This window comes from Spirosoma humi (assembly GCF_054776575.1).
Genome location: NZ_BAAHBR010000008.1, coordinates 1,325,570 through 1,383,240, shown reverse-complemented (window position 1 = coordinate 1,383,240; position 57,671 = coordinate 1,325,570). Strand labels below are relative to the sequence as shown.

At 52.5% G+C, this 57,671-nt stretch carries 40 protein-coding genes (1 of these 40 cut by a window edge); 33 read left to right on the top strand and 7 right to left on the bottom strand.

Annotated features, from left to right (window positions below):
- Both ACYU8Y_RS14390 and ACYU8Y_RS14385 read left to right on the top strand, forming a co-directional pair.
- Window positions 1–829, top strand: partial view of a sodium:solute symporter family transporter gene (locus tag ACYU8Y_RS14390; protein ID WP_460938338.1) — the 3' portion only. 869 nt of this gene lie to the left of the window's left edge; only the last 829 of its 1,698 coding nucleotides appear in the window; the start codon falls outside the window, past its left edge; it ends in the stop codon at window positions 827–829.
- 97 nt (window positions 830–926) lie between these two features.
- Window positions 927–2,159, top strand: a complete 1,233-nt coding sequence (locus tag ACYU8Y_RS14385; protein ID WP_460938336.1) for an MFS transporter — start codon at window positions 927–929, stop codon at window positions 2,157–2,159.
- A gap of 185 nt (window positions 2,160–2,344) precedes the next feature.
- On the opposite strand, the gene ACYU8Y_RS14380 is transcribed toward ACYU8Y_RS14385, so the two are convergent.
- The 3 genes from ACYU8Y_RS14380 to ACYU8Y_RS14370 form a co-directional block, all read right to left on the bottom strand.
- Window positions 2,345–3,886, bottom strand: a complete 1,542-nt coding sequence (locus ACYU8Y_RS14380) for an amidase (RefSeq protein ID WP_460938334.1) — start codon at window positions 3,884–3,886, stop codon at window positions 2,345–2,347.
- A 71-nt stretch (window positions 3,887–3,957) separates the two neighbouring features.
- Window positions 3,958–5,052, bottom strand: coding sequence for a glycoside hydrolase family 130 protein (locus ACYU8Y_RS14375; RefSeq protein ID WP_460938332.1), 1,095 nt, complete (start codon window positions 5,050–5,052; stop codon window positions 3,958–3,960).
- Between the two features lie 105 nt (window positions 5,053–5,157).
- Window positions 5,158–6,744 (bottom strand): M61 family metallopeptidase, encoded by a 1,587-nt coding sequence (locus ACYU8Y_RS14370; RefSeq protein WP_460938330.1) that lies wholly within the window; start codon window positions 6,742–6,744, stop codon window positions 5,158–5,160.
- Window positions 6,745–6,887: 143 nt separating this feature from the next.
- Between ACYU8Y_RS14370 and rpmH the strand changes: the two genes are divergently transcribed.
- The 3 genes from rpmH (at window position 6,888) to ACYU8Y_RS14355 (ending at window position 9,284) form a co-directional block, all read left to right on the top strand.
- The gene (gene rpmH / locus ACYU8Y_RS14365) at window positions 6,888–7,055 is read left to right on the top strand and encodes a 50S ribosomal protein L34 (RefSeq protein ID WP_046576258.1); all 168 of its coding nucleotides are present in this window, start codon (window positions 6,888–6,890) and stop codon (window positions 7,053–7,055) included.
- A gap of 96 nt (window positions 7,056–7,151) precedes the next feature.
- Window positions 7,152–7,532, top strand: coding sequence for a ribonuclease P protein component (locus tag ACYU8Y_RS14360; RefSeq protein ID WP_460938327.1), 381 nt, complete (start codon window positions 7,152–7,154; stop codon window positions 7,530–7,532).
- 93 nt (window positions 7,533–7,625) lie between these two features.
- The gene (locus ACYU8Y_RS14355) at window positions 7,626–9,284 is read left to right on the top strand and encodes a S41 family peptidase (RefSeq protein ID WP_460938325.1); all 1,659 of its coding nucleotides are present in this window, start codon (window positions 7,626–7,628) and stop codon (window positions 9,282–9,284) included.
- Window positions 9,285–9,402: 118 nt separating this feature from the next.
- On the opposite strand, the gene ACYU8Y_RS14350 is transcribed toward ACYU8Y_RS14355, so the two are convergent.
- From ACYU8Y_RS14350 to ACYU8Y_RS14340, 3 genes are all read right to left on the bottom strand, one after another.
- Window positions 9,403–9,987: a LutC/YkgG family protein gene (locus tag ACYU8Y_RS14350; protein WP_460938323.1), complete on the bottom strand. Its 585-nt coding sequence runs from the start codon at window positions 9,985–9,987 to the stop codon at window positions 9,403–9,405.
- The gene (locus tag ACYU8Y_RS14345; RefSeq protein WP_460938321.1) at window positions 9,984–11,366 is read right to left on the bottom strand and encodes a lactate utilization protein B; all 1,383 of its coding nucleotides are present in this window, start codon (window positions 11,364–11,366) and stop codon (window positions 9,984–9,986) included. Before ACYU8Y_RS14345 ends, ACYU8Y_RS14350 begins: the two co-directional genes overlap by 4 nt.
- 124 nt (window positions 11,367–11,490) lie before the next feature.
- On the bottom strand, window positions 11,491–12,225 hold the full coding sequence (locus ACYU8Y_RS14340) for a (Fe-S)-binding protein (protein ID WP_460938319.1): 735 nt from the start codon (window positions 12,223–12,225) through the stop codon (window positions 11,491–11,493).
- 399 nt (window positions 12,226–12,624) lie between these two features.
- On the opposite strand from ACYU8Y_RS14340, the gene ACYU8Y_RS14335 reads away from it, so the two are divergent.
- The 4 genes from ACYU8Y_RS14335 (at window position 12,625) to ACYU8Y_RS14320 (ending at window position 18,777) form a co-directional block, all read left to right on the top strand.
- Complete coding sequence (locus ACYU8Y_RS14335; RefSeq protein WP_460938317.1) at window positions 12,625–13,524, top strand: ThuA domain-containing protein; 900 nt, start codon at window positions 12,625–12,627, stop codon at window positions 13,522–13,524.
- Window positions 13,525–13,581: 57 nt separating this feature from the next.
- Complete coding sequence (locus ACYU8Y_RS14330; RefSeq protein ID WP_460938315.1) at window positions 13,582–16,767, top strand: PVC-type heme-binding CxxCH protein; 3,186 nt, start codon at window positions 13,582–13,584, stop codon at window positions 16,765–16,767.
- 144 nt (window positions 16,768–16,911) lie between these two features.
- Window positions 16,912–17,745 carry a sugar phosphate isomerase/epimerase family protein gene (locus ACYU8Y_RS14325; RefSeq protein ID WP_460938313.1) on the top strand — a complete coding sequence of 278 codons (834 nt, stop codon included), beginning with the start codon at window positions 16,912–16,914 and terminating at the stop codon, window positions 17,743–17,745.
- A 228-nt stretch (window positions 17,746–17,973) separates the two neighbouring features.
- Window positions 17,974–18,777 carry an alpha/beta fold hydrolase gene (locus ACYU8Y_RS14320; protein WP_460938311.1) on the top strand — a complete coding sequence of 268 codons (804 nt, stop codon included), beginning with the start codon at window positions 17,974–17,976 and terminating at the stop codon, window positions 18,775–18,777.
- A gap of 51 nt (window positions 18,778–18,828) precedes the next feature.
- On the opposite strand, the gene ACYU8Y_RS14315 is transcribed toward ACYU8Y_RS14320, so the two are convergent.
- A complete protein-coding gene (locus ACYU8Y_RS14315; RefSeq protein WP_460938309.1) occupies window positions 18,829–20,424 on the bottom strand; it encodes a M28 family peptidase in 1,596 nt (531 codons plus the stop codon).
- 398 nt (window positions 20,425–20,822) lie between these two features.
- Here ACYU8Y_RS14315 and ACYU8Y_RS14310 point away from each other — a divergent pair, with 398 nt between their 5' ends.
- From ACYU8Y_RS14310 to ACYU8Y_RS14195, 24 genes are all read left to right on the top strand, one after another.
- Window positions 20,823–21,863, top strand: a complete 1,041-nt coding sequence (locus tag ACYU8Y_RS14310; protein ID WP_460938307.1) for a LacI family DNA-binding transcriptional regulator — start codon at window positions 20,823–20,825, stop codon at window positions 21,861–21,863.
- Between the two features lie 105 nt (window positions 21,864–21,968).
- Window positions 21,969–23,210, top strand: coding sequence for a mandelate racemase/muconate lactonizing enzyme family protein (locus ACYU8Y_RS14305; protein ID WP_460938305.1), 1,242 nt, complete (start codon window positions 21,969–21,971; stop codon window positions 23,208–23,210).
- A 226-nt stretch (window positions 23,211–23,436) separates the two neighbouring features.
- The gene (locus ACYU8Y_RS14300) at window positions 23,437–26,583 is read left to right on the top strand and encodes a SusC/RagA family TonB-linked outer membrane protein (RefSeq protein WP_460938303.1); all 3,147 of its coding nucleotides are present in this window, start codon (window positions 23,437–23,439) and stop codon (window positions 26,581–26,583) included.
- Window positions 26,584–26,597: 14 nt separating this feature from the next.
- A complete protein-coding gene (locus ACYU8Y_RS14295; protein WP_460938301.1) occupies window positions 26,598–28,133 on the top strand; it encodes a SusD/RagB family nutrient-binding outer membrane lipoprotein in 1,536 nt (511 codons plus the stop codon).
- Window positions 28,134–28,221: 88 nt separating this feature from the next.
- A complete protein-coding gene (locus ACYU8Y_RS14290; protein WP_460938299.1) occupies window positions 28,222–29,577 on the top strand; it encodes an enolase C-terminal domain-like protein in 1,356 nt (451 codons plus the stop codon).
- A 280-nt stretch (window positions 29,578–29,857) separates the two neighbouring features.
- Window positions 29,858–31,105 carry a galactonate dehydratase gene (gene dgoD, locus ACYU8Y_RS14285; protein WP_460938297.1) on the top strand — a complete coding sequence of 416 codons (1,248 nt, stop codon included), beginning with the start codon at window positions 29,858–29,860 and terminating at the stop codon, window positions 31,103–31,105.
- A 41-nt stretch (window positions 31,106–31,146) separates the two neighbouring features.
- Window positions 31,147–34,137 carry a SusC/RagA family TonB-linked outer membrane protein gene (locus ACYU8Y_RS14280; protein ID WP_460938295.1) on the top strand — a complete coding sequence of 997 codons (2,991 nt, stop codon included), beginning with the start codon at window positions 31,147–31,149 and terminating at the stop codon, window positions 34,135–34,137.
- Between the two features lie 15 nt (window positions 34,138–34,152).
- Complete coding sequence (locus ACYU8Y_RS14275; protein WP_460938293.1) at window positions 34,153–35,625, top strand: RagB/SusD family nutrient uptake outer membrane protein; 1,473 nt, start codon at window positions 34,153–34,155, stop codon at window positions 35,623–35,625.
- 66 nt (window positions 35,626–35,691) lie between these two features.
- On the top strand, window positions 35,692–36,666 hold the full coding sequence (locus tag ACYU8Y_RS14270; protein ID WP_460938291.1) for a hypothetical protein: 975 nt from the start codon (window positions 35,692–35,694) through the stop codon (window positions 36,664–36,666).
- Between the two features lie 213 nt (window positions 36,667–36,879).
- Window positions 36,880–39,129, top strand: coding sequence for an outer membrane protein assembly factor BamB family protein (locus tag ACYU8Y_RS14265; protein WP_460938289.1), 2,250 nt, complete (start codon window positions 36,880–36,882; stop codon window positions 39,127–39,129).
- Between the two features lie 22 nt (window positions 39,130–39,151).
- Window positions 39,152–40,156: a 2-dehydro-3-deoxygalactonokinase gene (locus ACYU8Y_RS14260; RefSeq protein WP_460938287.1), complete on the top strand. Its 1,005-nt coding sequence runs from the start codon at window positions 39,152–39,154 to the stop codon at window positions 40,154–40,156.
- 46 nt (window positions 40,157–40,202) lie between these two features.
- On the top strand, window positions 40,203–40,856 hold the full coding sequence (locus ACYU8Y_RS14255; protein ID WP_460938285.1) for a bifunctional 4-hydroxy-2-oxoglutarate aldolase/2-dehydro-3-deoxy-phosphogluconate aldolase: 654 nt from the start codon (window positions 40,203–40,205) through the stop codon (window positions 40,854–40,856).
- A gap of 206 nt (window positions 40,857–41,062) precedes the next feature.
- Window positions 41,063–42,358: an MFS transporter gene (locus tag ACYU8Y_RS14250; RefSeq protein ID WP_460938283.1), complete on the top strand. Its 1,296-nt coding sequence runs from the start codon at window positions 41,063–41,065 to the stop codon at window positions 42,356–42,358.
- A gap of 4 nt (window positions 42,359–42,362) precedes the next feature.
- Window positions 42,363–43,373 (top strand): 3-hydroxyacyl-CoA dehydrogenase family protein, encoded by a 1,011-nt coding sequence (locus ACYU8Y_RS14245; protein WP_460938281.1) that lies wholly within the window; start codon window positions 42,363–42,365, stop codon window positions 43,371–43,373.
- Window positions 43,374–43,443: 70 nt separating this feature from the next.
- Window positions 43,444–44,523: a dipeptidase gene (locus ACYU8Y_RS14240; RefSeq protein ID WP_460938279.1), complete on the top strand. Its 1,080-nt coding sequence runs from the start codon at window positions 43,444–43,446 to the stop codon at window positions 44,521–44,523.
- Between the two features lie 120 nt (window positions 44,524–44,643).
- Window positions 44,644–45,024, top strand: coding sequence for an endonuclease domain-containing protein (locus tag ACYU8Y_RS14235; RefSeq protein ID WP_460938277.1), 381 nt, complete (start codon window positions 44,644–44,646; stop codon window positions 45,022–45,024).
- Window positions 45,025–45,407: 383 nt separating this feature from the next.
- A complete protein-coding gene (locus tag ACYU8Y_RS14230) occupies window positions 45,408–46,532 on the top strand; it encodes a FecR family protein (protein ID WP_460938275.1) in 1,125 nt (374 codons plus the stop codon).
- Between the two features lie 300 nt (window positions 46,533–46,832).
- Window positions 46,833–50,222, top strand: coding sequence for a SusC/RagA family TonB-linked outer membrane protein (locus ACYU8Y_RS14225; RefSeq protein ID WP_460938273.1), 3,390 nt, complete (start codon window positions 46,833–46,835; stop codon window positions 50,220–50,222).
- Between the two features lie 18 nt (window positions 50,223–50,240).
- Window positions 50,241–51,803 (top strand): SusD/RagB family nutrient-binding outer membrane lipoprotein, encoded by a 1,563-nt coding sequence (locus ACYU8Y_RS14220; RefSeq protein WP_460938271.1) that lies wholly within the window; start codon window positions 50,241–50,243, stop codon window positions 51,801–51,803.
- Between the two features lie 50 nt (window positions 51,804–51,853).
- The gene (locus ACYU8Y_RS14215) at window positions 51,854–52,300 is read left to right on the top strand and encodes a RidA family protein (RefSeq protein WP_460938270.1); all 447 of its coding nucleotides are present in this window, start codon (window positions 51,854–51,856) and stop codon (window positions 52,298–52,300) included.
- A gap of 212 nt (window positions 52,301–52,512) precedes the next feature.
- On the top strand, window positions 52,513–53,736 hold the full coding sequence (locus tag ACYU8Y_RS14210; RefSeq protein ID WP_460938268.1) for an aminotransferase class V-fold PLP-dependent enzyme: 1,224 nt from the start codon (window positions 52,513–52,515) through the stop codon (window positions 53,734–53,736).
- 79 nt (window positions 53,737–53,815) lie between these two features.
- Window positions 53,816–55,060 (top strand): amidohydrolase/deacetylase family metallohydrolase, encoded by a 1,245-nt coding sequence (locus tag ACYU8Y_RS14205; RefSeq protein ID WP_460938266.1) that lies wholly within the window; start codon window positions 53,816–53,818, stop codon window positions 55,058–55,060.
- 209 nt (window positions 55,061–55,269) lie between these two features.
- Window positions 55,270–57,063 (top strand): PQQ-dependent sugar dehydrogenase, encoded by a 1,794-nt coding sequence (locus ACYU8Y_RS14200; RefSeq protein WP_460938264.1) that lies wholly within the window; start codon window positions 55,270–55,272, stop codon window positions 57,061–57,063.
- Between the two features lie 22 nt (window positions 57,064–57,085).
- Window positions 57,086–57,568 carry a RidA family protein gene (locus ACYU8Y_RS14195; protein WP_460938262.1) on the top strand — a complete coding sequence of 161 codons (483 nt, stop codon included), beginning with the start codon at window positions 57,086–57,088 and terminating at the stop codon, window positions 57,566–57,568.
- Window positions 57,569–57,671 lie beyond the last annotated feature (103 nt).

Here is a 57,671-nt window from a genome sequence, read left to right as displayed (position 1 = left end):
CCGTACGGGTATCCTTTTTGCGGCCTTACTCAAAATTTTTATGCCGCTGATCGTGATGCTGCCGGGCATTGCCGCCTACGTACTTTACAAAAACGGCAGTCTGCAAAATGAAATGGCGCCGGGCGGCAAGCTCCTCGCCGATAACGCGTATTCGGCCATCCTATCCTTCCTGCCCAACGGCCTGAAAGGACTCTCGATGGCCGCGCTAACGGCCGCTATCGTGGCATCGCTGGCGGGTAAAGCCAACTCGATATCGACCATTTTCACCCTCGATATTTATCAGAAATACATTAAAAAAGATGCGAGCCAGACGCAGCTGGTGTGGGTGGGCCGAATCACCATTTTTGCAGCTATGCTGCTCTCCATTGCCCTAACGTGGCAGGATGCGCTGGGTATCGGTCGTGAGGGAGGTTTTACGTTCATTCAGAAATACACGGGTTATCTAAGCCCGGCCATCTTTGCGGTGTTTATTCTGGGATTCTTCTGGAAACGCACCACGGGAGCGGCTGCCGTAGCGGGTATTCTTGGTGGATTTGGCCTGGCGGTGCTGTTCAATAACTTCGCACCCGCTTTGTTCGGCAACGAAACGATCTTATACACCGCTTACCCCAATGGTAACGGTGGGTACGAAATTCCCTTCCTAATCTGTATGGGCTGGGCGTTCTTCTTCACGGTGCTGATGATGGTCGCCATCAGTCTGGTTGGACCGCGCATCAATCCAAAAGGATTCGCGATTGACGCCAGCATGTTCCGGCTGAATCCATCCGCAACGGCCTTGGCAGTTATTATCATGTTGCTTATCACCGTCCTATACGTTCGACTCTGGTAATAAACAATGAGCGAAACGCTGGAAACAGGGCAGTAGGCTACGGAATTAGCTGATGGCCTTGTTTCCAGCGTTTTTATTTATCCTGACCAACGCCCCTATGCCCACAACGACTACCTCTACCTCCCTTCGTCCGCTATTCGCTTTACCGGTCATTGTAGCCGCCCTAGGTTACTTTGTGGATGTTTATGATCTGCTCCTCTTCAACATTGTGCGCGTACCCAGCCTGAAAGAGATGGGGCTGTCGGAGGCCGATATTTCGTTAGTTGGCGGAAAAATTCTGAATTTTCAGCAGGCGGGTTTATTATTGGGCGGCATCCTGTGGGGCATTCTGGGCGACAAGCGGGGACGGCTGTCGGTGTTGTTCGGTAGCATCATCACGTATTCGCTCGCCAATATTGCCTGTGGCTGGGTACACGATCCGCAGGTATATGCCATCCTTCGGTTTGTGGCCGGGCTGGGTTTGGCGGGTGAGTTGGGCGCGGGCATTACGCTGGTCAGTGAGATTTTGCCGCCCCACCTGCGTGGCTACGGCTCATCCTTAGTGGCGAGCGTCGGGTTATTGGGTGCCGTGGTCGCCTACTTCACCGTTACGCTCTTCGACTGGCGAACAACGTACTTCATTGGGGGTAGTTTGGGGCTGGGCTTGCTGGTGTTGCGGGTGAGCGTGTTTGAATCGGGAATGTTTAAACGGGTGCAGCAAACGGGCGTGAGCAGGGGCAACTTTTGGGCGCTGTTCCAGACGCGCGAACGGCTGTTGCGTTATCTCCGATGCATGGGCCTCGCCCTGCCTACCTATCTGGTCATTGGTATTTTAGCCACCTTCGGCAATGAATTCGGGAAAGCACTGGGCATTACCGAAGCCATCCAGCCCGGTCGCTGTGTGATGTTCACGTATGTGGGCACGGTTGTCGGTGATTTAACAAGTGGACTGCTTAGTCAGTACTTACAGTCCCGCCGGAAAGCCATTGGCCTGATGATGAGCCTGACGTTCGTTTTCGTTGTCATTTATTTGTTTGGCGGTATCAATTCGACCGGTGCATTTTACGCCGTTTGCGTGGCCATGGGTTTCGGCATTGGCTACATCGCCATGTTCCTGACCATTACGGCCGAGAGCTTCGGCACGAACCTGCGCGCTACAGCAACGACATCCGTCGCCAATAACGTACGCGCAACGACCCTGCTAACGATCCCGGCTTTTCAGGCAATGAAACCAAGCCTTGGCGTTCTGGAAGCCGGAGCAGTAGTGACGTTTATTTGCTTCGCCATTGGCTACTGGTCCTTAGCAGCAATGGAAGAAACCTTTGGTAAAGAACTCGATTATAGTGAATAGCCGCTGCCGCCGAGCAGGTAGTTAATTGTCGAATAGCTTACCTTTACATCATACCAGTTGTAACAACAACAGACATGAAAAACACAACCTTATTTACGCAGATGAACCAGCTAAGAATGGTGGTAAAGAACTTCCTGAACGACGTCATTCGGGGCCTAATCAAGATTGACGTCGTTTGAATGTCATTATAAAGCCGCCATTTTGGTAAACCAAGGGCGTTCCTGTTCCAACTGTCCGGCCAATCGAAGCAGCGTTGCTTCATCGCCCTGCCGGGCGGCAAACATGACACCAATCGGCAAGCCGGCCGATTCTCCCTCGTCCGACCAGTACAAAGGGACCGACATAGAGGGCTGCCCGGTCATGTTGGTAATGACCGCAAACGATATGTAGCCCAGCGAGCGCTCAGCCAATTCATTTACGGTTTTGCTGCCTTTCATGTACTTCAGCCCGCCCAACGAATCGACCAGCTTAAGCAACCGCTTCTCTGCCTCGGTATTCTGAAATGTGCCAATAGCAATGGGCGGGCGGGGCAACGTGGGGGTCAGGAACAGGTCGTAGGTTTCGTGTACTTTTCCCATGCTCCGATTGAGTGTGTTCCAGCGACGTTTCTGATACGCTGCATCAGCCGCCGAAAAACCCTCCGCCAGCCGCGCCTGCGCCCAGGTATTCAACTCTACATCGTCGCGCCGAACAGGTCTGCCCAAGTAGCCACCTAATTCCCGAAGTGTAGCCGCCGTTTCGCTCAGCACATTCAGAAAAAAGGCCTGCGTTACCAGTGTTTTTTCGTAGGGCAACGGCACTTCTTCGACCGTGTGACCCAAACTTTCCAGCAGACGGGCGGTTTCCCGAACGGCTTTGATACAAACCGGATCGATGGTTTGTGAAGGCATCAGCGCCTGTGTTGAGAAAGCAATTCGCAACGACCCCGGCTCCCGGTTAACTTCATCCGCAAACGGACGTACCGGCGGAGCAATGCCATATGGATCACCCGCCAGTGGCCGATACGTTGGCCCACCCGCCACCACATCCAGCAAACGGGCACTATCCCGTACAGTCCGTGTCAGCGCATGGGCAATCACGGCACCATTCCATAACTCGCCATACCGCGGGCCAAGTGTAATTCGCCCCCGCGACGGTTTCAGGCCAAACAAACCACAACATGAGGCCGGAATACGAATGGAACCGCCCCCATCGGATGCCGTCGCTGCCGGAACAATGCCTGATGCCACCGCCACCGCCGAGCCGCCACTCGACCCGCCCGGCGAATGGGAGGTTTTCCACGGATTGCGGGCGGGGCCGTACAATTTCGATTCGGTATAGGGCGTCAGGCCAAATTCGGGCGTATTCGTCTTACCGAAGAAGACAAGCCCGGCGGCTTTTAGTCGCTTAATGAGTTCACTATCAGTTGTCGATACGTAGTCCTTGTACCCATTGCAGCCCGACTTCATCGGAGTTCCAGCCCATTCGAACTCTAAATCTTTCAGCAAAAACGGTACCCCACGAAACGGCCCGGCCTCCGGCAACTGATTTGCCATGGCTCTTCCTTTGTCGTACAGGGGCGTAACGATAGCATTCAGTTGAGGATTCACCGCTTCGGCACGAGCGATGGCCGTTTCCAGTAGTTCTGCAGGCGACACCTCACCCGTACGAACCAGCTCAGCCAGTGCCGTTGCATCGTGTTTAACATACTCCTCGAAAGACAGCGTTTGGGTGCCGGATGGTTGCATACATTTAGATTTATGATGGCGCAATGCCGGGCCACGTTGGCCAGAGTCTCGCGCCATCAACGCTTGGGTTGTTACTGCTTTGCGACGGCTACGCCAATTTTCGAATCAGCGGTACCGTAATATAGAAACCAGCGCCCCCGAAAAGGAACCATTCCTTCCAGAAAACAAACCTGATTAACTTGTCCGACCATTTCATAGGGTTGGTCAGGCTTGATGAAGTAGGTTTCCGACCGATCGAGTAATTTAGTTGGATCCTGGGCGTCGAACAGAAGCTGGCCACCCGCGTAAGCCCCTTCCGGCAACGATTTATCCCCATTCTTCGCATCGTTCATCCCGTTATAAATCAGCAGGATGCCTTTACTGGTCAGCATCGCGAACGGGCCGGGCTCAATCAGGCGAACGTCGTGTTTTCCTTTTCTCGACTCAGCCGCTACGGTGGGCTGGCCCGTGCCGGATTCCAGGGGGGTCCAATGAATTAGGTCGCTGGATGTAGCCAGACGGAGCTGCGGCTGATCGCCCCAATACATCCAGTAGTTCCCGTTAATTTTCTGGGCAACGAGTCGGCTACCAATTCGTTTACACACAATGGCACCCGACTTCGACCAGCTATTGCGGTACTTCCCATTGTCGGCATCGCCAAAAATCAGCCCTTGTTTTTTCCAACTCATCAGATCGCGCGATGTGGCTACGCAGAGCCGGGCCTTGTCGCCATCGTAGGACGTGTATGTCATGATATACACGCCATTAGGACTTTCGACAATGCGCGGATCTTCACAGCCACCTTCCCACTCATACACTTTCATGGCGTCATGATTGGGATAGAATACCGGCTTTGGCATCCGTTTGAAATGAATACCATCCGTACTGATGGCCAGTCCCAAACGCGACGTTCCACCCACAGACCGAACGGTGTCCTCAGCCCGGTAAATCATGTACACTTTGTTATTACGAACCACCGCTGCCGGGTTATATACATCTTTCTCTTCCCACCGGACGATTTTCTTCCGAATCGGGCAGTAGAATTCTGAACTGGCTTTAGCATCTAGAATGGGGTTATGCGCATTCTCCTTTTGAAACGGACCCAGCATCCAGGGTTTTTCGGGTTTGACTTGAGCCAGCAGCAGGCTCGGCAGGAGAAGAAAAAGTAAAGACAACCGGTTTATCATGAACAGAACAGGTAAGGGCTTATCCATTAAAGCAACTAGATAAACGTAGATACTAAGAGAACGTGTGATGGGGCAAGATTTTGGCCTTGCTCCATCGTATTAAACTTATTTTGCCACTACGTTTTTACCGGTCTTCTCTTCGGACACCGGATGCAGATGACCCTCTGACACCGGCTCCGAAAATGTGCCGTTAAACCAGCGCGCGCGCTGCTGGCGACCATCGGCTTCATCCAACGCGAGCAGGCGAACACCACCGGGATGTTCTGATGTCGGCTCTTCATACCCAATCAGTAAACCTACCCAGGCCAGGTATTCATTCAGCTTGGCTTCGAGCGGCTGGTTACCGAAAATGCAGAGATCATAGTACCAATCCAGTGGCTCACCCGCTACCCGTTCGGTTATAGCGCGGTAATCGTCCAGCGTGTAGCCAATGAAAGGCTTTCCAAAACGCTCCCACATGAGCCGCATGACATCGTCCAGCGAACGGGCATGATTGGTCAGTTGCCGAATGTGCAGATCCAGAATCAGGGCCGCAATGGCGCCCTTATGATACACCGATACTTTCCGATCCGGAACACCCTTATCATAGCCATCGAGCCACAGATCCCAGGACGATTCGGTCAGCGACTGAAACGCCCGCCCGTTATGCTCGAAATGTCGCTTGAACAATACCTGCAACTCTTTCAGGTACGCTTCATCCGAAAAAACACCCGATTGCCGAAGCATCAGGTCGCCATAATAAGTTGTTACACCTTCGGCCACGAAACAGGTGGAAAAGTAATTTTCCTTCGTAAAATCGTAGGGCAGCAGTTCGGTGGGGCGAATACGGATAATGTTCCAGGCATGGAACAACTCATGCGACGATACGCCAAGCAAATCCTGGTAGAGCCCCTCCCCCTCGTCATTGGGTCCTAATACCAGCATGGTCGAATTACGGTGTTCGACACCATGGTAATAGGGAACAGGTAGAATGAGCGTCAGGAAATGGTATTCCCGCTCGGGAAATTCACCGTAGAGTTCGAGTTGCCTGGCCGAAAACCGGCTGAAATCGTCAATAATTCGTTGGGCATCGAACGTCGGATTGCCATCTGTCCGCCGACCACCCTGAATCCAGACGTGAAACAGTATCCCATCTATGTCATACTGAATGTGCTGAATCACCGGTGCCGCAATCAGCGGACAATCGACCAACTCGTAAAAATCCGCGGCCTGCAGTATCCGGCTTCCCGTAGGATTCGAGTTGGATTCAGTTAATCCACAAGCGACTGTCCAGCCATCCGGAATAGTCAGTTCAAGCGTACAGGGGTCCAATAGTCGATCTTCGGCGTATAGGCACAGGTTCACCGGATTAACGTACAGGAGCGTGTCACTGATAAAGCTACTGCCTGCATTCAGTTGATTGGGCGTTCCCAATAGGGCATAATAGTTGTAACGGACAATCAGTTGAGTGGCTCCGTTGGTCTGCACCCGCCAGCGATCTTTGGTAACTTTGTGAAAAGCCAGCGGATTCCCGTTGACACCATCGACTACCTCGAACCGCTGAATATTTTTGGCAAACTGCTGCAATTCATACCGGCCGGGGCGCCAGGCGGGCAGTTGCAGGTCAACTGTTGGCGTCGTAATCTCCGTTAGTTGGGCATCAATGGCAATGTAATGGGCGGCCTGAGGGTCAGCAGACAAGCGATAATGCATAGACGTAAGAGCAAATAGATTCGTACAAAAGTAACTACCAGCTAATCAAATCGTTTTTATGAATTGAGGCTTGGTAAAATCCGAGCATTCTCCTATCTTTGCGGACTCATTTGGAAAAATAAAGGTTTTAGGTAACATATATCATGAAAAGAACGTACCAACCATCGAACCGGAAGCGGAAAAACAAACACGGCTTCCGCGAGCGGATGGCCTCTGCTAATGGCCGTCAGGTTTTAGCCCGCCGTCGTGCCAAAGGCCGCCACAAGTTGACTGTCTCTGACGAGAAAAAAGGCGAACGCTTCAAAATTTAATTAGCCGTAGAAAGCGGAACCCTGTACGGGCCGTTTCTAGTTGAATGGCACTTTTTGATACGTACAACTTCACGCTTTACGACGTTAAGGATTGGTATGCCACAAACCTTTGCAAAATCTGAACGGCTTTGTAGCAAAAAAATCCTGAGTGAATTATTTAAAAAAGGTAGTACTTCCGTGCGGACGTTCTACCTTTTTCCGTTTCGGATGCTTTATATTCCCCCATCCGACGCCAATACGGACAGCGAGACTCCCCCACCCGCCATTGTCATTACCGTTCCCAAACGTATCTTTAAACGAGCCGTCGACCGCAACCTCATTCGTCGGCGGGTTCGGGAAGCGTATCGCCTGAATAAGGCTGCATTGGCTTCGGCCAAAACCCCACCAGCCTACATTGCCTTTCTTTATACGGCCAAACAAATAATTTCGTTTGAAGAGATAGAAAAAGGTATGAAATTAGCTTTAAAGAAAATGTAGCATTCAGGGTATAGAATAGTCCTTGTTGGGCTTCAATTCAATATTGTCTGGTCTACATTCTGAACGCTACATTCTTCACTCTACAGTCAATATATGCGATTCTCGAAACGCCTTACCCTGTTAGCCTCCTCGGCCCTAGTGGCAGGCGGCATTGGCTTTTTTTCGTTTAAGACCGATGACCGGTTTTTCGAGATAGCCCGTAACCTCGATATCTACGCCACGTTGTTCAAGGAACTGAATCTGTATTATGTAGACGAGGTGAACCCGAACCGCATGGTCAAAACCAGCATCGACGCCATGCTGAAAGCCCTCGATCCGTACACGAACTTCTTTGCCGAAGACGAAATCGAGGATTACATGACCATGACCACCGGCCGCTACAACGGCATTGGCGCGTTGATTGGTCAACGGCAGGGCAAGAGCATCGTATTGATGGTCTATGAAGGCACGCCCGCCGAAAAGTCCGGCCTGCAAATCGGCGATGAAGTGATCAAAGTAGATGGCGTGGATTTGAAAACCCGCAAAGACGCCGATCCTGGTAAATTGCTCAAAGGCCAGAATAACACAGCCGTGAAGCTGACCGTTCGGCGGTTTGGCCAGAAAGACCCCGTAGAACTCAGCGTTATCCGGGATGTGGTGAAAATGACCAATGTGCCCTACTACGGCATGGTTTCCGAAGATGTCGGGTATATCGACCTGAAAGATTTTACCGCCACGGCCTCGCGGGAAGTACGGACTGCGTTTCAGGAACTGAAGGGCAAGGGCATGAAAAAACTCATTCTCGACGTTCGGGAAAACCCGGGTGGCTTGCTCAACATGGCTATCGACATCTCGAATATCTTTATTCCGAAGGATTCAGAGGTGGTGACAACGAAGGGAAAAGTGACGGAGTGGAACAAGACCTATACGGCCATGAACCCACCACTGGACCTTGAGATGCCAATTGTCGTATTGACCAATAGCCATAGTGCGTCGGCGGCTGAAATCGTGTCCGGTGTTATTCAGGATTACGACCGGGGTGTTTTGATCGGGCAGCGCACCTACGGAAAAGGCCTTGTTCAAACAACTCGTGAGCTGTCATTTAACACCAAGCTGAAAATCACCACGGCGAAGTATTACATTCCCAGTGGGCGTTGTATTCAGGCCATTGACTATAGCCACCGCAACCCCGATGGCAGCGTTGGCAAAATTCCTGATTCACTCAAAACCGCGTTTAAAACCAAAGCAGGTCGGGTTGTTTATGATGGTGGTGGTGTGCTGCCCGATGTCGTTGTGGAAGCCCAGACGCCGTCGCCGGTAGCGCTTAGCTTAACGAACAAAGGGTTGATTTTTGATTATGCCGTGAAGTATCGTCACGAGCACGCCAGCATCAAGCCCGCCCGCGAGTTCCACCTGACAGACGCTGAGTACAGCGATTTTGCCAAGTGGCTGGGCGATAAGGAGTATGATTACACGACGCAGGTAGAGAAAGACCTTGGTACACTCGAAGCATCGGCCAAGAAAGAGAAATATTTCGATCAGATTCAGGATCAGCTAAAGTCGCTCAAAACGAAAATGTCGCACAGCAAAGATGCCGACCTGAACACCTTCAAGCCTGAACTAAAGGCGCTTCTGGAACAGGAAATCGCGGGGCATTATTACCTGCAAAAGGGTCTCAAAGAAGCTTCGTTTTCGACGGATCCCGAAATGAAAGCGGCTCTCAACCTGTTCAAAGATATGCCCCGCTACGGGACGATCCTGAAAGGAAAGTAAGCTTGAGGATATTTGTTGTTTCTTAAACCCCTAAATCCCCTGAAGGGGACTTTGCTCGCATTTGAACAAAGTCCCCTTCAGGGGATTTAGGGGTTTAAAGCCCGTATATATTTATATACTATGGCAATATATACACGACCAGTGAGCGGGCACCATGAGCACCAATGACCAGACTCTGCTCAATATCAGCGGTTTTAGAAGGGCCACAGATAAATGTTCCGAAGCCAGTTTCATCAACGGTCAACAACTTATACGCGTCGTGCATATTAGGCACAATGGTCGATTGCCGAATAATGATGACCAAAAACTGGGTAATCATCGGTACGGCCCGCTGCGGAATCTGACGCTCATCAACCCAAATAGCGGCATTCTCGGCTACGGCCAGCGGCCCTTCGATAATGGCCAGATTCAACCCGGATAGTTCGTGTGGATCCCGAACGTCCATGGTTACATCGGCCAGTTCGGCCAGTTCGGGGCAGGTCGTTGCAACATTCGTCAGATTGGGATATTTCGTTTGTATATCCGTTTTGATCGCTTCGTAGTCAGCGACAATAACGGCAGCGCCCCCCACAAATGTGAGCACATCCATAAACTGCTTCGTCAGGTCAGGGAACACCGACGTAAAGGTAAATTGCGTCGGAACAGGGCGTAAGGATGGCTGATTGGCCCGGATAGTAGCCAGCATCTGATCGCGGGTTGTCATGCTTTTTTCTGATTAATGTACCAATCATGGAAGCTCTCGGCGGGTGGCTCGGGCATTTCGCGTTGATTATACCAGGGATTAAGGCCATTTTCGACAGTGATCGGAGCAAATCGCAATACCCCCCGCCCGACCTTTCCCGCCATCCGGTACAAACGAGGTGATTCCAGGACCGTTGCCATCGCTTTCATGGCCACTGTTTTAGTCGTCGGTCCGTAGCCTTCCTGCATCAATACCTGCCGCCATTTGTACAGTTGTTCGTGAATGTCAATCTTAACCGGACAGACATTGGAACACGATCCGCAGAGCGTCGAGGCAAACGGCAGATCGGCGTTCTGTTTCATGTCCAGATTCGGTGCCAGAATAGACCCGATTGGTCCGGCCACGGCACTATGATAGCTAAACCCGCCCGACCGCCGGTAAACAGGGCATGTATTGAGGCAGGCCGCACACCGGATGCATTTAAGCGAATTGCGAAAATCAGGCCGACCCAACTGACGACTCCGCCCGTTATCTACAATAACGATGTGCATCTCCTGACCCGATCGGCGGGGACGATGAAAGTGGCTGGAAAACGTTGTAATGGGTTGACCGGTAGCCGAACGGGCCAGCAACCGCAGAAATACGCCCAAATGTTCAGCGCGGGGAATGATCTTTTCAAAGCCCATAGCCGCAATGTGCACATCGGCCAGATGAGCGCCCATGTCGGCATTACCCTCGTTGGTACAAACCACAAACCCACCCGTTTCGGCAATGGCAAAATTGACACCCGTAAGGGCTACCTTTCGCGTCAGAAATGTCTCCCGGAGGTGTTGTCGGGCCGCTTCGGTCAGGTATTGTGGGTCCGTCGCACCCTTATCGGTGCCCAGGTGCTGGTGGAACGTCTCGCCTACGTCCGCCTTGGTCAGGTGGATGGCGGGCAGAACAATATGGGAAGGAGGTTCGCCCCGCATCTGCACAATTCGCTCACCCAAATCACTGTCGATCACATCAATACCCCTGTCGATCAGGTATTTGTTCAAATGGCATTCTTCCGTCAGCATCGACTTCGACTTGACCATTTGGGTAGCACCAGCGTCTTTGATAATCTGGTGAATGATCGCATTATGCTCGGCACCATCGGCTGCCCAGTGTACCTTGATTCCGTTACGAATCGCATTTTGCTCGAACTGAATCAACAAATCGTGCATGTTGGACAGCACATGGTTTTTTATCTGCGACGCAGCCTCGCGCAGTTGCTCCCATTCAGGTATCTGCGCCACGGCCCGGTCGCGTTTGGTTCGGACAAACCAGAGCGTTTCGTCGTGCCAGTCGACTTTGGCTTCGTTTTTATTGAATTCGACAGCCGCGTCGGCATGGTCTAAGGTAAGCTGTTTGTTCATCAGGTTTTGTTGTTTTAAAACCAGCTACCCACCCCCAACCCCCTCCTAAAACAGGAGGGGGCTTTTAAAGCCCTGTTTTCTTAGCCCCCTCCTGTTTTAGGAGGGGGTTGGGGGTGGTCAATTTCTAAAGCGTAGCCGTCAAAATCTCCGCAATGTGTTTGACCTCTACGGCCGAATTTGCCCGTTTGAGAATGCCTTCCATGTGCATCAGACACGAGACGTCTACCCCGGTAATGTAATTTACGCCATGACGGAGGTGGTCGGCCACGCGATCTTTACCCATTTTTACCGAAACGGCTTCTTCAGTTACGCAGAATGTACCGCCAAAGCCGCAACATTCATCGCGCCGGTCGAGCTGCACTAGCTCCAGTCCGTTTACGAGGTTAAGTAACTGTACCGGCTTCGAAAAGGGCGGTGCCACCAGTTCCGACATTTGCGCTAAACCGAGCCCACGCTGGCCGTGGCAGCTCTGATGAAGGCCCACCTTGTAGGGGAAGGTCGCATCCAGCGCCGAGACGTGCATCACATCCGTCAAAAATTCAGTGAGTTCATACACCCGCGACCGAATGCCTACCGCCACGTCCTCATTGGCCGAATGCAGGTGGTGCTTGATGTGCAGAGTGCAACTTCCTGACGGCGAAACGATGTAGTCGTAATCGGCAAAATTGCGAACGAAATTTTCGTTGCAGCCCCCCGTCAGATGTTCAAAGCCGGAATTGGCCATGGGCTGACCGCAACAGGTCTGCTGAAGCGGATACGACACGTCACACCCTACTTTTTCCAACAGCCTAAGGGTAGCAATCGCTACTTTGGGATAAAACTGGTCAATGTAACAAGGAATAAACAGGCCAACTTTCATGGGTGATTCGGACTAAACGTTGCCTTGGAAACATTGAAAAAACAGGGCGGCTTCACGTAACAAATGTAGCGATCACAAAGCTACATCCTTCCTGTACTTTCCCAGTCAAAAGGCCATGATAAAGAAACGTTACTCTCTGCCTGCTAGTAGTTGCCTTGTCGTTCATTATGCCAGTCCGTTTCATTTTCTCGGTTTGTACGGTCAGCGGCCAGTCTCTGTAGTCCTTTGTAGTATGAACCGCCCGAGTATCTGCCAGCGCAGTCTGCCGGATAGGCGGTCCATACCGATAAACTTGTTCAATCCGTAACTTTTTGGGCAGTCAGGCCAACCCACTAAGTAAATTCAATACCAGATTTTCTTACATTACCAGCTTACTCGTCCGTATAGAAACCGCCTTCCATGAAAAATCAACGCCGAACTTTCCTTCAGCAGGCCGCCGGGCTATTGGCTTTAACGTCTCCACTACGGGTTGCAGAAGTCCTGGCCAATGCCTCCTCGTCAGCCAATGCGAAGAAACCCTATGTCGTTTTCGTTACCGGCGATCATGAATACAGTGGCGAATTGACCTTGCCTTTTATTGCCGCTGAACTGGAGAAAAACTACGGCATGCGTACCAAAGTGCTGAAGGCCTATCCCGACTACAACGGCGAAAAAGATATTCCCGGCCTGGAAGCCCTAAAGGAAGCCGACTTAGCCGTCTTTTACCTCCGGTGGCGGCAACTTCCTCAGGATCAATTAAACTACATCGATGAGTATCTTAAATCGGGTAAGCCCGTTATGGGTTTTCGCACAACGACTCATGCGTTTAACTATCCCGATGGCGACGACCGGAAACGCTGGAATTCATTTGGCGAATTCGCCTTTGGTGCGCCACCGGGCTGGGGCGGCAAGGCGCAGCATACGCACTACGGCCACAAAAGCACAACCGATGTTACGATTATTCCCGAAGCGGCCAAAAACCCGATCCTGACAGGTGTTGCCCCTAGCTTCCATGCATCTTCCTGGCTGTATCGGGTGCTGCCCGATTATCCGGCCAAAGGGGCGGTTCCGCTGTTGATGGGCAAATCGGTCAACCCCGACAAAGCGGCCATTGACAATCCGGTAGCCTGGACCTGGAAAAACGAGTGGGGTGGAAAAGCCTTTATTACTACGCTGGGCCACCCCGAAGATTTTCAGGTAGAATCCTTCCAGCGCCTGGTCATCAATTCCATCCATTGGGAACTGGGCTTACCAATCCCAAAAACGTGGAAGGGTAAACTGGCGATTGATGTCCCTTACGGCCATCCGGGTAAGTCCTGACGAGTATGCATAACGCCCATCCAGGCAAGCAGTTGATTCTCCTCCTAAACAATCGCCATGGTCTTACCCGGAAAAAATAAAATCAATGGATTACTCGTCGTCGCTGCACTCTTGCTGATTGCGGTTAGTGCGTTTCAGACTAACTGGGGCACTGCTACTACCGTCGCACCGCTACCCGTGAGCAAAGGCGCGCACATTATGCTGCTGGGCGGTAATCTGGGGTCGAGGATGATGAATTACGGCCATTTCGAGACAGAGATGCAGGTTCGCTACCCGAACGACATGCTCTACATCCGCAACATGTGCGATGGCGGGGATACGCCCGGCTTCAGGCCCCACGCCAGCCGAAACACGCCCTGGGCCTTTCCGGGAGCCGAGAAGTTCCAGACCGAATACGCCAACAACTCCGAGAGCGAAGGGCATTTTGATTATCCCGATCAATGGCTCACCCGCCTGAAGGCCGACGTGATCGTTGCTTTCTTTGGTTACAGCGAATCATTCCAGGGAAAAGAAGGACTAGCCAACTACAAAGCTGAGCTGGACGCCTTTATCAAGTGGACGCTCAAACAAAAATACAACGGAGTCACTGCGCCGAAGCTGGCGATTGTATCGCCGATTGCCTTCGAGGATCTGTCGGCAATGTATGATCTGCCGAACGGCAAGAAGGAAAATGAAAACCTCTCGCTTTATACCAAGGCGATGAGCGACGTGGCTAATCAGAATAATGTGTTGTTCGTCGATGCCTTTACCCCGTCGCAGCAATGGTATGCTGCCAGCAAGGAGCCTTTGACCATCGACGGCTCCCAGTTGAACGAAGCTGGCTACAGGAAACTGGGCATTCTGTTGGCCGATCAGATTTTTGGCAAGGCAACGCCAAAAGCGGAAGCTAACCGGGCGCTGGTTCATGATGCCGTTCTGGAAAAGAACTGGATGTGGCACAATGATTATAAAATCCCGAATGGCGTTCATGTCTACGGGCGTCGGTACAACCCATTCGGACCGGACAACTACCCAGCCGAAATAGAAAAGATCCGGGAGATGACCGCCATCCGGGATACGGCCGTTTGGCTGGCTGCCGCGAAAGGAGAAAAAATGGACATTGCCGCGGCCGATAAGAAAACGAAACAGCTCCCCGCCGTCAAAACCAACTTCAATCCAGAGAAAAACGGCAGCCTGACGTACCTCTACGGACAGGAAGCGTTGAGCAAACTGAAAGTACCGCAGGGCTATAAAATCGAACTTTTCGCGTCTGAAGAAGAATTTCCCGACCTGGCGAAGCCCATGCAGATGTCGTTTGATAATAAAGGCCGGCTGTGGGTAGCGGTCATGCCGAGTTATCCGCACTACAAACCAGGAGATGCCAAGCCCGACGACAAAATCCTGATTTTTGAAGATACCAACAACGACGGAAAAGCCGATAAAGAAACGGTTTTTGCCAACGGTCTTCACCTACCGCTCGGCTTCGAAATCACGAAAGAAGGCGTTTATGTGTCACAGGGTACCAACCTGAAACTACTCGTTGATACCGACGGCGATGGTAAAGCCGACAAACGGGAAATTCTGCTGAGTGGGTTCGATGACCACGACACGCACCACAACAGCCACGCCTTCACGGTCGATCCGTCGGGGGCCATTTATTCGGGAGAAGGGGTGTTTCTGCACACTAACGTAGAAACGTCCTATGGTACCGTTCGGGCTACCAACGGCGGCTTTTATCGGTACGCGCCACAGCTCCACAAGCTGGAACGCACGGCCCAGCTGTCCATTCCGAATCCCTGGGGGATTGCCTTTGACGACTGGGGCCAGCCGTTCTTTGCCGAAACCTCCAGCCCGGATGTTCGCTGGATGATGCCCGGTTCAGTACTGCCCCGCTACGGCGAAGCGACCCACAAATCGGCTCAGTTAATTGAAGAAGCGCATCGGGTTCGGCCAACGTCGGGGCTTGAATTTGTTTCCAGCCGCCATTTCCCGGACGACATTCAGGGCGACTTTCTCATCAACAATACCATTGGCTTTCTGGGTACGAAAGAACATACGCTGAAAGACGACGGTACGGGCTACATCAGCAAGCACCGGGCCGACCTGGTGGTGAGCGAAGACCGCAATTTCCGCCCGGTCGATATGGAATTTGCCCCCGATGGCTCGCTGTACCTGATCGACTGGCACAACATTCTGATTGGCCACATGCAGCACAACGCCCGCGACCCCCTGCGCGATCATTCGCACGGCCGGATTTACCGAATTACGTACCCATCCAGGCCGTTGGTAACGCCCGCTAAAATAGACGGAGCCAGCATCGATCAACTGATGGATAACCTCAAATTGCCCGAATACCGCACTCGCTACCGCACCCGAAACGAACTTCGCGGCCGGGATGTATCCCAGGTTCTGGCCAGGCTGACTACCTGGGTGGCCAACCTCGACAAGAACGATCCCCGCTACGAACATCACCTCCTGGAAGGGCTGTGGGTAAGCTGGGGGATGAACAAAGTGGATCAGAAACTTTTGCGGCAAGTGCTTAAAGCAAAAGACTACCACGCCAGGGCTGCTGCCGTTCAGGTAGTGCGATACACCGGTCATCAGGTTGCCGACCAGGCCGATTTGCTCATGCAGGCAGTCCGGGACGATAATAGCCGGGTTCGGTTAGCGGCCATTGTGGCGGCTTCCTGGATTGGCAAGGAAAAAGGGTTGCCCATTCTGGCCGAAGCCGCCAAAAAACCGCTGGACGAATGGATGATTCATGCCCACGAAGCGGCCGTTGCCCACCTGAAAGGCGTCAACGTGAAAAAGGTTGAAGAGACGGCCGTAAAATCGACGCTGAAAGGGGAAGAGCTGGCTCTGTACAACATGGGCAAACAAATTTATTCGAAAGAAGGCTATTGTACGACCTGCCACCAACCCGATGGCAAAGGGCTTACAGCCTCTGGCTTCCCCCCGCTCACGGGTACCAACTGGGTATCAGGCAATGAGGAACGGTTGATAAAAATAGCCCTTAAAGGACTCATGGGGCCGATCGAGGTGGTCGGTAAAACGTATCCCGGCCAGGTGCCTATGACGCCTTTCGGTGGCTTGCTGAAAGACGACGAAATTGCCGCTGTGCTGACTTATGTCAGAAATTCATTTGGCAATCAGGCCCCCGCCGTACTACCCGGCCAAGTGAAGAAAGTACGGGCCGCTACCGAACGCAAAAAGGATTTTTACTCGCCACAGCAGTTGCTGAAAGAGCACCCGATGGAAAAATAATTAAATACACATGTTGAATGGAACCGCACCGGCGGACCGGCTGATTTTTATAGTCCTCATAATTGAATGATGATTGAAAAATCATAACGAATCATAACAATCAGCCGGTCCGCCGGTGCGGTTCCGTCATTTCACTATTTATAAATGGACGCTTCTTTCCCTTTTCGCTTCGGTGCCGAAGCGTATACCTGGTTCATGAATAACAATGGTCAAACCCACGCGAACCGCCTGGGGCACATGATCGACATTACGGCGCAGGCGGGCTTTGCTGGTATTGAACCCATTTTTAACTGGATGGGCGACCTGCCCGACGCCGATAGCCTGGGCGCAAAACTAACCGAACAAGGCGTCGAACTGGCTGCTATTGCCCTGGCGCTGGACTGGAACGGTGCCGACGAAACCGAACAGGAGAAATACGAAGCCGATCGGGCCATTGCCCTGCTGAAGCACTTTCCGGGCGCTTTACTGTGCACTGTACAGAAACCAACCGGGCGACACGACCTCGAAACCCGACGACGTAACTTGGTTAATATCGTTAACCGGGTATCGCACCGGGCAGTCGATCAGGGCGTTCCCTGCACGTTTCATCCCAATTCACCCCATTCGTCTATTACCCGCACCGAGGAAGATTACCGGGTAATTCTCGAATCGCTCGATGCCTCGGTAACGGGCTGGACACCCGATGTCGGTCACCTCATCAACGGCGGTATGGACCCATTGACCAAAATGAAAGAGTACGCGTCGCTCATTAACCTGGTCCATTACAAAGACTGGAACGGTGATCCCGAATTTGCCCTACTCGGCCACGGCAACGTTAATTTTGTGAGCATCACCCAGTGGTTGATTGAGCAGCGATACAGCGGCTGGATTATCTGCGAAGATGAAGGCCCAGAAGCCATGGATGACCCGGACGGTGTCACCCTTCACGACGGGCGCTGGGTGTACGAGACGCTGCTTCCAGCGGTGCTTAAAGAGTGAATGAGCGAAAGAGCGAATCGTGTCATGCGGCTGGCTGGTTCTTCGCTCGTTCACTCATTCACCATGCCCTTGCTGTGCCGTCAGATGCTTACATCTGACGAGTGAGGTTTCTCAAAACCTCGTTTAGTTAATGAAGAAGGTTTTGAGAAACCTTCCGTGTCGGCTATAAGTAACCGACATCACGTGCATCGAATGGCTCGCGCTCTTTTATTCTTTCTCTCTTTCACTATGCCCCTACTAGAAACCAACGGTATCAATCTGTATTACGAGGAACGTGGATCGGGAGAGCCTCTTCTGCTGATCATGGGCATTACTGCGCCCGGTTCCGTTTGGGAGAAACACGTTAATGACTGGCAGCAACAGTTTCGCTGCATTATGGGTGATAACCGGGGCGTCGGGAAATCCGATAAACCGCCGGGACCTTATACCACCGCCCAGATGGCCGACGATTACGCGGGCCTGATCGACACGCTTGGGCTAGGTTCTGTGCGGGTCGTGGGGGTATCGATGGGGAGTACCATTGCCCAGCAACTTGCGCTACGGCATCCCGACAAAGTGCGATCGCTGGTGCTCATGTGCCCGTGGGCCCGCTGCGACCGAACCGCCGAAGCCATCTTCCGGCACATGGCCACCATCAAAGCCCGACTACGGCCTGAGGAGTTCTCGAATTACATTCAGTTGTTGATTTACGCCAAACGAAGCTGGGACGATGACGCTATGTTTGCGGATCTTCTGGCTGGTCGGCAGCAGGCCGCCATCGATTCACTACCCCAGCCGCTGCACGGCCTCGAAGGGCAAGCCGAAGCCTGCATCACACACAATACGCTGGACGCACTGGGAGCGATAGACAAACCCTGCCTGGTTATTGGTGGGCGTAACGATATTTTCACACCCGTCTGGATGAGCGAAGAAGTAGCCGGGGCCATTCCTAACAGCGAATTACACCTCTACGACGATGCCGGACATGCGTTTCACTGGGAATGTATCGACGATTTCAATCCCCGTGTTCGCCACTGGTTAGCTGCCCATTAAGTAAACTGACTCGGCCAGAGTAGCGTCTGGCCGAGTCAGTTTACTTGAATTTTATTGCTTGTTACTATCGACAATCAGGCGCTCATCGCGGTTGGCAATTTCCCAGGCCGTGTAGAACACCAAGCGTGCACTCCGTTCGGCCAGATTAAAATCAATTTTCTCAACATCATCGGTTGGCTTATGGTAATCGCCGTGCAAGCCGTTGAAGTAGAAGATGATGGGTATCTGGTGCTTCGCAAAATTATAATGGTCGGAGCGGTAATAAATCCGTTCGGGATCTTTGGGGTCGTTGTACTTATAATCCAGTTCCATTTTTACGTTCTTCTCATTCGCAGCTTCGCTGATTTTGTGCAGATCGGACGAAAGCTTGTCGGAGCCAATGACGTAAATATAGTTTTCCGACTTTCCCTTGTGTAAATCATCGACCCGGCCCACCATGTCAATATTCAGATCGGCCACCGTTTTGTCGAGCGGAATAACCGGACTCATGTCAGCATAATATTGGGAGCCCAGCAGCCCCTTTTCTTCACCCGACACCGTCAGGAACAGAATTGACCGTCGGGGACCTTTTCCTTCCGCCTTGGCTTGGGCAAAAGCCTGAGCAATCTCGATCACCGATACGGTACCGGAGCCATCGTCATTGGCCCCGTTATTGACCTGGCCATCCGCGCTGATACCAATGTGGTCGTAATGCGCCGACACGATCAGAACTTCATCTTTTTTATCGGTGCCTTCAATAAAGCCCAGCACGTTCGACGATTGCGCCTTCTCCTCCACCCGATCCGCTTTGACACTGACTTGACCTACCAGCGATGACGACACGGGCGTAGCCGATTGGGCAAGCTGGGCTGTCGTCTGGGCAAGCGTAGCCGCCGATGTGTTAAGCAGAGTCGCTGCAGTTTCTGACGAAACGAGAAATACGCCCATCGAACCCACATTTTCAGCGCCTGGTTTAAGCGTCAAGCGATTGAAACGCCCCTGCAATGCTCCCCGTTGGGCGAGTACTTGCCTGAAGGCCTCCGGCGATTCGGCCGAGACAATAAATACCTGAGCCGCTCCTTTCTCCTTCGCCAGCAGACTTTTGGCACGCCATCCGTTGGGGCCGCCCCATTTAGACGCTTCGCTGGTTCCACTGATCAATAGCTTATCCCCTGCCGTTTTGGGTTCACCTTCCAGCATGACAACCGCTTTACCTTTTACGTCCCGTCCGGCATAGTCGTCGTAGTTGGTTTCGCCAATACCATAGCCAACAAACACGGATTCAACTGTTGTTTCAGTCGGCTGATACAGCAGGCCGTTAACCACAAAGTCTTTCAGATACTCAAATCGCTTGCCCCCGGCACTGACATAAAAATCACCCCAGTTTTTCTTGTAGAGCGTGAACGGTTGTTGATAAACCAGTTTCCCATCCTCTGTCTTTACGATGGGTTTGAGTCCTTCGGCGGCAAACTGTCTGGCAATGTATTCGGCAGCTTTACGCTGTCCAGCCTGACCCGTTTCGCGACCTTCCATATCATCAGCGGCCAGAATGCGGAGGTGTTTTTCGAGGTCGGCCGCGGTGATGGTAGCAGCAAATTTTTTCTGGCCGAAGCTCAGGAAGGGCAGCCCAATTAAAGTGGCCCCCAGCACGAACTGTTTGTACGTCATTAAATGAAGTGAGAATTACCTGCTTAGTTTAAGACTAAGATACAACCCAAAAACCGAAGATCGTAATAGCCAATTCGAGTAGTTCTGGTGCTCAGGCAGGCAAAGACATTAGGACAACAGTTCCTGAGCCGACTCACCGCGGAGAGTTAAGAAAAAAATTGTGGGCATTAAAGTGGGCATATATCCCGAAAACAAGGCTAGCTCTCCATTAGGATCAGCGGAAGTAGTGCCGCGAGAAATTTATTATTAGCTACTTGCTTGACCCAATAAGCTAAAAAATAATAGAAATAATAATATTTATTGCGTTGTTTAATCGGTTAAGCTTATATTTGGGCTATTATATCCCCATCAGGTATTTATCCACATCGTCCGTGTGCACCTGAACACGCATTGATCACATGAGTAAGACGAAGGTGTCTATAAAAGATATAGCCCAGCAAGCGGGCGTCTCTACCGCTTTGGTGTCTTATGTGCTGAATGGCAAAGAGAAAGAGAGCCGGGTTGGGCAGGAGATCGCCTTGAAGATCAAGCAGATAGCCGCCGATCTGAACTACCAGCCCAGCCATCTGGCGAAAAGTTTACGTAGCGGAAAAACGCACACCATAGGCTTGATTATTGCCGATATATCGAACCCGTTTTTTGCAAACATAGCCCGGGTAGTTGAAGATGAAGCAAAACGGAATGGTTATACGGTCATTATTGGGAGTTCGGACGAAAACGCCGATAGGTCAAAGGATCTGGTAGATGTCTTGATTAATCGGCAGGTAGATGGATTTATCATTGTGTCGGCCGAAAACTCCGACCAGCAAATTCATTTTCTGAAAGATAAACACATTCCGTTTGTGCTGCTGGACAGGTATTTTCCTGAAATAGCCACGGACTTTGTATCGACCGATCATTATCAGGCATCGTATGACGCCGGTACGCACTTAGTCCGCAACCAGTACAAACACATTGGTATGATTGCCTATGATTCGCAGTTGTTCCACATGAAAGAACGGATAAGAGGATACCAGGATGCTCTGAGGGATCATAAGGTAACAAGTCATAAAGCCTGGCTGAAAGAGGTTCGGATTAACAATATTGACAGTGGGGTCAAACGGGCGCTGGATGAAATGCTCTCGTCCGACCAGCCGATTGATGCGCTGCTGTTTGCTACCTACAGCCTGGCTGTTAGTGGCCTAAAATACATTAATAAACTAGGCTTGACGGTTCCGGATGAACTGGCCATCGTTAGTTTCGGACAGGCCGAAGTCTTTGAACTTTACTATTGCCCCATTACCTATCTGAAACAACCCATTGTGCGCTTAGGCCAGACTGCCGTTGAACTTCTGATAAAAAAAATAAAGAATAAACTCGATGAACCCACCCATATACTCATGCAAGCAGAACTGATCGAACGCGCGTCGTCAAAAACCAAAAAACCACAGAGAGCCTAATTTTGACCAATTGCTTAAACGATTAAGCAATGTATGATATTACCTATTCCTGCCCTTACCTAATCACACATACCCTTATTCTGAGTATTCCTTACCCTTAATTTTATGGAAAGAAGAAACTTTCTCAAGTCTGCGTTAGTCGGCTCAGCAGCCGTCTGGGCGGGGCAGCCTATGACTCTGGCCCAGGCTGCCCCTAACCTTAAAATCACTAAAATCAGGTATTACAGCGCCCCTGGTTACAACAAACCACTTTTCAACCAGGCACGCGGTATTGTCGAAATTCAGACGGATGCTGGTTTGATCGGCATTGGTGAAGGTGGTTCCAGAGATATGATCGAACAGTGCGCCCAGATGATCATCGGCGAAAATCCGTTTCGCATCGAGCACATCTGGCAAAACGTGTACCGGGGCATGTTTTATCCACCAGGCCGCGAGAAATTACACGCCCTGGGTGCCCTGGAAATGGCCCTTTGGGATTTGAAAGGGAAGGCGCTGGGCGTGCCCGTTTACGAGTTACTGGGGGGAGCTACCCGAGACTATGTCGAATGTTACGCCACTGGCTTTCGGGCTTCCAAAGCAAAAACAGAAGAAGAACGGGCCCGCGATTGCATCGAAGCAGGCTTACGGGCGTACCGGATTGGGCCAACCGGCGGTAACGGCGAAGCCCCTTTCGACTTTTATGACAACGCCAAAAAGACCATCGACTTCTGCAAACGAATCGACTCCGCCGTGGGTGGTGGTGGCAAATGGGCTCTCGACTTGCATACGCGCTTCGATATGACCGAAGGCATCAAGATTTGTAAGGCGCTTGAGAACATGGAGCCTTATTTTGTAGAGGACATTGTGCGGTCCGAAAACCCGGCCGTCTACAAAACCGTTCGCCAGATGACCAACGTGCCCATTGCCGTTGGCGAGCAGTTCGGCGATCGGTGGGACATCAATGAATTTATCGAACAACGACTGATCGACTACACACGGATAACCTTACCCAACACGGGCGGCATTGGTGAATTCAAAAAGATAGCCTCCCTCTGCGAGACGCATTATGTTGGTATGATTCCGCACTTCACCGGTCCCCTGTCCACCGCGGCCCTCGTCCACGTACTGGGCTCCAGCAGCCCCAGCCGTTGCCTGATGGAATTGGGCGGTGGCGAACCGGAGCGACCAGCCTATTTCAATGAGGATTTTGTAAACTTCAAAAATGGCAAATTATACCTCAACCCGGAGCCGGGTCTGGGCGTCAAGTTCGATCCTAAGAAAGCAACCTTCGTTATGGAGGTTACCGCCAAAACGCAGTTCCCTCACCCCATTCTGAAAAGTCCCGACGGAGCCATTCACAACTGGTAAGGAGCCAGGGTAATTACCGGTTAGCCGTTAACGTCGGCAAGAGTAGATAGAGATACAACCTGAAGATTAATTAAAAAGTACAGTGATGAATTCCTGAAGCCCAGCCTGAGCTGGGTTGGGTGGCCTTTTGCAAATGGGCCGAAAAAGTATAATTATATCAATTTAAAATGTTGATACAATTAGAATACATTACCTAGTCGTCCTTTTCCTTAATCGCTTGAACCACATGAAAAAATCTCTAATCTTCCTCTTCTATTTGCTGGTAAGTAGCGGCCTGACGGTTGCACAAACCAACAGCGTGACCGGTAAAGTGACCGGTGCCGATAACCAGGGCCTGCCGGGTGTTAACGTAGTCGTAGGTGGTACGTCGGTAGGTACGGCTACCGATGCATCAGGCAACTACACCATCAACGCGCCTGCCAACGCTTCGCTGATTTTTTCCTACATCAGTTACGTGAGCCAGACAATTCCCGTCAACAACCGCTCGATCATCAATGTGCAGCTGGCCGAAGATGCCAAATCCATCAACGAAGTAGTTGTCACCGCCCTTGGGATCAAGAAAGAAGCCAAAACCCTGGGTTATGCCACGGCGACGGTCAATGCCGACCAGATTTCGACCAACCGCACACCCAATTTTGTGAGTGGACTACAGGGAAAAATGGCGGGTGTCAACATTACCACCATGGGTACTGGACCAGCCGGAACGGCCAAAATCCGTATCCGCGGTCAGTCGTCGTTCAGCGGGCAAAACAATCCGCTCATCGTCGTGAACGGCGTCCCGATCGACAACACCAACAGCTCCCTCGGTGGCGATTACAGCGCCCGCAGCACAACAGGGCTCCCGGTTAACAGTTCGGACGGGGGCGATGGGCTAAGCAGTATCAACCCCGACGATATTGAAACAATGACCGTCCTGAAGGGAGGCACCGCAGCCGCCCTGTACGGATCGCGCGCCAAAGACGGTGTGGTCATGATTACCACCAAAAACCGGGGGGCTGGCAAAGGCTTCGGTGTGACATATAACGCCAATTTTACCACCGATACCCCACTCGACTTTACGGATTTTCAGTATGAATACGGACAGGGTGAAGGCGGTGTGCGACCAACGGCTGCTTTCCCTTCGTCGGGCGTTTGGAGTTTCGGCGAGAAGTTTCAGCCGGGCATGACGCAGGTTCTGTTCGACAACAAAACCTATCCTTACGAACCCGTCTACAACCGGGTGAAGCAGTTCTACCGTGTGGGCACCAACTTTACCAATACGGTAACCGTAGCGAACAACGGTACCAATGGCGGTTTCAGTTTGTCATTCGGCAATACCGACAACCGGGGGATTATGGAGAATAATACCTTCAGCCGTAAAGTGATCAACCTGGGGTTCACCCAGAACATCAACAGCAAACTAACCGCATCGGGCAACATCAACTACTCGAAGGAGAATAACGTCAATCCTCCGCAGGTGAACGCCCAGGATTTTTCGGTATCGACGGTCGTGTTTACGCTGGCCAACTCCATGCCTTTTCAGGCTCTGCGCGATAATCAGACCTACGCCAATGGCGATGAGCTTTCGATTGCCCGCTTTCTGGTGCGTAATAACCCCTACTATTCCATGAGCCGTCACTTCGAGAACATCAGACGTGACCGGCTTTTTGGTAATGTCGCCCTCAAATACCAGTTCACCGACTGGCTGTATCTACAGGGACGTATTGCACAGGACTTTTACATCCGCAATCAGGATTACAACATTCCGAATGGCTACGCGCCGATTGCCAAAGCACCCGTTGGCTACGTAAATGGCTCCTATACGCAGGACGTACGCCAGAATACCGAACGCAACATTGACTTCATTCTGGGCGCGAACAAAACGTTCGGCAAGATCGGCGTGGATGTAACACTGGGCGGCAACGCACGGTACGCCCGTATTGACTACAATAGCGTGACCGTACAGGATTTTGTACAGCCCGGCCTCTACACAGTAGCCAACGGCCGGGTGAAAAACCCCATTTACGCGCTGTCGGAGAAGAATATCAACTCGTTATTCGGAGCGGCAACCATTTCCTACCGCGATTTCCTGTTCCTGACCGCAACGGCCCGCAATGATTGGTTCTCGACGCTGGCTCCGTCTAACCGCAGCATCCTCTACCCCTCCGTCACCGGCAGTTTCGTGTTCTCGCAGGCGTTTGAAGGGCTACCCGCCTGGCTGTCGTTCGGAAAGTTACGGGCGGCTTATGCGCAGGTGGGGTCAGACAACGTAGATCCGTATTCGAACGCGCTGTATTACCAGGTCGATAACAACTCGTTCCCGAATCCGGCGGGGCAACCGGTACCGGTAGGCGGCATAAGCGCATCGCAGGTTCCGAACAAAAACCTGCGTCCGCTACGGATTCAGGAAGCCGAGGTGGGTCTGGAACTGAAGCTGTTGAACAACAAGGTAGGTTTTGATTTCACCTACTACCACAAAACAACGGAAGACCAGATTCTGGCTGCCCAGATTTCCGATGCCTCGTCGTATACCAGCAAGCTGATCAATGTTGGCCGGAGTATGAACCAGGGGCTCGAGATGTTGCTGACGTTTTCACCCGTAGTTACCCCTTCCTTTCGCTGGGACGTGAGTGCCAATGCCTCCTACAACACATCCAAAGTCCTGCAACTGGGGTTATCGCCCAATGATACCGTAATAACGGTAAGCGGTGGCAGTGGTCGGGTACTGAATCAGGTGGTGGGCAAGCCCATCGGCCAGTTGTACACCTTCAAGTACTTGCGGGATGCGCAGGGCAGACAGGTATTCGATAAAAATAGTGGAATGCCGCTCCGTAACAACACCCTGGTAGATGTAGGAAACGCCCTCCCTTCCTACTTCGGCGGTATCACCAACACGTTCAACTACAAGGGGTTATCGCTTTCAGTCCTGATTGACTTCAAGCTGGGCCATAAACTGATTGCCGGACGGAACATTAACTACATGCGTCACGGGTTGTCGAAACGAACGCTGCCGGGTCGGGATGTCGGGTACGTGATCGGCAACGGCGTCAATCCAAATGGGGAGATCAACACGACGAAAGCGGCTGTGCAACCCTTCTACGAATCCATCAACCCGCTGGGTATCAACGAGGATTTCGTAAACAACGCCGGCTTCTGGAAACTGCGGCAGATTACGATAGGCTATGACTTCACCAAATTACTTCCCCAGACCCTGTTCATCAAAGGAATAAGACTGAATGCGGTTGCCAACAACGTCCTGATCATCAAGAAATGGACCGAAAACATGGACCCCGAAGAAGCGCTGGTTTCCTCGGATAACAGCGTAGGGCTGGACTTCTGGCCAGGGCTTCCCCCCACCCGCAGTATCGGTTTTAACCTGAATGTTCGATTCTAAAGCCAGATGAAATCATGAAACCAACGATAAAGTATACCCTTACCCTGTTCATCTCGCTGAGTCTCCTTATGAGCTGCGATCAGGGCTTTGACGAAGTCAATACCAATAAGGTGGACCCAACGTCGCTGTCTCCTTCCCTGGTGCTTAACAAGGCCATCATTAACACCAACTACCTCGATGGATTTGGCACGCTGGGTATGCTCACCTACAATTTTGGCATTGTGCAGCAGATCATTACGCCCTATGGCAGCTCGTTATCCGGGGCTAATTACGACCAGATCAACAGCAGCAACACGCCCCTGGTCTGGCAGAATTTTTACCGCAATGTGCTTAAGCAACTGGTGTCGGTACTGGATCAAACCAAGAGTGACCCGTTGCAGGTAAATATCTACAATGCGGCCCGTATCTGGCGGGCCTACGTCTTCATGATTCTGACCGATACCTACGGCGATGTCCCTTATTTCGAAGCGGGACAGGGATACACTACGGAGATTATCACCCCGAAATACGACGCACAACAGGATATTTATAAGGATCTGTTGAAGGAACTTGACGAAGCATCGGCAGGTCTGACTACCACGCAATCGCCAGTTGTTACGGACATTCTGTACGGTGGCGACGTAGCGAAGTGGAAAAAGCTGGGATACTCGTTCATGCTTCGGGCGGCCATGCGGCTAACCAAGGTTGACCCGACCATGGCTGAAACGTACGTAAAAAAAGCCGTGGCTGGTGGGGTGTTGCAGTCCAACGCCGACAATTCAACCCTCCGGCATACGGCTCTTTATAACAACTACATTGCCAATCACTTACAGGCTCGCGAAAAAACCAACTTCTACCTGGCGGCCCCTTTTGTCGACTACCTGAAGGCAAACAACGATCCGCGTCTGCCCATTTTTGCCGTCCGTTACATCGGGGCCAAAGGTGGTCAGGAGCAGACAGTCCAACGGGCATCATCCGATCCAGCCGTGCAAATTGGTATGCCGATGGGTTACAACGACGTGTCGATCAATACGGTACTGGCGCAAAACAAGGTGGTCAGCCTCTGGGATTTTTCGCAGGTCAACCTCACAACCGTGCTGAAACTGGACGCCCCCGAATATCACCTCACCTACGCACAAACCCAGTTCTTACTCGCCGAAGCGGCCGTTCGGGGCTGGGTGACGGGCAGTGCTGCTGACTATTTTGCGAAGGGCATCCGGGCGAATCTGGAGCAGATGGCCTCGTACGGTTCAACCATTCCCGAAGCGAGTATAAAAGCTTATCTGGATGCTCACCCGCTGGATGCCACCAAGGCACTGGATCAGATCAACACCCAATACTGGGTCGCGTCCTTCCTGGACGGCACCGAAGCGTTCGCTAATTTCCGACGCAGCGGCTACCCCGCGCTACAGAAAAATCCCTATCCCGGCTCCGAAGTGAAAGGTGACTTCATCCGGCGCATGCCTTACCCTGACAGCGAGATTGTTGTCAACTCAGGAAAATTGAACGAAGCCATCACGCGGCAAGGGCCAAATACGCTCGACACGCGGGTTTGGTGGGACAAGAAGTAGGATTTCACTTTCCTTTTTGCCATTCCTCCTTCGTCGGAATGACAGAAAACAATCAATTACAAGCGCTTAACCCTTTACCGATTCTCTTATGAACAACCCGGATCAAAGCCGCCGTGACACGTTAAAAATGCTGGGCTTCGGCTCCTCAGCCAGCCTGCTGGGCCTCTTCGGGGGGCTCTCTACCGCAGAGGCCCGCGAACAACAAACTAAACCCCAATATGCCCTCGGCGCCCCCCCCGTCAAAATCAAATCCGTCAAGGCAATCGCCACCGCCCCACAGGGATCCAACCTCATCGTGGTCAAAGTCGAAACCACCGAACCCGGACTCTACGGACTGGGCTGCGCCACCTTCACCCAACGTGCGGCCGCCGTCGTGGTCGCCATCAACACCTACCTCAACGAGTTCTGCCTGGGCAAAGACGTCGATAACATCGAAGACCTCTGGCAGTCAGCCTACGTGAGCTCCTACTGGCGAAACGGGCCCGTGCTCAACAACGCCCTCTCCGGACTGGACCAGGCCCTGTGGGACATCAAAGGAAAACGAGCCAAAATGCCCGTCTACCAGCTGCTGGGCGGCAAGGTCCGCTTCGCCATCCCCTGCTACACCCATGCCGGGGGCAACACCCCCGAAGCCACCGCCGACAGTGTCAAGAAGTTTATGGAGCAGGGCTTCAAGTACATCCGCATCCAGCAGGGGGGCTACGGGGGGGTGGGCAGCAATGTCGACAAGCCGGACTTCAAAGCGGCCGGCTTCGGCTACGAAGGCGATGCCTATATGAACGTAATGGGCTACTTGAAGTCGGTGCCCAAGATGTTCGAGACGGTCCGTAAGCAGTGTGGGGAGGAGATCGAACTACTTCATGATGTCCACGAGCGGGTGCAGCCCATCGAGGCCATCAACATGATCAAGCAGGTGGAGGACTACCGGCCCTTCTTCATCGAGGATCCCTTCTCGCCCGAGAACATGAAGTGGTTTGCTCAACTGCGGCAGACCACCACGGTGCCCATCGCGATGGGGGAGCTGTTTAACAACATCAATGAGTTCAAGGAGCCGATGGTGAATCAGTGGTTCGACTACATCCGGATACACGTATCTCAGATTGGGGGCATCACCCCGGCCATGAAGGTGGCCCGGTTGGGGGAGTGGTTCAACGTGCGGACGGCCTGGCACGGCCCGGGGGATGTTTCGCCGGTGGGTCACGCGGCTCATGCGCACATTGATCTGGCGGTGTGGAACTTCGGGATCCAGGAAGCGGTGGCCTTTTCGGAGAAGACGCAGTCGGTGTTCAGCGGCTGTCCGACGATGGAAAAGGGGTACATGTCGGTCAACGAGGTGCCGGGTCTTGGGGTTGACATCAACGAGAAGGAAGCGGCCAAGTATCCCATCAGCACCAAGTCCAACTGGCAAGTGCGCCGGATGGATGGGACCATCATCCGGCCGTAGTCGTGCTGTGGCGTCGGGTTCTTCAACCCGACGCTGGGCGGTTTCTCAAAACCGACAGTATCGGGTCGATTCGGTTTTAAGAAACCGCTCACTGTCAGGTTCTAAACCTGACAGCACGAGAAGGAGTGGGCAAAAAAACAGGTCTTTCAAAGCCCCCTCCTGTTTTAGGAAGTGGTTGGGGGTGGTTAATCGGTAGAAAAGGTTTCAAAAAATCCGACACCGCCAAACTCTTATCGCTTAAACGACTAAACTGACTAAATCCCTTAACTCTTAAACCCAAATGAAATCATCGAACAAAAAATCCGGCATATCCCGGCGGGCTGCTATACAGTCTGTTTTAGGGGTTACGGGTATGGGCGTAATGGCGCTACCGAAGTCTTCGTATGCAGCCAGCCCGGGCCACTTTGCCGATTATAGTAAAGTAAAGATTACGAAGCTGGAAACCTTCCTGGTCAAGCCCCGCTGGATATTCCTCAAAATACATACGGATGTTGGGGTTGTCGGCCTGGGCGAACCGTTGCTCGAAGGGCGGGCGCTCACCATCCAGACGGCTATCAAGGAAGTCGAACCGTATCTGATCGGTAAGGACCCGCGGCATATCGTTCATCACTGGCAGGCTATTTACCGCCATGCGTTCTACCGGGGTGGCCCTATTTTAACGAGCGCCCTCAGCGGCATCGACCACGCCCTGTGGGACATCAAAGGAAAACTGCTGAATGTGCCGGTTTACGAATTACTGGGTGGCCCTACCCGCGATCGTGTGCGCGTTTACGGGCGGGCCAGCTCGGGCGAAGACATAAAGAAACGAAAGGCCGAAGGGTACACCGTTATCAAAACGGGGGTTTTCAAAAAAGACCCGGCCAATATTGTCGAGAATCCCCGATTCGTTCGCAATGCCATCAACAATTTTGCTGAATTACGGCAGGCTGGTGGCGACGACATGGACATTGCCATCGACTTCCACGGCAGCATTCCTCCGCAGACGGCCAAAATTCTGATTAAAGAATTGGAGCGCTACCAGCCCATGTTCGTGGAAGAACCTTGTCAGGCGCAGAACGTCGATACGATGGTTGACATTGCCAGGGGAACCCACCTGCCCATAGCGGCTGGCGAGCGGATTTTCACCAAATGGGGCTTCCGTGAACTGCTGGAGAAAAAAGCGGTCAGCATTGTTCAACCCGATCTCTGCCATGCGGGGGGCATCACCGAAGGCCGCCTGATTGCGGGCATGGCCGAAGCCTATTACGTGCCCATTGCCCCGCATAATCCGATGGGGCCAATTTCCCTGGCGGTCGGGCTACAGCTGGCGGCCAGCGTACCCAATTTTCTGGTGCAGGAGCAGGTCTCACTAGGCGAAGGCTACTTAAAAAATCCGTTCAAATTGCAGAAAGACGGCACCGTCATGATTCCACAAGGCCCCGGCCTGGGTGTCGAACTGGATGAAGATAAAATGAAAGATAAGATAGGCCATGACTGGAAAAACCCCGAGTCGTACAACGCACTCGACGGCTCCGTTGTGGACTGGTGATGAAGACTTTACAACCAAATTTCCTTAATAAACCTTTACACATGAAAAAAACTATAAAACTCTTTGTTTTGCTGCTGTTGCTGGGCCAAAGCTATGCCTTCGCCCAGAATGCCAGAGTAACCGGTAAAGTCACCGGTCCAGACAACCAGGGATTGCCTGGTGTCAACGTTCAGGTGAGTGGTACAACGGTGGGTACCTCCAGCGATGCGGACGGCAACTTTTCGATCAACGCGGCCAGCAATGCATCGCTGGTCTTCTCGAACATCGGCTATGTCAGTCAGACGGTACCCATCAATGGGCGCTCGGTGGTTACGATTCAGTTAGCGGAAGACCAGAAAACGCTGAACGAAGTGGTCGTCGTTGGCTACGGTACCCAGCGCAAAACCGACGTAACGGGGGCGTTGACGGCCATTTCTACCAAAGAATTTGCCCAGCAACCGGTTACCCGCCTGGATCAGGTACTGCAGGGACGCGCTGCGGGTGTGCAGGTAAGCCAGACAAACGGAGCACCCGGTGGCGATGCCCGGATTAGAATCAGAGGAGCGAATTCCGTCCTGGGCAATAATAACCCCCTGTATGTGGTCGATGGGTTTGTGGGCGCCGATTTCAACTTCGTAAACCCCAGCGACATTGAAACCATTCAGATCCTGAAAGATGCCGCATCGACCTCTATCTACGGCAGTCGTGGGGCCAATGGCGTTGTCATCATTACGACCAAGAAAGGGGCCAAAGGCCTTAAGGTCAACTACGAAGGCCAGTTCAGCACGTCGGAAGTCATCAAAAGGTACGATGTTTTACCGGCTGGCGAATTCGCCGAAATTGTCAATGCCCGCGCCACCGCTACGGGGTCCAACCTGCCCTTTACGACCGACCAGATCGCCCAGTTCAAACAGAATGGCGGCACCGACTGGCAGAGCCTGGTATTCCGGAATGGCTCTGGTCAGCAGCACCAAATTACGCTGTCGGGTGGCAGCGATAAAACGACCTTTCTGATATCGGGAAACTATCTGAATCAAAATGGTATCGTCAACAACAGTGGGTTTAAGCGGTACAATTTACGGACCAATATAAATACACAGATCAACGAGAGACTTTCGTTTCGACTGAATCTGTGGGCTACACGGTCACAAAATCACAACACGCTCGATGGTGGCGCCATCGTTCAGGCACTGGCCTGGGCACCCACTACGCCTGCCTACGGTGCGGACGGTCAGCCGACGTTTACCGACCCGATCGGTTCTGTTTACCGCAATCCGCTGGATTACCTGTACGATCAGTCGGTCAATGCGAACCGGAGCGGGATCAACATCAATGGTGGCCTGAATTATAAACTCCCCATTAAAGGACTGTCGATCGATCTGCAGTATGCCGTCAACTACCTGAATGCGCAGAACCTGAATTTAAACGGCAAGCGACTCTCGAACAACGTACCGACGGCAAGCCGCTATTCGGCGGAGCAGGTGACCCTGCAAAACACGAATAATCTGAATTACGACGTCAAACTAGGCAATCACTCGATCAACGCCGTTGCCGTACTGGAAACGCAGCAATTTACCAACCAAGACTTTACCGCCAGTGCATCAGGGTTACGGTTTCCGCAATTGGGCTACGACAACATTGGGGGCAACACAGCCGCTACCGTGGCGTCGAGTTATCAGAAATGGACCCTGCTGTCGTTGCTGGGGCGCGTAAACTACGGCTACAAAGACAAATATCTGGTGTCGGCGGCCGTCCGTCGGGATGGATCATCCAAGTTCGGCGCGGGCAATCGGTACAGTGTTTTCCCATCCGTGGCCCTTGGGTGGCGTTTGTCAGAAGAAGAGTTTATCAAGAAACTCAACGTATTCAGTAACCTCAAACTGCGGGGAAGCTGGGGGATGACCGGCAGCCAGGCCCTTGGTCCTTACTCGACGATATCGTCGTATAGCTCAGCCCAGGTTGCCTTCAACAACACAGCGGCTACATCCGGGGTAATTTTGGGTAACCCCGGCAATCCAGATCTCAAATGGGAAACCACCAAGCAGGTGGACGTAGGTCTGGAAATGGAATTCCTGAACGGACGGCTGCATATTGAAGCGGATTACTTTAAGAAGAACACGACCGATCTGCTCCTGAACGTAGCCATTCCGAGCTATGCCGGTGGGGGTACCCAGGCCCGAAATGTGGGTGAGGTTGAAAACAAAGGGTTTGAGTTTTCAATCGGCGGTACACCTTTGGTAGCGGGAAGTTTCCGCTGGGAGACGAATCTGAACCTGTCTACTTTACAGAACAAAGTACTCAGTCTGGGCGGGCTGCCCCGGCTGGGACAGGGTACGGGCGTCGGGGGTGGTATGTCGACCACGAACGAATTTATGCTGATACCGGGCGAGCCGCTGGGTTCGTACTGGGGCCTGAATTATCTGGGTACCTGGAAGCCCGGCGAAGCCGATGCAGCAGCCAAGCAGGGTCGCGTACCGGGCGATCCGCACTATCAGGATCTCAACGGCGACAACTCGATCACAACGGATGACTTTCAGATTATAGGCCGGGCGTTCCCGAAAGCAACGGGAGGCTGGAACAACACCTTCACGTACAAAGGGCTGACGCTGAACGTATTTTTCAACGGCGTATTTGGCGTCGATAAGCTCAACTATACCCGGGCGGCTGCCCTGTCAGGCGCGGGCGATGCGCGGCAGTTCATCCTGTCGGAGATTCGGAATTACTACCGGCCAGGCAATGAAACATCCGACGTTCCAGCGTTTACGAAAACGTACCAGCCCTTCACCCAGTCGAGCCGGTTCCTGGAAGATGGCAGCTTCGTCCGGCTGAAAAACGTAAGCCTTTCCTACACCGTACCGACCGGTTTCATACATAACAAAGCGAGCATCCGGGTATTTGCCAGCGCGACGAACCTGCTGACGATCACGAAGTACAAAGGACCCGATCCGGAGTCTGCCCGGGTCGGGTCGAATACCGATACAGCCATCGGTATCGACTACGGTTCCTATCCAAATGCCAAACAATATACGCTCGGTATAAACCTGGGCTTCTAAACTCCTTGATGAACCATGAAAAAATTAGTTATAGTTGGCCTGGCGGCCCTACTCACAGCAGGCTGCAAAGGATACCTCGAAGAAGATACAACCGGACTCTTATACGGTGGAAACGTTCTCTCGACGCAGGATGGCCTGGAATCGGCGCTGACCGGGGCTTACCGGGGCCTGGGCAACCAGTGGACCTACGGATTTCTTCACCCATCGGCCAATGCCGCTACCATCGGCAGCGACGACGTAACCACGCACCCAGCCAGCAACAAAGCCGACTGGCGTGAGTTCGACCAGTTTAACGTATCGACCACAAACCAGCGTTCAGGGGCGGTTTATACGGGTTGCTACAAAGCCATTCAGGGCGCCAACAACGTGATCAATAATTACTCGAAAACGGTCGGCACCAAAGCGACGATCGACGTTATTGCGGGCGAAGCGTATTTCATTCGTGGCTTTTCGTACTACTGGTTAACCCGGTTTTACGGCAATATCCCGTTGGTTACGGCTGGCGAATACTCGGCCAGTCTGCTCACCATCAAAAAATCGACGCCGGCCGAAGTCTACGCGTTGATCGTCGAGGATCTGAAGAAAGCCGAAACCATGCTGCCCAACACCCGACGCGATCCGGGTCGGCCCAATGCGGGGTCAGCCAAGGCATTCCTGGCCGACGTGTACCTGACCATGGCGGGCTGGCCGCTCAAGCAAACCGACAAGTATGATCTGGCTGCGGCCAAAGCCAAAGAAGTGATCGACAACCGGGCTACCTACGGTTTTGCGTTGATGCCGACGTTTGCTGCCGTTTTCGAAAACGATCCGGGCGTAGCGATTATTCCGGAGTCGGTCTTTCAGATCAGTGGCTTTACGGGGGGCAGCGGTACGGCGAATGCCACGTATGGCAACACGACCATGCCGGGTGAAGAAGGTGGCTGGGACGATATGTTTGCCGAACTTAATTTCTTCAAAGCCTTCCCCGCCGGTCCCCGCAAAGACGCTACTTTCCGGACGCAGTTTGGATTGGGTGCCACCACCATTCCCTGGGAGCAAAGCCTGACGAAACACCCGTATTACAAGAAATGGTACATCAAAGGCAATATCGTTACGTCCAGCATTTCGCTGCCATCCGTTATGATGCGCTACCCGCACGTATTGACCATTTATGCCGAAGCCAAAGCACGCGGCACCGGTGGCCCCGATCAGGCTGCCTATGATGCCTTAAATGCCGTTCGGTTGCGGGGGTTACCTACGGGAGCCAAGGCGCTTTCACCGGGAGATGGCCTCACGGCCGCCCAGTTTGCCGACGCCGTGGTGCAGGAACGCGCCTGGGAGTTTGCCTGCGAACGGACGCGCTGGTTTGACCTGATTCGTCTGGAACAGGTAGAAGCGGCCAATGCGGCTAAAAGCCCCGACGATCTGCAACCGATCAAGCCCATTACCAAGGCAAATTATTGGTTCACGCTGCCGTATACCGATACGTCGATCAACCCAAATTTGTAGGTAATTCGCCAACGTAGACCTATAAGGTTTCCAAAACCTTATAGGTCTTTATAAACACATACAACATTGAAAAAGGCAATCGTACTGACCATCGCAATTTTTGGCTTATGTGCCACAACGATGCCCCTGGCAGAGTGGCCGCAGGCAGGACTAGCCAATGGCGTTATTGAAACGACAGTATACCTACCCGATGAGCAGCAGGGATATTATCAGGGCACCCGCTTCGACTGGGCAGGTGCGTTCAGGAATCTAACCTACAAGGGGCACAGTTTTATTGAACAGTGGTTCGATACGTACGACCCTAAGATGCACGATGCCATCAACGGCCCCGCCGAGGAGTTCACGCCCCTTGGCTATGCCGATGCCAAGCCGGGCGAGACATTCGTGAAGATTGGCGTCGGGTCGCTCCGCAAAGCAGACGATAAAGCCTACTCGTTTGCAAGGCCTTTCGAGGTCGCCGATCACGGTAAATGGACTGTCAAATCCCACAGCGATCGGGTCGATTTTAAGCACGAATTGACTGCCCCAACCGGCTACGGATACCGCTACACAAAAACCGTCCGACTCACCAAAGGTAAACCTGAACTGGTACTGGAGCACCGTCTGAAAAATACCGGCAGCAAACCTATTCAGACAAGTGTGTATGACCACAACTTCTTTATCATCGACAAGCAGCCCACTGGCCCCACGGTCAACATTCAGTTCCCGTTCGAGGTGAAAGCGGAGGGAAAAGGATTTGGGAGCGTTATCCAGACACAGGGAAACCGGCTCTTTTATGTACGTGATTTAGAGAAAAAAGAACAGGTCTTCAGTGCCGGGTTACAGGGATTCAAGCCCGTTCCCGCCGATTATGACATCCGTATCGAAAACCAGAAGACGGGCGCTGGCGTCCATATCACCAGCGATCATCCCATGGAAAAATTAGTTTACTGGGCTTGCGCAACTACCTCTTGTCCAGAGCCCTACATACGACTGGAAGCCGCGCCAGGCCAGGAAGTGACCTGGAAGATTGTTTACGAATTTTATGAGAAAACGAAGTAGTGAATATCGAATACGCCAAAACCCGTTTGAACTTCCTAAAGATGAGCCATAGATGGTTTTTTTGTCATTCTGACGAAGGAAGAATCTCAAACTACCCTAGTTCACAAGTAAGGTAGCATCAAGATTCTTCCCTCGTCAGAATGACAAAAAAATGCCCGCCAAACAGTTCAAACAACACCCTTTTCCTTTACCCTTTAACGGACGCAACAGTCAATGAATTTTTTCCTAAAATCCTTACTTGGCCTGCTGGTTCTAGGAAGTTACGTACCCCTGAATGAGGATAAGCCATCGGCAAAACAGCCTCCGCAGAACAACGACTGGCCAACGTACGGGGGCAATGCAGCCGGAAATCGTTATTCGCATCTGTCCCAGATCAACACCCAGACCGTAAAAAACCTGAAGCTGGCCTGGAGTTATGATACCGGCGATAACAAGGACCCGTCACAACGGGGCATGGACATTCAATGCCAGCCCATCGTAGTAAAAGGGGTGCTTTACGGTACGTCGCCGAAATTAAAACTGTTTGCCGTCGATGCCGCCACGGGCAAGCAACATTGGCAATTCAATCCTTTTGCCGATCCCGAAAAAAAGCCCCGCTTTCACCCGGTCCGTGGGGTCATGTACTGGGAAGATGGAAACGGCGGAACGGACAAACGGATTCTATATACGGTAGGCTCGTTTCTGTACGCAATCGATGCCTCGACGGGTAAATTGATAGCGAGTTTCGGCAAAAATGGAACGGTCGATCTGCATGAAGGACTGGGCGATAAAGAAACGCTCGGTCACGAGGTCGCCAACCTGTCTATTCGCGTAACGACGCCCGGCGTTATCTACAAAGATTTACTGATTACCGGTTCGGCCGTCAATGAAGGGGGCGACGCTCCTCCGGGCTATCTTCGGGCGTTTAATGTTCGCACCGGGAAACTCGAATGGGTGTTTCACACCATTCCGCTGCCCGGCGAGTACGGTTACGAAACCTGGGGCAAAGATTCGTACAAAAAATTAGGCGGGGCCAACTGCTGGGCCGGACTAGTCGTCGATGAGAAACGGGGTATCGTGTATGCCGGTACGGGCTCACCTTCCGTCGATTTCTACGGTGGTGCCCGGCCGGGGCAAAATCTGTTTGCCAACTGCGTCATCGCCCTGAATGCCCTAACGGGCAAACGAATCTGGCATTTCCAGACGGTACACCACGATCTGTGGGATCGTGACCTCCCCTGTCCGCCAAACCTGATTACGGTTAAGCGCAACGGCCCCGACGGTCGGCCCAGGCTGGTCGATGCGGTAGCGCAGGCTACGAAAGATGGCTATGTCTTTGTCTTCGATCGAGACACGGGTAAACCATTGTTTCCGGTAAAGGAAGTACCCGTTGTTACGTCACCCGCATTGCCTGGTGAACAGCCCTGGCCCACCCAGCCCGTTCCAACCAAACCGGCACCGTTTGTGCGGCAGGAGTTGACGGAGAATGAACTTACGACCCGCACCCCCGAAGCCCATGCGTATGTGCTTGACCGCTACCGAAACAGCCGCCACGGCAGTAAATACATGCCACCCAGCCTGGAGGGCACGTTATTTTACGGCTTTGGTGGCGGGGCCGAGTGGGGTGGCAATGCCGCCGATCCTGATGGCATTTTGTATCAGAACGCGAATACCATGCTCTGGTGGCTGAAGATGCGCGACGTTCGGGCACAAGCCGATGGGGTAGCCCTTTCCAGAGGAGGAGCCTTATTCAATACCAATTGTGCGGCCTGCCATGCCGCGGGGGGCAAATCGGATGGAGGTAGTCAAACCGCGCAGGCTTACCCCAACTTAACCGACGTGGGCAAACGACTTACCAAAGAGCAGATTGCCGCTATCTTATCGACCGGCCGGGGCCGGATGCCTTCCTTTGGCCACCTTTCCACGGATGACCGGGAAGCAATCATTCGGTTTTTGCTGAAACTGGACACTAAACCAGCAACCACGACAGCGCTCAATGACAGCCATAGTTCGGTGGTGAACACGCCTACGCCAGAGGGGGCTGACTTCCCCTATAGCCCACCTTACTTAAATAACGGCAACACCCAATTTCGGGATCAGGATAATTATCCGGCCATCAAACCACCCTGGGGCACCCTGAATGCCATTAACCTGAACACGGGCGAATACCTATGGCAGGTGCCGCTGGGCGAGTACCCCGAACTGACCAAGAAAGGAATTCCGCCAACGGGTACGGAAAACCATGGAGGGCCCATTGTAACGGCGGGCGGCCTGGTCTTCATCGCGGCTACGTATGACGAAAAGCTTCGGGCATTTGACAAAAAAACGGGCAAAATTGTATGGGAGTACAAGCTGCCCGCCGGTGGCTTTGCTACGCCCATCACCTACATGGTCAATGGGAAACAGTACATCGCCATTGCCGCCGGAGGTACCCGCTATGGCCTGAAACCAGGCGGATCGTATGTCGCATTTGCATTACCGTGAGTCGAATAAAAAAGGAGAATCAATGAAAAACTATCTATTAGGTTGTGATTGGGGCACTTCCTCATTTCGTTTACGGCTCATAGACAGCGCGACCCTTCAGCTTATTGATGAAGTCACGTCGCAGGAAGGGGTAGCCAGCACCTTCAATAACTGGAAAGCAAACGGCGAAAACCAGGGTATTGCCAGAGAGCATTTCTTTCGTCAGCAGTTGACGCGGCAGATCAGTCTGCTATCCAGCAAAGCAGCTATTGACCTGACGGGAATCCCTATTGTCATTTCGGGTATGGCTTCCTCTTCCATCGGCATGGAGGAGGTGCCCTACGCCACCCTGCCGTTCCCAACCGATGGAAGTCGGGCCAGCACCAAACGGCTGTTGGCGCAGGTCGATTTTCCGCACACCCTTACCCTGATTTCGGGCGTCAGAACGCAGGACGATGTGATGCGCGGGGAGGAAACCCAGCTCATTGGCTTACTGGATTTGCTGGATACTTTACAGGTGGATGTGGATGAGTCGATCCTGATATTTCCCGGTACCCATTCCAAGCATATTTATATTCAGCAGCAGCAGGTTATCGACTTTCACACGTTCATGACGGGTGAGCTATTTAACCTGATGGCCTACCACAGCATACTGAAAGATTCTGTAGACCCTACCGACTTCAGTTCACTTTCAGATGATGACCTAACGGCCTTTACGTCAGGAATTAATGACGCAGACGCATCGGTTCTAAACGACTTGTTCAAGGTTAGAACGAACCAGTTATTCAACAAATTGACTAAGAAGCAGAACGCGCTTTATTTAAGTGGCCTTTTAATTGGCGATGAATTAAAAACACTCACCAGGCAACCGCAGTGGCAGTTGATTTTGTGCAGCGGCAATAATTTATACGAGTTGTATAAGCTAGCCATGGAGGTACTTCAGCTAAGCGACCGGACAACCACTATTTCGGCGAATCTGATTGATCAGGCAACCATTGCCGGGCAAATAAAAATAGCGCAAAATCACCTGATTAGTTTATCAAAGTAGGGGTTTCCAGCACAGCTATACCCATCGATACTTTACTTTCTTTCACATGAGCCAGCATACATTCTCCTGGGAGTTATTTTCAAAAGCGCCCATCGTCGGCATTATTCGGGGCCTGTCGGCGGAGGATATTGACCAAATTCTGCCGGTTTACCGGGCAGCAGGCCTGACAACCATCGAGATAACCATGAACACAGCGGGGGCCGCAACGAGTATTCGGAACGCGATAGACCGCCATCCCGAAGGCCTGAACATTGGGGCCGGAACGGTTTGTACGACCGATGACCTCGACCAGGCGCTAGATGCTGGCGCTCAGTTCATTGTCACGCCCATCACCGACAAAAAAGTCATCAAAGCCTGCGTAAAGCGGGGAGTGCCCATTTTTCCGGGTGCCTTCAGCCCATCCGAAATTTATAAAGCCTGGTCACTCGGCGCGTCGATGGTCAAAGTATATCCGGCCACGTCACTGGGACCCGAGTACATCAAGGATGTAAAAGCACCCCTGAACCAACTGAAGCTGATACCAACGGGCGGCATCAGTCTCGACAACATGGCCGCCTATTTTAAAGCCGGCGCCGATGGTTTAGGCATCGGCAGTCACCTGTTCGACAAGGCGCTTATTCAGGCGAAGAACTGGACCGGCCTGAGCGTTCATTTACAGGAATTTGTTAACCATATGCAGGTAGCTATGGCGCAGAAATGAAGTTTTTGTCATTCCGACGAAGGAGGAATCTTGAGAGTAATCGATACGCAAGATTCCTCCTTCGTCGGAATGACAAAAAATACTACTTCCGTAGTCCGTGAGGACACGGATCAAGGAAAGCGTAGCAACAAAGCTCTGTGTTCTCCATGTCTCCGCTTCGGTCCGATGTGGTCAAAAAATCCAGTATACCTTAAACCCTACCTCTTGTGACTAACCCCAGAACCACTAGTTACCGGTGGCTTATCGTCATCTTATTATTTACGGCCACCACCATTAATTACCTCGACCGCCAGATCATAGGTCTGTTAAAACCCATTTTAGAGGTCGAATTCTCCTGGACCGAAACGGATTTTTCCCGCATCGTTATTGCCTTCACGGCCGCGTATGCCGTCGGTTTATTGACATTTGGCTGGTTTATTGATAAAGTGGGAACAAAAGTGGGATATGCCGTCACCATCATCTGGTGGAGTGTGGCGGGTATGCTGCATGCGCTGGCCAGAAGCGCATTTGGGTTTGGCCTGGCCAGAGTGGGCCTGGGTCTGGGCGAGGCAGGTAATTACCCGGCCGCCGTGAAAACCGTGGCCGAGTGGTTTCCCAATAAAGAGCGGGCACTGGCAACGGGTCTGTTCAATGCAGGCACCAGTGTTGGCGTGGTCGTTGCCCTGCTTATTGTCCCCTGGATCTTAAGCAACTATGGCTGGCAGGAAGTATTCTGGATTACAGGAGCACTGGGGTTTGTCTGGCTGATTTTCTGGTTGCTGCTGTATGATGTGCCAGCCAGACAGAAACGCCTGTCGCCCGCAGAGCATACCTACATCGTCAGCGGTCAGGAAACCGAGAGCGGGCCTACCGTTGCTATAAAATGGTTCAAGCTGTTCACCCTCCCACAAACCTGGGCACTCATCACCGGCAAGGGGCTTATCGATCCGATTTACTGGTTTTTCCTGTTCTGGCTTCCCTCCTACTTTTCGTCTACATTCAAGCTGGATTTGAAAAAGCCCAGCCTGGAATTGATGCTCATTTACACCGCCACCACCGTTGGGAGCATTGGGGGCGGCTATCTGTCGTCCTGGCTGATCAAACGCGGATGGCCGACATTGAAGGCGCGCAAAACCGTGCTTATCGTTTTTGCCAGCTTAGAATTATCCATTATACTTGCTCAATTTGCTACGGATGTATGGGTAGCTGTGGGGCTGATTAGTCTGGCCGTAGCTGTTCACCAGGCGTGGGCAACGAACGTGTTTACGATGGCATCCGACCTGTTTCCGAAACAAGCCGTTAGTTCAGCCGTTGGTATAGCAGGCATGGCCGGCGCGGTGGGCGGAATTTTCTTTCCTATGCTGGTGGGCAGCCTGCTCGATTCGTACAAAGCAGCCGGGAATCTATCGGGCGGGTATAACCTGCTGTTCACGATTTGTGGCTGTACGTATCTGCTGGCCTGGACGATCATTCATCTGCTTACCCGTAAGCCCAAATTAGTCGATATCAGTCAACTCACGTAAGTACATGATCAACATAAACGAGCCACTTAATCCGGCATCAATTCCCGTGGGCGTCGTTGGGCTGGGCTTGATGGGCTGCAGCATCACCACCTGCCTGTTGCTGTCGGGCCATCCGGTGGTGGCCGTCGCCCCGCTACCCGTCGATATGGAAACGGCAGAGCCGCGCATTCGGGAGCATCTGGCAAAGGCCTGGCAGGAAGGCCTGATGACGAAGAACCCGGAAGAATACCTGAACCAGCTGACCATCACGGAGGATTATGGTCTTTTGAAGGACTGTCGATTAGTACTGGAATGCACGCTGGAAGACATTGCGATCAAGAAATCGGTCTATGACCGCATCGAAGCCGTCGTAGCCGATGATGCCGTTATCACCAGCAACACCTCCGCCATTCCGATTAGCCTGCTCCAGCGCCAGATCCGTTTGCCCGAACGATTCCTGGGTCTGCACTGGACTGAACCGTCGCACACAACCCGTTTTCTGGAAATCATCTGTGGCGACCTGAGCAATACCGAAACCGCCGACTGGGTTTACAATCTGGCTCATTTGTGGGATAAAGAACCAACCCTGGTGCGCAAGGACATTCGGGGATTCATCGCCAATCGACTCATGTACGCCATGTATCGGGAGGCTTTCAATCTGGTCGAAAATGGCTACGCTACCGTTGAGGATGTGGATCGTGCCTGCCGCAACAACACGGGCTACTGGATGACGCTGGTGGGTGTTTTTCGATGGATGGACCTGACGGGTGTGCCCGCTTACCATACGGTTATGAAAGATTTATGGCCCACGCTGAGCAACCAGACCGAAGTTCCCAAACTGATTGACGACATTGTCAAGGCGGGTGGCAAAGGCGTTCTGAACGCGCATGGTTTTTATGACTATACACCCGAAGAAGCCCGGCTCTGGAAAGAAACCTACGAGGAATTTAGCTATGACATTCGCCGACTGGCGCTGAAATATCCCGCCGATGTAGTGAAGAGGAAATTGGCTCAGGAAAATGATTCGAGAGAGTGAGCCTCCGTGAGGTCAGTTTTTAAAAACTGCCAACACCATCACCACAAGTTAATAACCAATTCAGCATTGCATGTTCATTATTGATGCCCACCTCGATATGGCGCTGAACGCCATCGAATGGAACCGTGACTACCGCCTGACGGCCCATCAACTCCGGCAGCAGGAAGCCGATATGACCGACAAAATTGACCGGGCCAAGGGGACCGTTTCCCTACCCGATCTTCGTCGGGGAAACATCGGCCTGGTCGTTGCTACGCAAATTGCCCGATTCAACCAGAGCAACGGCAATTTGCCCGGCGCAGGCTGGAATTCGCCGGAGCAGGCCTGGGCCATGACGCAGGCGCAACGGGCCTGGTACGAAACCATGGTCGACGCGGGCGAGATGGTCCAGATTCGGGATCGGGTCAGTCTCGAAAGCCATTTGACGCTCTGGCTCGATGAAACAATCGACAAGAATACAAAGCCCGTTGGCTACATTCTAAGTCTGGAAGGAGCCGATTCGCTGGTCAATTTAGCCTATCTGGAAAAGGCCTATGCCTATGGCCTGCGGGCGCTGGGACCGGCGCACTACAGCACCGGGCGATACGCACCCGGCACTGGCCTGAGCGGCCCCTTGACGCCCCAGGGGCGCGAACTGGTCAAAGAAATGGATCGGCTGGGGATCATTCTGGACGCTACCCACCTCACCGACGAAGGGTTTACCGAAGCCCTTTCGCTATATAAAGGGCCCGTTTGGGCCAGTCACCACAATTGCCGGGCGCTGGTGCCTCACCAACGGCAACTGACCGACGATCAGATCCGGCAGTTGACCGAGCGCGGGGGCGTCATTGGGGGCTGTTTCGACGCCTGGATGATGAAACCCGGCTTTACCCAACGGGTCAGCAACCCGGCCAGCTTCGGGATTAGCCTGGAAACGATCATCGACCATTATGACCACATCTGCCAGCTCACCGGCAATAGCCAGCATATCGCCATCGGCAGCGATCTCGACGGCACCTACGGCATCGAACAATCCCCCAGCGATCTGGACACCATCGCCGACTTACAAAACCTGACGAGCCTGTTGGCCAAGCGAGGCTATTCGTCAGAAGACATAGCCAACATCTTCCATAAAAACTGGCTTCGATTTCTACGCAATGCGTGGGTGTGACGGGTTTCATGTCGACTATTACTTGAGACTACCTAAACCCCTAAATCCCTAAAGGGGACTTTGTCTACATTTAGGGATTTAGGGGTGAGAAGCTTAATTTAAACTCATTTCCACCTGCCTATGGCAAGAGACATGTTTTATGGAGCTTCTGCTCAATTGTTTTTGTATGCCAAATCACTAAGGCAAGCAATGACCCCTGCAGAACTTGTTCTTTGGGAATGTCTTCGAGCTAATAAATTGAATGGATTCCGTTTTAAAGCACAACACCCAATTGGTCATTTCATCGCTGACTTCTACAGCCATAACGCCCGTTTGGTCATTGAGCTTGATGGGAATGTACATGACCCAATTGAGCAACAGGAATATGATGCAAACCGGACATATATACTGAACGAATTCGGTCTGCGAGTAATCCGATTTAGAAATGAGGAGATCTTTAATTCTATCGATGAAGTGCTAACCAGAATTGCAGACTTTCTACCAGAAACACCTGTAAGATAACCCTCATAAACCACTAAATCTCCTTTAGGCCAGGACTGTTAAGTACTGAATTTTCTTTACTTAATCAGCCTCTTTTGTTAGCACACTTTACCCCCAGCCCCCTGAAGGGGAAGGAAATCCATTTCGGAGTGCTCCCCCTTCAGGGGGCTGGGGGGGTAAAGATGCCAGCCCTTAACAGCCCTGCCCTAAAGGGACTTTGCCTGCATTTAGACAAATGCCCCTTTTAAGGGCTTTAGTGGTTAAAAGATCTTTATAAACTATTCTCCTTCCTACAACCAATTCCCCATTCTACCGACTATTTCAAAAATTTTAAAATAAAATTTCGAAAAAGAGAGTATTAGCGACTCACTCCTGCATCTTTCCTCTAAATTCACAAATACCGTATGCAGGAGTACCGGGATTTAGCACCTGAAGAATTAGCCCTCGACTCGTCGTTCCAGCGTTGGCAATTAGACAATGAACCAGCAGCTACTGCTTTCTGGCAGGCATGGCTGGGGCAACATCCCGACAAAACCGAACTCGTCGATAAAGCGGCTACACTACTCCTTTCGCTCCACAACACCTACGGCCAGCAATTCACCCAACGCTTACCGCTTTCAGACCGGGAAATTCAGCATGAGATAAGTCGGCTACAGCAGTCGCTCGATAATCAGGCAACTCCCGTCAAACGCATCAACTGGTTTCAGTTTGCCCCGGTCCGCTATGGGATGGCGGCCAGCATTCTGGTTGTCCTGGGTTTATTTGGCTGGTACCTGCTCCACCCAACTACGAATAAAGGCGCGATAACCTATACGGAGCTGGTGGCTCAGGTAACGGAGCCCCTTTCCGAAGTTAGCAACACGACCAGTGCCCCCCGGCTGGTGACTTTACCGGACAGCAGCACCATCATGCTCTACCCAAAAAGCCGGGTGAGTTATGCACCCCAGTTTGCCGGTAGTAAACGGGAAGTTTATTTATCCGGGAAAGGTTTTTTCGAGATTATGAAAAACCCGGCGAAGCCGTTTTACGTCTATGCCAATGGCCTGGTCACCAAAGTACTGGGCACCAGCTTTACGGTGCAGGCTTTTGAAGGAGCCCGGCAAATGAAAGTCGTGGTCAGCACGGGGCGCGTGGCCGTGTACGCCCAGAAGCAACTGTCCATCAGCAACCAGCCGGAATCGTATAAACTGGACGGCATTGTCCTGACGCCCAACCAGCAAATCGTGTATTCACCCGCCCGGACACAGCTAATCAAGAGTTTGATCGAGAATCCGGCCCCTCTTGAGCAGGCACTACCGAAGCAGGCACTTTCCTTCAAACGAACACCCATTACCGATGTATTTGCCGCTCTGAACCAGGCATATGGCATAGAAATCGTTTTCGACGAGCAGATCATGCGGTCCTGTTACCTGACCGCGTCCTTTTCCAACGAACCCCTTTTCGAAAAACTGGACCTGATCTGCCACACCATCAACGCCAGCTATAAGCAAGTAGAGGGCACAATCGTCATCAGCAGCAATGGGTGTTAGACCCTGGCTCTGTTGCCGCCGGAACAGAGGCCATGCTCCTTAAATCGAAAATTCCAGTAGTAATCATAATTAATTAACCTAATCTAAGACTCCGAATGCCTATAGTCAAAGACGACCCGACTCACCCACAAAAAAAGTCGAAGATGCGCTAACATCCTCGACCCGAAATCGCCCCTCATGTAAGCTCATTACGACATCCGCCTGCAGCGGATTGGGACCTTATTGTGCCGAATTTTTAACCCGACAAAAGCCAAAACTATGTTAAGACGAGTACTTTGTCAAAAGACAATACAGAAAATCATGCGCATTGGATTATACCAGGCCTTTCTTTCTGTTGCTTTCGTAACCTTCGCCCACGCCCATGAGGTGATCGGCCAGAAGGTACTGGAGCAAAAGGTATCTTTTCAGTTAGCCAATGCTGACGCCGAAAAGGTGCTGGATAAACTGGAAGCCGTTGCGCATGTTAAGTTTCTTTACAACCCGCAGATTTTCGGGACCGAACGCCGACTCAATTATAAATTTCAGAACGAATCGCTGTCCGACGTACTGACCAAAGTTCTGTCACCGTATCAGGTTGCTTACGAAGTTTTTCAGGAACGCATCATTTTAAAACGGCAGGAGTTACAGTCTGACACCCACTCGACCACCAAACAGGAAGCCCCGAAGCGCCGAATTACGGGCGTCGTTCTGGACGAAAAAGGCGCAGGTCTGCCGGGTGTCAGTGTGATTATAAAGGATGCTCAGAAAGGAACAACAACCGTTGCCGACGGTACGTTTGCGCTGGACATTCCGGATCAACCCTCTGTGCTGGTATTCAGCTTTGTGGGCTACAAACGACAGGAAGTAACGGTTGACAACCAGAGCAGCCTTTCGGTGAACCTGGTACCCGAAGCCAGCACGCTGGGTGAAGTGGTCGTAACCGCCTTCGGTATTGCCCGGGAGAAAAAAGCGTTGGCCTACGCCGTTTCTGAAGTGAAGGGAAGTGAATTTACCCAGGCCCGCGAAAACAACGTGGCCAATGCCCTGACCGGTAAAATTGCCGGGGTGAACGCAACCGGTATGTCAACCGGCCCCGGTGGATCGAGCCGGGTCATTATTCGCGGAAATGGCTCGCTTAACGGGAACAACCAGCCCTTGTACGTCATCAACGGGATGCCGATGGACAACAGTACCCCCGGCGGCACAGCCGCTGACGGAAACGGAATGAACGTTGACCGGGGTGATGGGATTGGCGGTATTAACCCCGACGATATTGAATCCATCAGCGTTTTGAAAGGGGGGCCGGCAGCAGCGCTCTACGGCGCTCGTGCTTCTAATGGTGTTATCCTGATCACGACCAAAAAAGGACGCGCCCAGAAAGGCGTTGGTGTCGAGGTCAACAGCAACACAACATTCGAAGACATTGCTGTCATTCCAAACTGGCAATATGAATACGGTCAGGGAGTCGATGGGAAGAAACCAACGACCATTACGGAGGCAAAAAGCACCGGTCGACTATCGTACGGTGCCCGGATGGATGGCCTGCCAACGATCCAGGTCGATGGGCAGTTGCATCCGTACTCGCCCCAGAAAAATAACCTGAAAAACTTCTACCGCACCGGCAGCAACTACATCAACTCGGTTGCGTTTACGGGGGGTAGCGAAACAGTGAACTTTCGCCTGGGGCTGAACAATACTCAGTCGAACAGCATTGTCCCGAATTCATCGTTCTCCCGACGCATTGCCAACCTCAACCTAAACGCCTTTCTGGGCAAAAAGCTGAGCGTCGAATCTGTGTTCCAGTACAACGTGGAAGAAGGAATCAACCGCCCCAAAGTTGGGTATGCTGATTTTAACCCCCACTGGGCTACCTACCTGATTGCCAACGTAGTCGACATCCGCAGCCTTGCTCCGGGTTATGACCCCGTTACCGGCAAAGAAATGGAGTGGAATCCCGTTCCGGCAGCTCCGAACCCGTATTTCGTAGTCAACAAGTTTAAAAACGACGATATAAAACACCGGTTCATCAGCCAGGGAAGCATTCGGTACGACATTCTGGACAACCTGTTCCTGAAAGGTAGTGTGAGCCAGGATTTCTACAGTTTCTCGTCGGAGTATATTCAGCCAACGAACAATGCTTACCAGCCACTGGGGTCATACCAGGGACGCAAAACGACGTCTTCGGAAACCAACGGGATGCTGACGCTGAATTACAACACCACGTTTTTCAAGGACCTGAGCTTTTCGGCCCTGTTGGGTGGCAACGCTCAGAAAGCCATCTTCGACCAGACCCTGATTGAGGGGAATGAATTTACGGTTCCTTACTTCTACAGCTACACCAACCTGGCCACTTCGACCACGACGCCGACTTATTTCAAAAGCGCCATCAATTCGGTATTCGGCTCGGCTGACTTTGGCTACAAGAACATCGCTTACCTGACCGTATCGGGTCGCCAGGACTGGTTCTCGGTCCTGAATCCGAAGAGTAACCACATTTTCTACCCATCGGTGGGTGGATCGTTTATTTTGTCCGATGCCATCCAGTTGCCCAAAGCGATCAATTTTGCCAAGATTCGGGCTTCCTGGGCGCAGGTGGGCGGGGCTACGGTCAATGCCTACCAGATCTACCAGTACTATACCATGCAGCAGGGTGGCCACAACGGTCGGCCGGTGCAGGTTTTGTCCTCGTCGCAGGTACCAAACCCGGACCTAAAACCGCTGACATCGACCACGTACGAGGGCGGTATCGAAGCGAAGTTCCTGAACAACCGGCTGGGTATCGACCTCACGCTGTATAACCGGAAAACGACGGACGACATTGTAACGTCGAACATTGCCCTTTCGTCGGGCTACACCTCCGCCCTCTTGAACGTAGGTGCGTTGAGCAACAAGGGTGTCGAATTACTGCTGACGGGTACCCCGGTTAAAACGGCTACGTTCGGCTGGGATGTTAGCTTTAACATGGCCTACAACAAAAGCAAAATCGAACGGCTCGCCGAGGGCATCACGGGCGTCGACATAGGCCAGGGTGTTGGTGGCGGACTGGTGCGGAACGTACTGGACAGGCCTTATGGCACCGTTTGGGGATACCGGAAGAAAACCGACGCTAATGGAAACGTTGTATTCAACACGGCCAGCGGGTACGCGCTGAGAGGTGATCTGGAAGAAATCGGGCAGGGAACTCCGCCCTTAACGATGGGCATCACCAATAATTTCCGCTACAAGAACTTCTCCCTGAACCTGCTGATCGACGGCAAATTCGGCAGCATCGTTTATTCGAATCTGTACCAGTACGCCTATCGGTTTGGCTTGCCGCAGGAAACGCTGCCCGGCCGCGAAACCGGTGTGACCGTGACGGGCGTAACCCCCGAAGGTGCTCCCTACACGAAGACATGGGCCAAAGAAGATGTCGATACGTATTACGATAACGACAAAAACTACACGTCCATGTTCATGTTCAACAACGACTTCGTGAAGTTACGTCAGGTCGTTCTGAGCTATAATCTGCCCGTTGGCAAACTGCCGTTCCTGAAACTGCAATCAGCCACCGTTTCGCTGGTGGCCCGTAACCTGGCCATCCTTTACAAGGATAAAAAGAATCAGTATTTCGATCCGGAGTCGAGCTATACGAGCACGAACGCCCAGGGTCTGGAAGCGTTTGGCGTACCCAGAACCCGGAGCCTTGGGGTAAACTTAATGGTAAAATTCTAATTTACTAACCTACTGACCATGAAGAATCTGATCAAAAAACTAAGCTATATAGCGCCGTTGCTTCTGCTCTTGTCGGCCTGCGATAAAGGCTTCGAGGAGATGAACGTAGACCCCAACAAATACGCAGAAGTGGTGCCGGGCTACCTCTTTACCCGAGCCCAGCTGGACGGCGTAAGTACCAACTTTACGGGAGCGGCCTATCTGACCATCGGTCAGTCGATGCAGCAGTTTGCGACCTACAAGGAAGTACCGGCGGCTGGCGACAAATACTTTAACTACAGCTATTCCTCCGGTAGCTGGAATGCCTACGCGGGCACCGCTGCCGGACAGGGTGCCGTGATTTCCATTCAACAGGTTATCGATGCCGTTTCGTCCAACCCGATCGATGTCAACAAACGGTCGGCGGCCCGGATCTGGAAAGCGTATATTTTCCATCGCCTGACGGACCTGTACGGCGACATCCCCTACTTCGACGCGGGGAAAGCGCTCGCGACCAAAAACTACGGCCCCAAATACGATACCCAACAGGCGATCTACGCGGATCTTTTGAAGGAACTTGACGAATCCATTGCGGCCTTCGATGCCACCAAAGCGACCTTCGGCACGGCTGATCTGATGTACGGCGGTGACATTAGCAAATGGAAAAAATTCGGCTATTCGCTCATGTTGCGGCTGGGTATGCGCCTGACCGAAGTGGATGCTTCCCTGGCTAAAACCTGGGTTGAAAAAGCCATTGCCGGTGGTGTTATTTTGGACGATGCCGACCGGGCCGTGATCGCTTACGTCGATGGCTCGCAGACGGCCAGCCGTAACTTCATTGCCAATGGCCTGATCAGCACCGATTATATTACGCCCGGTGGCGATAACGTGGAAGGTGGTAAATACGCCAAAACGTTTATCGACTACCTGAAAAACACGAAAGATCCGCGCCTGAACGTAATCTCCATTGTCTGGACCAGTTCGGACGGCAAAACGTTCACCGCCGACACCACAACGGCGTTGCAGAGTGGCATGCAGAATGCCGCTTATAACAGCTTGCCCGCCAATTTCAATTCTTTTTCCGAACCGAACCCCAATACGCTGCTGAAATACAGCGCCCCATTGATTGTCCTGGGCAATGCCGAAACGAACCTGCTGCTGGCCGAAGCGTCGGTACGGGGCTGGGCCAGCGGAACCACGGCAGCCACGGCCTACACCAATGCCGTAAAAGCCGGTATGCACCAATGGGCATTGTTTGGAACAGGCGGCACTATTTCGGAGGCAAGGATCAACGCTTATCTGGTGGCCAACCCCTACAAGACTGGCGGAACCGTAGCCCAGCAAATGGAACAGATCCACACGCAGAAATGGGTTTCTCTTTTCCTGGAAGATGAATATGAAATATTCTCCAACTGGCGACGGACGGGTTACCCGGTTCTTACCCCGACTAATTATCCGGGTAATCTCACGGGTGGCAAAATACCGACCCGTTTTGTTATTCCCGATTCGGAAGAAACCTACAACAAAACCAACTTCCTCGAAGCGCGGACTCGTCAGGGCGGCACCAATACCCTTTCCAGCGTTGTGTGGTGGGATAAGTAACCGGGGTATTACTTTGACTTTCAATCTATAAATAACGCCATCGTCAGCCAATGAAAACGCAACGCCGATCCATCTTAAAACACCTTTTTGCCACCCTGACTGGCGCAACCGGAACAGGCGCGTTTACCCAGGCATTAGCCGAACGTAAACCCGAAAAGAGTGTGTCCGGCATGGACGTACCCCTTTATTCAGGATCGACCAGGTTGGGCAATCTGATCTTTGTTTCCGGGGCGGGGGCGCATTTCGAGGGAGATATTAAGTCGCACACGGATCACGTGCTCAAAGAAATTGAGAAAGAACTCATCAAAGCGGGCTCATCCATGGACAAGGTCCTGAAGGTGAATGTGCTGCTGCACGACCTGAAGGACTATAAAGCCATGAACGAAGTGTACAAGGGCCGGTTTGGCAACAAGCCGCCCGTGCGCACGACGGTATCGACCCATGCCGGTGTACCCGGCAATTCGCTGGTCGAGATCGATTGCGTTGCTTATGTGTAACTAAATGTACCCAACAGCATGGTCCGGTCGCCCGGCCTGCTGTTGGTACAGATTACGCCAACCAATGAAACCGGCCATCCTCGCTGTAGCCATTATGTTTGGCGTAAGCATGCTGGTCATGGCAAAAAACAAGCAGCCGTTTCCACGAATTCAAAAAATACAGAACGTTCATTTTTGAGTAACAAAGGCGTTAGCCCCAACCCCAACTTACTATGCTCTCCAGAAGAACCCTTATTAAAAACTTATCGACCCTACCCGTACTGGGTGGCCTTTTCGGGGGGGGCGCCCCCCTGCAATCCGTGCTCGCGGCCCCGGCAACGGCAACCTCCCGGAATGTCCTGAAAGAACTTGGCCTGCGGACGTTCATCAATGCCGCGGGTACCTACACCGCCATGACGGGCTCATTGATGGAAGATGACGTCGTCGAAACGATCCAGGCATCATCCAAGGAATTTGTTATGCTGGATGATGTCCAGACGAAAGTGGGTGAGAAAATTGCCGCCCTCACCCATGCCGAATCGGCGGTGGTAACGGCGGGTTGCTTCTCCGCCATGACACTGGGGCTGGCCGGTGTGCTCACGGGCATGGACCAGAAGAAAGTAGAGCAACTCCCACACCTGGAAGGCACCGACATGAAGTCGGAAGTGATTGCCCAGAAGGCGCACAACATCGGCTACTCACACGCCCTGACCAACACGGGTTGCAAAATCATTCAGGTAGAAACACTGGAGGAAGCCGAGAAAGCCATCAACAGCAAAACGGCCCTGTTGTGGTTTCTGAACATCCAGTCCGACAAAGGACAGGTTCAGCATCAGGAATGGGTAGCTTTAGGCAAGAAACACAACATTCCGACCATGATCGATATTGCTGCCGATGTACCACCGGTCGAAAACCTTTGGAAATTCAACGACATGGGCTTCGATCTGGTGTGTGTTTCGGGCGGAAAAGCCATGCGCGGCCCCCAAAGCGCGGGCATTCTGATGGGTAAAAAGCAATACATCGCTGCCGCCCGGCTCAGCATGCCACCCCGCGGCTCAACCATTGGCCGAGGCATGAAGGTCAACAAGGAAGAAATTCTGGGTATGTATGTCGCTCTCGACAAATTCGTGGCGCAGGATCACCAGAAGGAGTGGAAAATGCTGGAAGATCGGGTAGCCGTTATTGCCAATGCGGTCAAAGGCATAAAAGGGATAACCGTCGAGACGTACGCACCCGCGCTGGGCAACCATACGCCATCCATGCGGGTACTGTGGGAAACCGGAAAAATAAACCTGACCACGAAAGCATTGCAGGAGAATCTGCGTAACGGCAACCCATCCATCGAAGTCGTTGGCGAACCGAATGGCATCAGCATGACCACCTGGATGCTCAAACCCGGCCAGGATAAAATTGTGGCCGCCCGCCTGAAAGAAGAACTGATCAAAGCCGCCGTCTAACGTTTTTGTCATTCCGACGAAGCGGGGCGGCACGTGCCGCCCCGCTTCGTCGGAATGACAAAAACCAGTACCCTACACCATGAAAACCAAATACTTACTCCTAACCCTTTTCTCTTTTCTAGCGATCTCAGCCTGGGCACAGCCATACAGCATCGTCATCAAAGGTGGCCATTTGATTGACCCGAAAAATAACATCGACGCCCTGATGGACGTCGCCATTACGGACGGCAAGGTGGTTCAAGTCGCCAAAACGATTGATGCGAAACAGGCCAAACAGGTGGTCGATGCGAAGGGCATGTACGTAACTCCCGGCCTGATCGACATTCACGGGCATGTGTTCTACGGCACCGAACCAGACCATTACCTGAGCAACGGCCTGGTGGCCGTTGCCCCCGACGGATTCACGTTCAGAGTGGGCGTTACCACCATTGTCGATGCGGGCGGGGCGGGCTGGAAGTCATTCGAGACGTTCAAGAAAAACATCATTTTCACCTCGAAGACCCGCGTTCTTTCCTTCCTCAACATCGTGGGCGAGGGCATGCGTGGGGGCGTTTTTGAGCAGGACACTACCGACATGGACCCGAAGATGGCCGCCAAGGTAGCCCTCGAAAACAAGAACGACGTGGTCGGTTTTAAAGTAGCGCACTTTCAGGGCCCAAGCTGGGCACCCGTCGACCATGCGGTGGCGGCTGGAAAACTGGCCGATATGCCCGTAATCATTGACTTTGGCGGCAACAACCCACCCCTCTCCCTCGAAGAATTATTTATGAAACACCTTCGCCCCGGCGACATATTTACCCATGCCTACACGCTGCTGGAGGGGAATGTGCGGGAAACGATTGTGGACGAAGCGACCAAAACCGTAAAGCCATTTGCCTGGGCCGCCCGCAAGAAAGGGATTGTCTTCGACGTGGGCTACGGCGGAGCCAGCTTTAATTACTCGCAGGCTATCCCGGCCATAAAAGCTAAGTTTTACCCCACAACGATCAGCACCGATTTACACACCGGCAGCATGAACGGCTCCATGAAAGACATGCTCAGCATCATGTCCAAATTCGTGGCGATGGGCGAAGACATTCCAAGCGTCATCAAGGCCAGTACCTGGACCCCGGCGCAGGTAATCAAGCGCGAAAACTTAGGGCATTTATCGGTGGGGGCCATTGCGGATGTAGCCATCTTTTCGATGCGGCAGGGCACGTTTGGCTTCTACGATAAAACCGGCTACAAAATGACAGGCAAGCAAAAGTTCGAATGCGAAATGACCATCAAAGGTGGCAAGATCGTGTATGATCTGAACGGCATTGGCATTGCTAATTTGAACTAGCTTACCACCGACTGACCACCCCCAACCCCCTCCTTGAAATAAGGAGGGGGCTAAAATAAGGGCACCCCATTATAAAGCCTGATCCTTATTTTAAGGAGAGAACTAGATTAAGGGTACTCTGTTGCAAAGCCCCCTCCTGTTTTAGGAGGGAGTTGGGGGTGGTCTACACTAGTAGCCGTTTTTAAGTAAAAACTAACTTATCCTGACCAATGACAAAAATTTACATCAAAGGCGTTATTCTTGCCTTATTGACTTTTGTCGGATTCACGCAGCAAACTACCCAAAACGGGCTTCCTGTCCAGACGGACGACAACGGGGGACTGTTTCTTCCCGAAGGATTTGACGCAACGGTTGTGGTGGATAGCCTGCCCGGCCGGGCCCGGCATCTGGCCGTTAATGAAAACGGGGACATTTATGTAAAGGCTCGCTTCGCCCGCGAGAAAGACGAGTCGGTCATTGCGCTTCGGGACACCAATGGGGATGGCCGAGCCGACATCATCAAAACGTTCGGGGGGCTGGGCCGCGAACGGGCCTACGGTACCGCCATGCGCATTTACAATGGCTATCTGTATTTCAGTTCGGAGCTCAATGTATTTCGCTACCAGTTGAAGCCCGGCGAACTGGTTCCCAGCAGCCCCATGGAAACGATCCTGACCGATGACCATAAACATGGCCTGCACGAGCACATTGCCAAACCCGTTACGTTCGACAACGACGGGCATATCTACGTGGCCTTCGGAGCAGCTTCCAATGGCTGTCAACCCAAAAACCGGACGCCCAACATGGCCGGCATTGACCCTTGTCCGATGCTGGAGGATCATGGCGGTATCTGGCGATTCGATGCCAACAAGAACGGGCAAACGCAGAAAGATGGCTACCGGTATGCCACCGGCCTACGATCTGTCGTCGGGATGGACTGGAATCCGGCCAACAACAGTCTGTACGCGCTTCAGCACGGACGCGATGATTTCCTGATGTTGTGGGCCGAAAAATACACACCCTGGCAAAGTGCCGTGTTTCCGGCCGAAGAGCTTTTCCAGGTAAAAGACGGCATGAATGGCGGCTGGCCTTACTGCTATTATGACCAGGCACAAGGCAAGAAACTGCTCAACCCGGAGTATGGTGGCGATGGCAAACTGGTGGGCCGTTGTGGCGATTACGAAAAGCCGCTGATCGGGTTTCCGGCCCACTGGGCACCCAACGACATGCTGTTCTACCAGGGCACGGCTGCTAAAAACGGCTTCCCGGATCGCTACAAAAACGGCGCCTTCATTGCGTTTCATGGCTCCACAAACCGGGCTCCGTATCCACAGGCAGGCTACTTTATCGGGTTTGTACCGGCTAAAGGTAACTCACTGTCCAGCGATTGGGAAGTGTTCGCCGACGGCTTTGCGGGTGTCGACCCAATTGTGAACGTGAGCGATGCCGTTTACCGGCCAATGGGCATTGCGATGGGTCCGGATGGCTCGTTGTACATTGCCGAAACCGAAAAAGGGAAAATCTGGCGGGTCACTTACAAAGGCAATAAACAGACCTTTGGCGCGGCTCAACTGGCGCAGATGGAAGGCCGCAAGAAAATGTCGAACATCCGCGATCCGGACGTCATTGCCGATAACCTGGACCGCGATAAACCCGTTGCCGGTGGCAAAGTATACGGCGTCTATTGTTCAGCCTGCCACCAGCGCAATGGCCTGGGCGATTCGCAGCGATTTCCGCCCCTGGCCGGTTCGGAGTGGGTAATGGGCGACAAGAAGAAACTCATCACGGTGCTGCTCAAAGGGCTGGAAGGGCCAATCGAGGTTAAAGGTCAATCGTACAACAATGCGATGCCCCAGCACAGCTTTCTGAAAAACGAAGACCTGGCTGAAGTCCTGACGCACATCCGGCAAAACTTCGGCAATTCGGCCGACGCCATCACAGCCGGGGAAGTCAATGAAGTGCGGCTTGCCCTGGATAAAGCATCGGCCCCCAAACGCAGACTCAATTCAAAAACCAAACGATAACAACCAACCAGTTTATTTTCTCATGGAAACACAACGCCGTTCTATTCTAAAACGCCTTTTCGCTTCCGCAGCCGGTGTCGTCGGGCTGAGCACCGCCAGTAAAGCAATGACCGAAACCGCCAGCAGCACAGTAGCTGAACCAGCGGCCCAAAAAGAAGTCTTCAACGTGGTTTCCCAAGACGATGTACCGCTCTTTTCCGGCTCCACCAAGTTGGGCAACCTGGTTTTTGTTGCGGGCAAAGGCTACCACAAAGAGGGCGACATTAAAGTACATACCGACGAAGTGCTGAAGGAACTGGAAAAAGAGCTGATCAAAGCGGGCTCTTCGATGGAAAAGGTCCTGAAAGTGAGCGTATTCCTCCACGACCTGAATGATTATAAAGGCATGAATGAAGTGTATAAAGGCCGGTTTGGCAGCAAGCCGCCCGTGCGCACGACCGTAGCCGTTTATGGCGGTGTACCCGGCGATTCACTGGTCGAAATGGACTGCATCGCCTATATTTAACCTCTTTCCGGCCTCAGTAACGTCGCTATACCGGTGTAGATGCTCAAACCCGGACAGGCAAAAATCGTAGCTAACCAGATCAACGACGAACGGACCAAAGCCG

Excerpts from the sequence above, each read along its gene's own strand:
- ACYU8Y_RS14320 (WP_460938311.1), top strand. The coding sequence starts at position 17,974 with ATGCCCCTACTAGAAACCAACGGTATCAATCTGTATTACGAGGAACGT.
- ACYU8Y_RS14230 (WP_460938275.1), top strand. The coding sequence starts at position 45,408 with ATGCAGGAGTACCGGGATTTAGCACCTGAAGAATTAGCCCTCGACTCG.
- ACYU8Y_RS14310 (WP_460938307.1), top strand. The coding sequence starts at position 20,823 with ATGAGTAAGACGAAGGTGTCTATAAAAGATATAGCCCAGCAAGCGGGC.
- ACYU8Y_RS14205 (WP_460938266.1), top strand. The coding sequence starts at position 53,816 with ATGAAAACCAAATACTTACTCCTAACCCTTTTCTCTTTTCTAGCGATC.
- ACYU8Y_RS14350 (WP_460938323.1), bottom strand. The coding sequence starts at position 9,987 with ATGACAACCCGCGATCAGATGCTGGCTACTATCCGGGCCAATCAGCCA.
- rpmH (WP_046576258.1), top strand. The coding sequence starts at position 6,888 with ATGAAAAGAACGTACCAACCATCGAACCGGAAGCGGAAAAACAAACAC.
- ACYU8Y_RS14305 (WP_460938305.1), top strand. The coding sequence starts at position 21,969 with ATGGAAAGAAGAAACTTTCTCAAGTCTGCGTTAGTCGGCTCAGCAGCC.
- ACYU8Y_RS14215 (WP_460938270.1), top strand. The coding sequence starts at position 51,854 with ATGAAAACGCAACGCCGATCCATCTTAAAACACCTTTTTGCCACCCTG.
- ACYU8Y_RS14245 (WP_460938281.1), top strand. The coding sequence starts at position 42,363 with ATGATCAACATAAACGAGCCACTTAATCCGGCATCAATTCCCGTGGGC.
- ACYU8Y_RS14260 (WP_460938287.1), top strand. The coding sequence starts at position 39,152 with ATGAAAAACTATCTATTAGGTTGTGATTGGGGCACTTCCTCATTTCGT.
- ACYU8Y_RS14300 (WP_460938303.1), top strand. The coding sequence starts at position 23,437 with ATGAAAAAATCTCTAATCTTCCTCTTCTATTTGCTGGTAAGTAGCGGC.
- ACYU8Y_RS14235 (WP_460938277.1), top strand. The coding sequence starts at position 44,644 with ATGGCAAGAGACATGTTTTATGGAGCTTCTGCTCAATTGTTTTTGTAT.
- ACYU8Y_RS14380 (WP_460938334.1), bottom strand. The coding sequence starts at position 3,886 with ATGCAACCATCCGGCACCCAAACGCTGTCTTTCGAGGAGTATGTTAAA.
- ACYU8Y_RS14360 (WP_460938327.1), top strand. The coding sequence starts at position 7,152 with ATGCCACAAACCTTTGCAAAATCTGAACGGCTTTGTAGCAAAAAAATC.
- ACYU8Y_RS14335 (WP_460938317.1), top strand. The coding sequence starts at position 12,625 with ATGAAAAATCAACGCCGAACTTTCCTTCAGCAGGCCGCCGGGCTATTG.
- ACYU8Y_RS14265 (WP_460938289.1), top strand. The coding sequence starts at position 36,880 with ATGAATTTTTTCCTAAAATCCTTACTTGGCCTGCTGGTTCTAGGAAGT.
- ACYU8Y_RS14370 (WP_460938330.1), bottom strand. The coding sequence starts at position 6,744 with ATGCATTATCGCTTGTCTGCTGACCCTCAGGCCGCCCATTACATTGCC.
- ACYU8Y_RS14290 (WP_460938299.1), top strand. The coding sequence starts at position 28,222 with ATGAACAACCCGGATCAAAGCCGCCGTGACACGTTAAAAATGCTGGGC.
- ACYU8Y_RS14275 (WP_460938293.1), top strand. The coding sequence starts at position 34,153 with ATGAAAAAATTAGTTATAGTTGGCCTGGCGGCCCTACTCACAGCAGGC.
- ACYU8Y_RS14385 (WP_460938336.1), top strand. The coding sequence starts at position 927 with ATGCCCACAACGACTACCTCTACCTCCCTTCGTCCGCTATTCGCTTTA.
- dgoD (WP_460938297.1), top strand. The coding sequence starts at position 29,858 with ATGAAATCATCGAACAAAAAATCCGGCATATCCCGGCGGGCTGCTATA.
- ACYU8Y_RS14345 (WP_460938321.1), bottom strand. The coding sequence starts at position 11,366 with ATGAACAAACAGCTTACCTTAGACCATGCCGACGCGGCTGTCGAATTC.
- ACYU8Y_RS14195 (WP_460938262.1), top strand. The coding sequence starts at position 57,086 with ATGGAAACACAACGCCGTTCTATTCTAAAACGCCTTTTCGCTTCCGCA.
- ACYU8Y_RS14315 (WP_460938309.1), bottom strand. The coding sequence starts at position 20,424 with ATGACGTACAAACAGTTCGTGCTGGGGGCCACTTTAATTGGGCTGCCC.
- ACYU8Y_RS14225 (WP_460938273.1), top strand. The coding sequence starts at position 46,833 with ATGCGCATTGGATTATACCAGGCCTTTCTTTCTGTTGCTTTCGTAACC.
- ACYU8Y_RS14340 (WP_460938319.1), bottom strand. The coding sequence starts at position 12,225 with ATGAAAGTTGGCCTGTTTATTCCTTGTTACATTGACCAGTTTTATCCC.
- ACYU8Y_RS14355 (WP_460938325.1), top strand. The coding sequence starts at position 7,626 with ATGCGATTCTCGAAACGCCTTACCCTGTTAGCCTCCTCGGCCCTAGTG.
- ACYU8Y_RS14240 (WP_460938279.1), top strand. The coding sequence starts at position 43,444 with ATGTTCATTATTGATGCCCACCTCGATATGGCGCTGAACGCCATCGAA.
- ACYU8Y_RS14325 (WP_460938313.1), top strand. The coding sequence starts at position 16,912 with ATGGACGCTTCTTTCCCTTTTCGCTTCGGTGCCGAAGCGTATACCTGG.
- ACYU8Y_RS14210 (WP_460938268.1), top strand. The coding sequence starts at position 52,513 with ATGCTCTCCAGAAGAACCCTTATTAAAAACTTATCGACCCTACCCGTA.
- ACYU8Y_RS14280 (WP_460938295.1), top strand. The coding sequence starts at position 31,147 with ATGAAAAAAACTATAAAACTCTTTGTTTTGCTGCTGTTGCTGGGCCAA.
- ACYU8Y_RS14375 (WP_460938332.1), bottom strand. The coding sequence starts at position 5,052 with ATGATAAACCGGTTGTCTTTACTTTTTCTTCTCCTGCCGAGCCTGCTG.
- ACYU8Y_RS14255 (WP_460938285.1), top strand. The coding sequence starts at position 40,203 with ATGAGCCAGCATACATTCTCCTGGGAGTTATTTTCAAAAGCGCCCATC.
- ACYU8Y_RS14330 (WP_460938315.1), top strand. The coding sequence starts at position 13,582 with ATGGTCTTACCCGGAAAAAATAAAATCAATGGATTACTCGTCGTCGCT.
- ACYU8Y_RS14220 (WP_460938271.1), top strand. The coding sequence starts at position 50,241 with ATGAAGAATCTGATCAAAAAACTAAGCTATATAGCGCCGTTGCTTCTG.
- ACYU8Y_RS14200 (WP_460938264.1), top strand. The coding sequence starts at position 55,270 with ATGACAAAAATTTACATCAAAGGCGTTATTCTTGCCTTATTGACTTTT.
- ACYU8Y_RS14295 (WP_460938301.1), top strand. The coding sequence starts at position 26,598 with ATGAAACCAACGATAAAGTATACCCTTACCCTGTTCATCTCGCTGAGT.